The following is a 45,525-nucleotide window of genomic DNA, read 5'->3' as shown; positions in this document are numbered from 1 at the left end:
GAGGGACGACCGGGGGGCAGGTCAGCGGCTATGGGCGAGGTGGCTGCGGTCAAATTGTCGCAGCAACTTGATATCTGGTCAACGCAGGAAAACAGCAACCGAAACCAAGGGGCAATCGGGAATCTACGCTGAATTATACAAAAATTTGTATCCTCTTGATTCTAACAGCTTCCAGAAATAGGCGCGGGAGAGAATCCCTCGTATAAAGGTTTGGAATGGCAACTGAATCTTGTTATGAGGTTTTAGCTACTGGCTGCTGAGCAGCTTAAGTATGATTGATCTCCTCCACCTGATGGGGTACGTTTCAGCGATCTCAAGCGCTTCGTAGGACCTAGACATGGCAAGCAGACTTACGGCTGAGCAGCAAGCGGAACGATCCCAAGCGCTGGAAAAAAATTCTTCCGTTGCCATGCGCGCAGGGAGAGAGTATGCCGTTTCCTACGTAGCCGCATATCCCATTATTCTCAAAAAGAATAATTCTAAAATTCTATATGTTATATCGCACAATATCAATACAGATCAAAAATTTGTACCACGGCCATTTGAAGCGGGAACTATTTAGCTTGAATGATGCTGTGAAAATTTCTGAGTTCAGTACCCTGAAGGATTTACGGTGATGGACGGCTCCGAGCACGTTCTCAGTTGCTTCACTCCCTTGCCGCCAGCGCGCAACGGTATTGCAGATTATGCATACATGCTCTTAGCGCCGTTGAGCCAGCACTTTTCCTGCATCGCCTATACCGATGAAATTTTTGGAACTATTCCTATAGGTGTTTCTTTACGTGACGAGCGTCAGGCGTTTCGATGGCTCGGAGAGGGAGACAAAATTTTACATCAAATAGGAAATAATCCAGGACATGGTTTTGTGCTCGACGCTCTTCGCCGCTATTCCGGCGTGGTTTCGCTGCATGATCTCAATCTCCTGTACTTGTATGAGGTAACCTCTCCAAGCCTTGAAGCAATTCTGGCGCGCATGGGTTCGTCTTCGTCTAGTATTTCCAAAGTCTATTCAAGACAATGGAAAGAGCGAGGCATAAAGACGGCCGCAAATTATGTTTTATTTGATGCTCTAGATGAAGTTCTTCGACTATCGAAAGGCGTTATCGTTCATTCAAAATTTGCTCTAAACAAAATGCGAGCCGTACATGGAGATGACACCATCCATAACATGGCTGTCATTCCGCATTTTGCACCTTCAATAGAAGCCACGAGCGTCGCGGAAGCGCGCCAACGTCTGTGTCTGGATGCAGACGACGTCATTGTTTTAACGTCTGGCTTTGCAACAAAAGTGAAGCGTTTCGACTGGCTTATGGAAGCGCTCGAGAACGCCCTCGCAAACGGTTATAAGTTTCGTTGGATTCATGCCGGTCCTGAACGTCCGGAAGAGTATGCCCTGTCCCAAACCGTACGCTCTTATCCGCGTTTGAGTTCTGTGACGCACATTACAGGATACGTTTCGGAAGCCGAGTTGGACGCCTACATCTGTGCATCCGATCTCGTCGTTAATCTTCGTTTCCCTTCGGTCGGAGAAAGCTCAGGCACTTTGGCGCGGGCTTTCTCAGTGGGAAAGTGCTGTATTGTTAACGATACGGCGGCATATTCTGAATTGCCTCGTGATACCGTCGTTCATCTCCCCGTTGTTGGTGCCAGCGTGGCCTTGGAGCGGGCAATCTGTGCGTTGATTGATAACCCGGATTTGAGGGCGGCGTTTGCTACCCAGGCGCGGAGGTTCGCGCAAACAGAGCTGTCTCTTGAATCGGTCGGGGCGCGATACGCGAATTTTATCAATGCGTCTTATGAAGAAACGCGGCAGGAAGGAAACGTCACTGAGATACAACATGTGTATGGTAAAAATATTGATAGTATGTCGCCGCAAACGCTCAAGCTGGAGCGAACTACAGGTGGTTTTTCGGGTTCCCAGTTGGACCAGGTCAGACGGCTGACAGGAGGTTTTCGCATCAGCGTTGCTTGGCCGTCATCAACCGATCTATCTCAGTATATGACTGAGCTTGATCGTTTTATCGATTCGATTGTTCCTTCGCATTTTGCCATACGTAACATTCGCTTCCAATGGGACGTGTCGGAAGATGACGACGTAGCGTCTGGCGCAGAGAGAACTACGGCAAAGCCCATATCGCTCATTATCGATGGATTCGCCCACTGATGTTGTTCGTTCACCATACGCGAGACATCCCGCGAAAAAACGGTACCGCGCTTTCATTCGCTGCTGCAATGGCGATCGGGCGTTTTTTGGACCACGTCTTCGGGGGGGTTAGGGTTGTCGATCTCACTTTTCCATCTGCGGGATTCAGCGGCATCATGGGCGATGTGCTCGTCGGTGTTGCGGCGCCAGAGCGATTCAGCGCTGAGGTAAGGGACTTCTTCTTCCGGTTTCAGCAAAAAGGTGGGCACTTTCCAATACTATCTTTGGGGCCGGAATTGGAGCCGGTGTTGCGGGAGGGCGCCAGCGGCAGAGACAAACTTACTATTTTGTATCTTGATAGCAGTGTTGACAAAGAGCTGATTCGCTCGTTTTTTGGCTTCGGCGATATTGCCGTCCTTGTCTCAGCCGATGCCGAAACCGACGTTTGGCCCGATGGTGTCCTGGACGAGCGTAAATCTATCGACTTTTTGATTGCGGGAACCTATCATAAAAAATTTAGATTGATCTTACCTGAATATAACGTTGGCGGATTTAATGTTTTGGTGTCTCGTGATGATCCAGTTGAGAGCGTTTATCTAAAAAAGAATATAGTAAAAAATACGCCAAATGAGGTTCGAGTCTCGATAGAGCTTCCCTCCGTATCTGAGCACGTTTCTCTTGTATTTCCTGCCTCCCGCTTTATCCATGATGGTGAATATAAATCCGAGAGTGATAGTGGTTATGCATGGCTCTGGAGTGGCCCATCACCCCATCTACGTATATTCATTGGCAGGTTAGACGCATGGCCGGATAAATTGCGGCTAAAGTTAACGGTAGTCAACACGAATGACCCCCGAAATCTCGATGATGCCCGAATAATGGTCGATGGCTGCATTATGCCATTTACTTTAGAAAAGTGGTCCGCGACCAGTGGCCGTTTCGTGGTTGAAATTTTGGAGCCGTCGGCTGATTTTACCGTTCTTTCAATCGGGTGCCGGCATATGTGCAATATAGATGGAGGTCGACAAGTCGGCTTCTGTGTGGATCGGCTTGAGGTTGTTCCATGAGCGCGGCTCTTCGGATACTTGTTGTCTCACCCGTTCCGTCGCATCCGACGAACCAGGGAAACGCTGCCCGTATTCTCGCGTTTGGCAAGGAACTGCAATTAAGAGGCGCCGTTCTGGATTACTTGTACTACGGCATGGAGGGGCTAACCAACGATCAGCGGATTGCGATGCAAGATTTCTGGCATCGTTTTTTCTTTCTGCGCTCGTCCCCTCTGAGGAGACCAAAATATCCATCATGTTGGGGGATAGACGACTGGTGCCCGGACGAACTTTGTGACTACACAAAACAACTTCTCAAAACATATCGATATGATGCGATTATAGTCAACTATGTGTGGATGTCGCGTGTTCTGCTTGGCCTCGACATCTCTTGCAAGGTGATTGATTCTCACGATTTGTTCAGTAATCGTCACAAGATACTTGAACAGAACAATCTTGATCCGCGCTGGTTTTTTACGTCCTCTGATGAAGAGCGACAAGGCTTTGAGCGTGCGGATATCGTTATCGGCATCCAAGACAATGAGGCGGAACGTATACGCTTGATGCAACGATCAGAAGTAGTCACGATCGGTCATGTCATTCCACCGTCTTTTTTGTTGGGCCATAGGAAGACCGAAGCATTTTTTCTCTTCGGTTATCTCGGCAGTGCCAATCCGTGGAATGTGAACTCCGTGCGTGAACTAGATGCTGCCCTTACCAGTAAAGCTGTGCAAGCCAAGAAAAATCCCCGCGCCAGGAAAGCTGCGCTCACCAAAAAAATAGAAGAGCCGATAAGCTGGACGCTGGCTGGCACAATCTGCCGCCGCGATCTCCATCTGAAATCCGCGCCTTTCAAGATGGGGCTTGTTGACGCACTCGACGATTTTTACTGCAATGTTGATTGTGTTATCAACCCAATGGTCGGCGGCACAGGTCTCAAGATCAAGACAGTAGAAGCGTTGTCTTTCGGCAATCCTGTGATCGGAACCAACGATGCCTTTGAGGGGTTGCCTACGACGCATGCCTTGCACACTCTCGCAAGAGTGGAGGATGTGGTCGACGCGATGGCGGATTACAGGTCACATCTGTCCTTGCGTCCCGACCTGCTGCGTGCTTCCCGTGAGCTCTACTTTCGCTATATGGCCGATGTTTCAGCGCAATATGACCGCTTGGCGGCTGAATTGAAGAAGGCCAGGCCCCTTGCCAGACAATTCAAGGCGTTGACTACTAGATCTTCGTCATCAGAGCCAGTCCGAGATCATACCGTTTTAGCTAACAGCTGAACCAAGGTGAGAAATGAACGCGAAATCAATCCGGATCACACCTGTCATTCTCTCGGGAGGGACGGGGACACGCCTTTGGCCGTTGTCGCGCGAAGCCTTTCCCAAACAGTTGCTGCCGCTTGCGGGCGAGCATTCCCTGTTGCAGGAGACCGCACTACGGGTTGCCGACCGCTCCATATTCGCAGCGCCTATTTTGATTGCTAATGCTGAACATCGTTTTGTTATTGCTGAGCAGCTGCGTGAACTTGGTATCAACGACGCCACGATCGTGCTTGAGCCTGTTGGACGAAACACCACGGCCGCCGCTGCTGTAGCGGCGCTGATCGAGAGCCGGCGTGATCCGGATGGACTGATCCTTCTGATGGCGGCAGACCATGTTGTGCAGGACAAGGCGGCGCTGCTGGATTCAATCTGCCGTGGTGTCGACGCGGCGCTTGCGGGGAAATTCGTGCTCTTCGGCGTGAAACCCTACGAGCCTGCGACGGGATATGGCTATATTCAGCGAGGCATGGAAACGGAGTATCCTGAAGTTTATGCTGTCCGACGTTTTGTGGAGAAGCCGGATAGCGGGACCGCAGAAAATTATTTCGCATCGGGCGAATATTTATGGAACAGCGCCATCTTTTTGCTGCCCGTGTCGACCTTTATCTCGGAAGTTGAACGCCACGCGCCTGAGATATTGGCCGCAAGTCGGGCGGCACTGGACGAAGCGGGACAGGATCTCGATTTCATACGTCTTAACGAGGCGGCATTCGTCAAAAGTCCGTCGGTTGCGGTGGATTACGCGGTTATGGAAAAGACCGACCTCACCGTCGTCGTACCTACCGACTGTGGCTGGACGGATGTGGGAAGTTGGTCGGCGCTCGCAGCGATCGGGCAGCAGGACGACGACGGCAACGTGATGATCGGTGAAGTGACGGCACATGATGTCCGCAATAGCTATCTGCGCGGGGAAGGCCAGCTCGTCGCCGCGCTTGGCGTCGACGATCTCGTCGTCGTTGCAACGCCAGATGTCGTCCTTGTGACGCACAAGTCAAGGGATCAGGAGGTCAAGAAGATCGTCGAGCAGCTGCGCAACGAAGGCCATGTTGCAGCTACCCAGACAGTTCAAGTGCATCGCCCTTGGGGGTATTATCAATCGATCCACAAGGGTGATCGCTTCCAGGTCAAGCGCATCACCGTCAACCCAGGTGCAAAGCTGTCGCTACAGAAGCACTTCCATAGGGCCGAGCATTGGGTGGTGGTGAACGGAACGGCAATGGTGACACGAGACAGCGAGCAGATACTGTTACGCGAAAATGAATCGATCTTCCTCCCGCTTGGATGTGTGCATCGCCTTGAGAACCCCGGCAAGGTGCCGCTCAACCTGATTGAGGTCCAGTCCGGCCCCTATCTAGGCGAGGATGACATTGTGCGTATCGAGGATATTTATGCGAGAATCGCCACAACGGAAAACATAGCTAAGAGCCCTAACAAAGCCGTTTATTAACCATTCCGAGCGATTTCTCGGGCATGGCCAAGAAACTGCTTCCTGACGAATTTTGGGCGGGAATTGCATCGCTGATGCCAGTCGAGAGGTAGGGCCGAAGGGCGGCCTGTGCAGTTCGGCAACCGCGAGGTGTTTGGGTATCCTATTCGTGCTCTATACGGCTACCCTTGGGGGCGCTTGCCCCATGAAGTTCTGCTGTCCGATCTGCGTCAAGCGCGGGAGGCCACGCAAACGCCCCGGCAAGCTCCATGCCGACAAAGGCTATGACATGACTTCGACCGTTGCTGGCGTAGCCTGCGCAGGAGAGGCGTCACGGCTCAGATCGCGAGGTATGACGCTGAAAATTCGGCCAAACTCAGCAGATATCGCTGGATGATCGAACGCACGTACGCGTGTATCAATTAATTTCGCCGCCTGACCATTCGATACGAACTCCATGCCAGTTTATACCGCGCCTTCGTCGTCATCGCCGCAATATTTATATACTTCAGGGCAAGCAATAGGTTTTATTAGGGGACCTTAACGATGGAGATTTTATTATATAAACTTATCTTAAAAGCTCAATGTGTCTATGTGGCGCGCCGCCATCTGAACGGCATGAAAATAGCATTCAATATCCTTCTTGGTAATTCCTATCTTTTTCGCGTACTCGATATCAGAGTCCCTTGCAAAATGAAGTACAGGCGACCGTATTCCTACGATATCTAAGTTTGGCTCTGACAGAGAAAAATAAGCATACCAATTATATTCCCAAGGGGATAGACGGATCGCATCATAAAAATTCAGATTATATCTTTTTAGAAATTCTGAAAAAACAGTAAGAATGGACGAATGGAATATTTGCGCTGGCTGAACAGATAATTTTTTTACTGAAAAAATCTTTCTGATATAAAATTCTCTATCTGATTTGGATTGCACCCCTGCAGCTTGCAATCTTTCATGTTCGAATATTACTTCTTTCAACATTGCGTCGAAGTTGGCTAGAGAGCCTTCTTTCTCAAAAAGGGGAGGTACATCATTCCCGTTCTTAATAAGGTCTATCAGACTATTGTTAATGGGGGAAAATTTTGTATATATACTAGAAGCGATGACATTTTTCTTTTTATCGGTGTAGAATAAATTATCGTTTATTGGGGACACAAAGTATGAATCTGAATCAATCATAAGATATGAATCTGCAAAACCTGATCTATAAATAGAAAGCTTGCACACCTGTTGTTGATACCATCCGTATTTAAATTTTTCTCCTTCAATTACGTATGACTCGTCTGTTATTATAGTACAGTTCGCGGGAACAGAAATGGTTTCGCGCAGAAGAACATAATCTGAATCAGGAACCGAAATGAGCAATGGTAAATGTTGGTTCGTGCTTATCCAGCTATCAATAAGCAGCGAAAGTCGAGAAAAATCGTCGCGAAATGATTTACAGAAAATAGCTCTTTCCATAAGGAAAACTCCCTTGCCGTATCCGATACAGGTCGAATCCCAAGTGCAGCCACGTCTATGCGGGGCGGAACCTTATTCAATGTTAATCAAACGAGCCATTTCCTCATAGAAAGCAGGAGCATAGTGGATCGCACCTTCTCCCCAAGGAGCATCGGGGCTAGTCCATGCCTCATCACTGAAGGCGAAAATAGATGAACGCGGGAAATGTGTTACGTAAGAGCTCAACACGCTTTTATACGTTAAATAACTTTCTTTCCATTTTTCATAACCGAAACGGGCACTAAGTTGGATGATTTCCCTGTTATGTTTCGAGCGGCTAACGGGAGGGCAATCAAGAAAGATCATTCGCGTGTTTGGCTGATAGACCTCTATTAATTTATATAACGCACAAATACCTGCTTGAAACGCAGCTTGATATTCGCTGCTACCTATTGTGATTATACGATATTTTTTTTTTATAAGAGTTTGAAAATCAATATTTTCTATAATCTCCCAACCATAAGATAAAAGTGTACCATTAACATCAATCAACTCTATATAGCTATCACGCCAAAAATCGACAATGATAATATCAAATCTGGAGCCTGTAAGTGGCTCAAGAAATCGCTTCTCCGCCTCATAGCTTGCTCGCTGCCAAATGCGTGGATCTTGGCGAAAAAAATCAAGCTCACTTTCTGGCAATACTTCATTAGCCATGCAGGCAGTAGGCAGTCGATAGATTTTTTGCAACCTAGTGACTCCAGGGAGGCGATTTGCTACGTTCTCGGCATTACAGCCGCCGACATAAAGAACGCTAGTCACTCTTGCTCCTTGCCTGTTCGTCCGCTGAGTTCGAATTGCTATGAAAGCTCTTATTCTGACATTAAGACTAGTATTATACACATAGGCTATAGATCTGTTTATGTCAACCAGATGGCGACAAACCCGCTCGCCGCGGGCATTTGTGTTAAATGTTTAATATTCATAAGCAAGAAAATTAAATTGAGGGCTAGGAAGGCGTGCTGAATATAATTATTCCCTTTCCAATTTTGTTTTTATATTCAGGTAGCTGAAAATACACTTAAACATAAAACAGATCTAAATTTGGGCGATCAAGCGCTCATCAAATAATTTCTAAATCTTAAAGCATGTAAATTATGCTATCCGAATGACTTTATACTCGATAAAAAAACACGACCTCCCGGATGGCAATCGAGAGAATGCGTTCGTCGTTCGATCCTTCTGCTCGTGCAGGTGAGGCGCTTATCTGGCTTTCGATTCGAAACGTTTGCACGGGAATGGCGGGTATGTCGTCACTCCACTGCAAGCGCGCCATGAATCGCGATGTTGCCGGATCCTCGGTGATATCCAGAACTGCCGGCAAGGCGTCGAAATAGCAGTTCAGCAGGGGGGAGGTCGCGCCGTAGACCTTGTCGATGACGATCAAGACTTCGTTGATGATCCTGCCAGGGTCGGGGTTGAAAATGATGCCTGTGCGGCTCATCCAGCGAAAACTGTTTCCGTCCACCACCTCGACAGCATACCAGCCCAATGTAAACAGGTCGGAATTGATGTCGACATAAGTAGCGGTGGTCGGAGCAGCGCTTTCACTTTTCTTCGATCCGTTGGAAATCGCCGGCACCGCATTGATAAAGCTTCTCAGATTTTCCATCTGGGCTCGCAGGGCTGGATCGATCGGAGCGATTTCCTCCCTGCGCTCACCAGCAATCCGATCGAAGATGAACGACGAAGCATATTCGATGAAAGTGTCGACCCTGCGCTGAACGTCCGTAATCTGCTCTTTGAGTTCGTTACGCAGCGATTTGATATGAAAGCTGGAAGCATCCTGTATCTGCTGCACGCGCGAGTCGAGGGCAATAAGCCGCCTCTCTAACTCGTCATTCGCAGGTCGGCTAAGTGTGAGCGACGCCAGAACAGTACGGCCTCCGGCCACATACAGCTCGATAGACAACCCGCTGTCGCTGATGTCGGTGGGTAACAACTGGACGGCGAAGCGGAAGCTGGCGCCTCCTTCGTCCATCAGACGGGGCTCTTCCATATCCACAGAGCGCGGAACCAGGCCATTGATGCGCGCGAAAAGCTGCGGCTTGAGCAGTCCATTGGTTCTATTGAACGCCACGCCGCGGACAATGCCCTGCGATATGGTCATGCTGTCGACAACGATCTGCCCCATGCCGACCAGCATGATGGCTTCGTCAACCGTCCGCAATTCGAAGGGTGCTGAAATGTCAGCGTCGTTATCTCGCCGCGCAAAACGTATTTCAGTCGGCAGTTCGACCCACGGCAGGTACCTGATGGGAAACTCGATAACGTCACCTGCCCTGAAGTTACCGTTAATACGGCTTTCGCCAGCCCTTATACCCTGAACATAAGCCACTATTACATCATCGACACGGCCAGAAACAAGGCATGCGAGCCTAACCGCCTGTCTGCCGATCCCAATCGGCTTTACGATCGCGTCAGCTACATTAAGCATTATTTCACTTTTCAGGTTCGAAAGGTTTCCTTGTTTAACAGATGATACCTCTATCCGCAATGAAAACTATGTTTGTTATTCATATTCAACGCAAGGTCTCGTGTAATGAAAACGACATAATTATTCGTTGATCGTCTCGCGGATCGGTTCGTTCTTGACGTCGCTGTACAATTTTTTCCATCAGCGGAATTGCCAGTGACAGGCGGAGGGGGGTGACCGTCTGGTATTCGGGTTATCTTATCATCATGATATCTGTTGTCGGTACTGAGGAGGGGCGAGACCTCTATCAGTCTCCCTTGCATTACCCGATAAACGCCCCCCGCTCCGCCAGCCCTGCCTTGCTTCGCGCCAGCCTTTTCCGTGGCGGCCAGGCGAGGGCGGAATAGGGGTAGGCGTCGCGGTTGAGGGAGGGTGAGTAGCAGGGATCGTCGAGCAGGGCGTGTCGCCATTTCAGGCGCAGGGCCCTCAGTTCACGGGTGGCGCGCCCGCGGCGTTCGGTCGTGAGGTCGCGCTTGCGGCTGGCGGATTCCTTGTGCAGCAGCGTCGCGTGCGGTGTCCATATGTTGCGTTTCCCGCCCGCGCGCAGCTTCAGGCAGAAGTCCACGTCGTTGAAGTTCACAGGGAACAGCCGCTCGTCGAGACCGCCCACGGACCAGTAATCCTCCCGCCGGACGAGCAGGCAGGCGCCTGTCACGGCGCTCACCTCGCGGGTAGTGCACATCAGGTCGTCGTAGGCGGTGTCTTCTGCCAGACAATCGTTGAAGGCGTGGACCGCGCCGAAGTAGGGGCCCAGCACCACGCCGCCATGCTGGACCATCCCGCTCGGCCATAGCAGGCGGGCGCCGATGGCGCCGGCATCGGGCGCATGGGCGGCTTCGAGCATGGCTGTCAGCCAGCCGCTTTCGGCGCATTCCGTGTCGTTGTTCAGCAACAACAGGTGCGACCCCTGGGCAATGCGCGCCGCCGCGTTATTCAGGCGGGAGAAGTTGAACGGTCCCGGCTGTCTGAGGATGGTTACGCCGTCCTCCTCCAGTTCCGCGAGATAGGCCAGGGTGTCCGCGTCGCGGGAATCGTTGTCGACGACGATGATATCGTAATGCGGCCAGTCGGTCCGCTCGCGCAGGGTCGAAAGACAGGCGCGCAGCAGTTCTTCCCGGTCCCGGGTGGGAATGATGATCGTCACGTGGGTGTCGTGGGCTATGGCGGGCCGCAGCCGCAGGGCGGGATAAACCGCGCCATACCCCCATTCTATCCGCGTCGGGTCGTCGTCGGCAGTGGCGCCTTGGGTGATGCTTTCGTCCGTCAGCAGCGCCGCCGCGGCAGCCGCGTCGGCGATCGCGCTCTCATCGGAAGGCTCGCGCTCTGTCGTGGTCACCAGAATCTGCGGGAGATGCACAATCGGTCGTGCCTGCCGGATGGCGGCCGCCACCGCTCCTGCCACGATCACCGGCAGGGAGAAGTTCTCCGCCGCAGGCAGGGCGGGTATCAGGTCCGCGTCGAAGGCTACAAGGCCGTGGAGATATCCCTGGGTGCGCGCGCGTTCGAGATCAAAGGCCGGTTTGAAGACGGGCAGGAGCGTGCCGTCGTGTCGTAGCATCTCACAGTCCGTGTAGATGACGCCGGCGTTTCCGTTTTCGGTTTCGGCTCCGCTTTCGGCATCCGCCAACCGTTCGAGCGCCTCGGGATGCAGCCGGTCTCCCGCGTGCAGGATGACGACGGACTGCGCCGTCTCGCGGACGATTTCGGCCTCGATGGACTGCCAGTCCGCCGCGGAGAAGGGCCTGGAGCCGTCGATAGCCGCGATAAACCAGTCATCCGTCGTCGAAGCCTCGATACTTGCTACCGTATCGGCAATGGCATCCGCCTCGCCGATCACCAGAATGCCGAATCGTCGCGACACATGCCGGGATAGTGGCGGCAGCGGGTAGGCCCGCTTCCATGCGTCATAGCTGTCGAACGGCAGCGAGCCCGGAAATATCGTCTGGAGGAAGTCGGCACGCGGCTCGAAGTCGGCCGCCTGCGTCAGCGAGCCGGTCAGCCGCGACAGATCGTCCGACAGGGTCGCGACCGCCAGTGGGCTGCCGGACAGTTCGGTTCCCCGCTCGTCGATGACCCGGATCTCGTGCATTTTGCCGCTGGCCATTGCCAGGGGCAGCATCATCTCAAAACCGAACGGGCCCGTGGGAATCGCCTCGCCGCGTTCGGGCTCATACATCCTGTCGGCGCGGGCTTCGCCGACAAGCTCGTTGCCGCAATAGGCGAAAACACGCAGCCGCCGATCCAGATTCATGCGGTCGCACGCCCAGCCGATGAGGCGCAAACCGCCGATCCATCGCACGGAGCCGGGAATGTCCACCCGCTCCGGCGCATCGCCGCCGTTGTCGGGCGCGACGACGTTGCCGATTGCGATATCGGTGTTGGCGACATATGCCGTCACGAGGCCCGCCTCGTCGATGGCCGTCTGCCCGATGTCGCACAGGAAACCGTGGCATCCGTCCGTGCCGAATTCGCCGCACAGCTCGGGCACAAAGCAATCCGCGCGGACGACCTGCATAGAGGTGCCCTCGTACCAGATCTCGACACATATCCGCCGCTCCGGCTGAGACAGATCGATGACCCAGCCGCCGAACATGGTTTCGGAAAGGCGGAAGAAGTCGCCGTGGAGTTCGGCTGGGCCGGCCGCGGGATCGGCGCCCGCCGCCTGATCGTGCGGCAGCGTGCCTGCCAGCTTGTGATTGCCCGCCCTTGTGCTTTCCGGCGCGGTCATGCGTCTGTTCCGTTGCGTAATGCGGGCTCGTCCGGGGCAGCGACGGCACTGCACCACGACACGACCGCCGCCGCCGCGTCGCGCGGTGTCGCCTTGGGTTCTATTGCAAGATCCGTGGAGCCGGAGACGAGTTCCGCCAGAATGCCGGCAGAACGTGCCGCGACGGGCACGCGCACCTTCGCAAGAGCCGGCAGCCGCTCGTCGTAGAACCGGTGGCTCCCGCCAGCGATGAAGGCGGCGCCGCAGTGGTAGAGCTTCAGGAGATCAGCTACCTCGCCGGCGGATACTTCGCCGAGGGACATGATGTTGCCGATTCTCATCAAAGGAGCCTCGTTCATGATTGTTCCCATCACGATCAGTTCCCGCCTGTCCGCTCTCCGATGCAATTCGAGCCCCAGCGCCTCGACGTCTCGCCACGCCGCAATGCCGGGTTCGAGGGGCAGAATCGCGATCGGCGCGTCTTGGGTCACGGAGGGGGTTTCAGCCGGCTGACGGTTGATCGTCATGAGCGGAGCGGTTGCCACCGGCGCGTCGGGGGCGGACTGACGCAGAATAGCGGCGGCGGATTCACAGCCTGCGTGGATCCGCTTCGCATGACGGAGGAGGGCAGTGGCGGATGGATTGTCGAGCAGGGCTTTTTCGTCGAGCACGGCGATTTCGCATGGCACCTGAAGTTGCCCGATAAGATCAAGCAAACAGGGCGGCAGTTCGGCAAACAGAAGGCAGATGCTTTTCTTCGCTCCGCACAGTCCTGCTATTCTCGTCAGAAAAGCCCTGTCATCCGGATTAAGCCAATCGGCCGCGACAGAGAAATCGAAAGCGCCCGTCATCGTGACGACAATTACGTGGGGATGCCCCGCCGGAGACTGGAAAAGGATTCGGCCTGCGCCATCGTCCCCGCACAGGTTATCGACGGCCCGGTCGAACGGTGTGTGTGCGGCGGCGGAGACGAAAACCGCCGTTTGCGCCTGCCACGCCGCATCCGGCAGCGCTTTCAGAATGCGTTCCCGTGCGGGCTTCAGTGTATCGCGCGCGACGAACCAGTCCGTCCGGGCGCCCAGAGACGGATAGCGGCGGGCGATTTCCCCGATGTTGCGCAGAACGAACGAGCGCTTGCTTTGCCGATAGGAGGCGGAGCCACGATGCGCCACGACGAGGCCGGTCGCACACACGTTGCGAAAGCCCTGTCGATCAGCGCGCAAGGAAAACGCGACATCCTCGAAATAACCGTGGCTGAGATATCGTTCGCCGAACCGGCCGACGCTATCGAGGCAACGGCGCTTGATATACATGCAAAACCCGATTCCGTTGGGAATATCGATGGCGTCATTGCCGTTGACCGATCGGGCCGCGTCATTGAGCATCGCAAGAACCGCGTCGGATGGCAGCGGGTTGACGACAAAAGGCTCCGGAAAGCTGGTCAGTTCGCCGTTGTTCGACAGCGGCGTCACCGTTCCGATCCGCTCGTCCGTATGGGCAACCGCGGTCAGGACATCGAGCCATCCTGCGGGAACGACAGTGTCGGAATTCAGCAGAATGATATCCCCGTCCGCCACTATATCCAGGGCGCTTTCGACGGCAGCGATGAATCCGCCGTTCTGCCGGCGTCTGATACAGGTTATCGCGCCCGTTTCGGCAAGGCGGAGAACGTAGGCAGACAGTTCCGGCTCCGGGCTGGCATCATCCACCACGACGATGGAAGCCCGCCCGGTGGAATGCCGGACGACGCTTTCGAGACAGGCGACGGTTGCCTCCAGATCACGGTAGACAGGAATAACGACCGTCATGCGTGGCACCCCGCCCGCAACGGGGGCGGCCAGTAACTGGCCGTTGACCATCTCGGTGCTTTCTCCTTCAGCCGTGGAACGGGGCGCGGAAATCCGTCCGCCCAGCAGGGGCACGGAAGTGACGGCGGAAAACCTGGCGGCGCCGGGCCGCCAGGGAAGTTCGACGACCGCGCGGTGGTCGAACACATGGGCGCCGCGCTCCCGCCTCCCGATATCGCGGGTCTCACGCTCCCCGTCCCAGAAAGTCTCGATGCGCAGCGACGGAGCGCCGTTCCAGTAAAGATGCACGGTCACCGTTTCGCCCGCGAGGACGCACCAGCCGAGGCCTTCGGGGCAGACGGAGGAAAGGACGCGCAGCGACCTGCGCGTATATGCCGCCGCGTCCGCCGCTGTGAGCAGCCGTTCGGCGTAGGCGAGACTTTCGTCGCACCTGCCGAGCCGCGCAGCAGCACCCATCAGCAGAAAATGTCCCTGGAAATCCGGCGGCTGCATCTGTGCCGCCGCCTGCAGATCGTCATAACTGCCGGTGGCGTCGCCGAGGCGATGCCGCAGCGCTGCTCTCAGGCGCAAGTGTTCCGCCGCCGGGGCAAACGTCCGGCAGCTCCGATCGATCAGCGCAAGGGCATATTGATAATGGCCGGCCCGGAACGCATCCAGCGCCATTGCCGTCAACGCGCTCTGGTTTGCGTCAGCCAGCAGCAGGGGTTTCGGTGGCAGAAGAGAATGCATCATAGCCTAACGGGAACGTTCAGGAACGTGCGCATATCCGTAGCTTTTACGCGCGTGACGCATCTGGCTATGAACTCACCGATTCTTATAGCAAACGCCTTTTCCGCTCTATACTGCAGAAAATACTGATCAATGTAAGAACCTATACTTCAATAGGCTACAATGAGCGAATGAAGTCAAGCACTTTTTTACAGGCGGCTTGCCGGGTCAGATCGTTGCTGAGGATGAACTGTCTTGCTGCAGCTCCCAGCCTGTTTCTTTCGTCGCGGGTGTTGAGCAGCGTTGCCACGGTGTCGGCCAGAGCCCGCGAATCGAAGAAATCCACGAGGCGGGCGTTCTCCCCGTCCGTCATGAAATCCCTTACCGGCGGCGTGTCGGATGCGACGATGGCCTTGCCCATCGCCATTGCCTCCAGCGCCGACCACGAGAGCACGAAAGGGTAGGTGAGATAGGCGTGAACGTCGCTGCGTTTCAGAATGGTTGCATAGTCCCGGTAGGACACACGCCCGGCAAAATGGACGCGCGTGAGATCGACCCGCTCGCCCAGTTCCGTCAGCATCGTTTCCTTCCAGGTCTCCCGCTCCGCCGGCGGCGGGCCGTAGCCGCCCTGATCGGCGCCGACGATGACGGTGTGGACGTCCGGCACCGCCGCCTGAAGCGAGGGCAGGGCGCGCATGAAGGTGTGGAAGCCGCGCTGCGGCTCCAGATAGCGTGCCACGTAGGTGACGACGGGCGTATCTGTGCCGATACCGGCGGGCCATGCGTAGTCGTGCCCGTTCCCGCCGCCGACGGCAGCAAGGGTATCGGCATCGATTCCTTCGTGAATCACTTCGATCCTCGGGCGTACGGATGAAGGATACGTCGAGCGCTGCCATGGTGTGGGGCTGATGCAGGCGTCCGCGTCGTCAATCGCTGAGAGTTCGAAGGCGTTGCGGATGCGCAACCGGTGCAGGGTATCGAGGGATTCAACCGGAAACTCCGGATCGAATCCGACGTCTCCGCCGCGCCGCATGTAGTGGTATTCGCAATAGCATACGAGCTTCGCTTCAGGAAAAATGTCCCGCAGAAAAAGCGACTCGCTCCAGCCTGTATGCGCCAGAATCACATCGGGCGCAAAGCCGTTCAGGCGCAGAATGCGCGCCTGCGCGGCGACGGCCTCCGCCCGGCTGATTCGCACCGCCGCCTCGTCCTGCAGCGGATTCTGCGCGCTTCCCGCCGGGGGCGCGGCGTAGTTGCGGTACAGAATCCGGGGATCCTGAAACTGCCGCGCGCCGATCGCCGCTACCTCATGGTCACCGCTCGCGATGAGATGGTCGACGAGTCCGGCGAACTGGCCGGGGAAGTTCTGATGCACGAACAGAATTTTCAAGTCATGAATCCGGTTGTCGAAGGGATGGCGCGTCCGTTCAGCGGAAAGGCGCGGTCAGCAGCAGACGCGACGCGCCCGGCATAAGGCCGACAGCCCACAAGTCGAGACTGCGCCCGCGCAGGATCATGCTGCGTGCGAAGCCGGCCTCCGTCAGCAGGCGCCTCAGCCTGTGTTGCGTGAAACCCGTCTTGTGGGCCATGAACGGATTGCCGTTTTCGATGGATCGCCGGTGGCCGAAGACCATGTCGAGAGGCGTGATGGGACCGGCCGGCGATTGATAGGCCACGTCCTCCGCCTTTCCGTCCACGATCAGTTGCGCGACGGATTCGAGGTCGGGCATGGTCACTAGTATCAGGCCGTCGTCTTTCAGGATGCGCCTGAATTCGCGCAGCGCCACCGGCACCTGATGATCGTGAATATGCTCCAGGCTATGGGAACTCCATATGGCGTCCACGCACCCGTCGCGAAAAGCCGACAGGTCGCTGATGTCCGCCACGATGTCGGGGAGGACCTGCCTGTCTATATCGACGCGGATTTCCCGCCATTGCCCGCCTCGGAAAAACGAATGCAGCTTGTGGGGAGAGGCTCTGCCGCAACCGACATGCAATACCGTTTTCTGTTCCGACTGCGGCGCCGCTGGAAAACGGGTCTCATCGGCAGGTGGTGTTGCGAAACTGATGGAAACCTCCAGCATGCTGTTCAGCGCAACTATAGGTCGCCTTTTCATGCCTCGACGTCAAGTGATGTCCTGACGATCTGTCCCCACAGAAAGAGCTGCCCGCACGATCGAAAAACACGGTTGACGCCATCTGTACGGTCAGCGAAAGCTACGCCGGACTGTCTGGGGGAGAGGATGGCATGGCAACCATTGTTTCGGACTACACCGCGCTCCTGAGCGGAACTTCCTGGTTGCCCGACAAGGGCCAGCCGATCATCCTGACATATTCCTTCTCGACGTCGGCCGCGCCGGGCGTGCGTAACGACAGGCCCAATGCCGTCGCCTCGTTTTCTCCCCTGACCGAGGCCGAAAAAAACATCGTTCGCGCGGGGCTTCAGGAATGGTCAGGCGTCTCGGGCGTGATCTTCATCGAGACATATCAGAACGAGGGCGACCTGACGTTCGGCGCGTATAATCTCGATCTCATTTATGGGCGGAACGTGTCGGGATTGAGCGGATACCCGTCCGTGGCAGGCTCCAGAAACGAAGCCGGCGGCTACGTCGCCTCCTCCTACGGGGACGGGCGCGATGGTTTCAGCGGCGACGTCATGATCGACCGCGACGTGCGTCTCGATGTTGCCGGGGAGCTTCAGTTCAGGACGGTGGTTACCCACGAGATCGGCCACATTCTCGGCCTGAAGCATCCCTTCGACGGTGATATCCGTCTCCACCGCGATCTGGACAACGGCGAGCATACCGTCATGTCCTACAACCAGGCGGGAGACGGCGGGATCGCCCATCTCGACATCGATGCCGTGCGCGTGCTTTACGGCGACGAAAGCGCGAAGGAACGGCTTCACTGGTCATGGGACGCGGGCTCCGAAACCCTCTATCAATGGGGCTCGGTGGGGAGCGAATTCATCCGTGGCACCAGCGCGAACGATGTGATCGATACCGGCGGCGGCAGGGACGGGGTCTGGGCCGGGGCAGGCAACGACCGCGTCATTGCCTATGATCAACCTGTCAGCGCCTCCGGCGGCGCAGGTTTCGATGTGTTCGTCACCGGCCTCGCCCACGCGGCGGTGACCCTTTCCGGCAACATTGATTCGTTCGTGATCGTGCCCGCCGACCGGCAGGCATCCGCCGACTGGCCGGGGCAGGTGCTTGAGTCGTTCGAGCGCATCGCGTTTTCCGACGGCACGCTTGCGCTCGATGTGCGCGGGAGCGCGGGGCAGGCCTACCGGCTCTATCAGGCGGCTTTCGACCGCACGCCCGACACCGTCGGCCTCAATTACTGGGTAGACGTGCTCGATGCCGGTAACGGGCTGCAATACGTGGCCGACCGGTTCATCGATTCCCGGGAATTCGCGTTGCTCTATGGAAAAGACGTTTCCAACGCCGGGTTCGTGGACAGCCTGTACCGCAACATCCTCGGCCGCGACGGAGACACGGGCGGCATCGCCTTCTGGAACGAGCAACTCGATTCCGGCCAGCGTTCGCGGACCGATGTCCTGATCGGATTTTCGGAGAGCGACGAAAACGTTGTCGGCGTCGCGCCCACCGTCGAGCACGGCATCTGGCTGGGATAAATTCGCCTGCGCTTCCGCCAACCGGCGCCCTATTTCCAACGCGCCGGAGCGATCTTCTCCCGTTCGCCCGTCTCCGGCTGCCAGCTTCCGGCGGGCCTCGTATCCGCCCGTGCGGGCGCTGCCATCGTCGCCCCGCTGCTGTATAGAAGAGCGCGGGCGGGCGAGGGGCCGCCGCCAGCAGGGAAAAGGAGCCATCGATGCGTAGTCTGCTGAAGCGTTTCGCCGCCTATTATCGCCCGCATCGCGGCCTGTTCGTGCTCGATTTCTCCTGCGCCGTTGCCTCGGGCCTGCTGGAACTTGTCTTTCCGGTCGCGGTGACGTTGTTCATCGACAGGCTTCTGCCCACAGAGAATCTCGGCCTGATCGCGCTCGCCGCGCTCGGCCTGTTCATTATCTATTTCGTTAACGCCGCCCTGCATGTCATCGTCATCTACTGGGGGCACATGCTCGGCATCAGGATCGAGACCGAGATGCGGCGCAGAGCGTTCGATCATCTGCAGAAGCTCTCCTTCGGCTTCTTCGACAACCAGAAAACCGGCCATCTGGTCGCGCGGCTCACCAAGGATCTGGAGGAAATCGGAGAGGTGGCCCATCACGGGCCTGAGGATGTCTTCATCGCCGTGATGACGCTGATCGGCGCCTTCCTGCTGATGCTCTGGGTGCACGTGCCGCTGGCGCTCGTCACGGCGCTGATTCTGCCGCTGGCGGCGTTCGTCACCATCCGCTACGGCAGCCGCATGACCGAAACGTGGCGCGCGATCTATGGCCGCGTGGCCGATTTCAACGCCCGCATCGAGGAGAACGTCGGCGGCATCCGCGTCGTGCAGGCGTTCGCCAACGAGGATCACGAGCGCCGGTTGTTCGCCGAGAACAATCGCAACTATCTCGCCACCAAGCTTGAAGCTTACAAGGTGATGGCGGCGTCCAACTCGCTATCCTATCTGTCGATGCGCTTCGTGCAGGTGGCGGTGATGCTGGCAGGATCCTGGTTCGTGGTGCGCGGCGAGCTGTCGGCGGGCGGCTTCGTCGGCTTCCTGCTGCTGGTCGGCGTGTTCTTCCGGCCTCTCGACATGATCAACGCCGTCATCGAAACCTATCCCAAGGGCATCGCCGGTTTCCAGCGCTACCTGGCCTTCCTCGCCACACGGCCGGACGTCGCCGACCGGCCGGGGGCAAGGGCGGTCGCGCGCCTGAAGGGCGATATCGAGTACCGCGACGTCCGTTTCGGTTATCAGCCGGAAAGGCCGATTTTCGAGAACCTGAACCTTTCGATCCGTGCGGGTGAAACCATCGCCTTCGTCGGCCCGTCCGGTGCCGGCAAGACGACGATCTGCTCCCTGCTGCCGCGCTTCTACGAGATCGCCGCTGGCGCGATCATCATCGACGGCATCGACATCCGCGACATGACGCTGAAATCCCTGCGCTCGAACATCGGCATCGTGCAGCAGGATGTCTTCCTCTTCGCCGGCACCGTCCGAGAGAACATCGCCTACGGCCGGCTGGAGGCGACCGAGGAGGAGATCGTGGACGCCGCGCGCCGCGCGCGGCTGGACGGCGTGATCGCTTCGATGCCGAACGGTCTCGACACCGTTGTGGGCGAGCGCGGCGTGAAACTCTCGGGCGGGCAGAAGCAGCGCCTTGCCATCGCCCGCATCTTCCTGAAGAACCCGCCGATCCTCATCCTCGACGAGGCGACCTCCGCGCTTGACACCGAGACCGAGCGGGCCATCCAGCAATCGCTTGCGGAGCTTGCACGGGGCCGCACCACGCTGGTCATCGCCCACCGGTTGGCGACTATTGCCAACGCCGACCGCATCCTCGTTGTAGAGAGCGGCGGGATCGTCGAACAAGGCAGCCATGTCGAACTGCTCACCCGCGAGAACAGCCGTTACCGGCGGCTGCACACCGCGCAGGCCGCGCTCCATCCCGATTCCGGACGCGCGGAAACAACTAGGCTGCACGCCTTGTAAGCGACCGCTGCCTGAGTAACATCGGAATGGAAAGGTAAATCGCGGCGCACGCCATGCGGTGACAGGTGCGATGGATATCCTCGGAATAGATTTCACCAGCCGCCCCTCGCGGCGTAAGCCCATTACCTGTATTCGCTGCACGCTGGAAGAAGGCCTCCTGCGCTCGCACGCTCTCGACGAATGGAACAGCTTCGCGCCGTTCGAGGATGCACTCTCGCGGCCCGGCCTCTGGATCGCTGGCATCGACTTTCCCTTCGGACAGGCGCGCCGCTTTATCGAGACCATCGGCTGGCCGCCCCATTGGGCTGAGTACGTCGCGTATGCACGAGATCTCGGCCGCGACGGCTATTGCGAGACTCTGGAACGCTATCGCGCCGACCGGGTTGCCGGCGACAAGGAGCATCGGCGCGAGACAGACAAAGCCGCCGGCTCTATAAGCCCTCAGAAGCTCAACGGCGTCCCCGTTGGCCGCATGTTTTTTGAAGGTGCTCCGCGCCTGCTGGCCTCTGGCGTGACGATACCGAACTTGCAGGAAGGCGATCCGGCAAGGCTCGTCGTGGAGGCCTATCCCGGCGTGCTTGCGCGCCGGCTGATCGGTCGCCGCAGCTACAAGAACGATACGCGGAGCAAACAGACCGCCGACCAGTACAACGCACGGCGTGCGCTGCTGGAGACCCTGCGCGCCGAAGCGCCGGCTGTCTACGGTTTCTCCGTGGACGCGCCGGACAGCCTGTGCGCCGATCCGGGCGGCGATCACCTTGACGCGCTTTTCTGCGCCGTTCAGGCGGCGTGGGCCTGGCGCCAGCGCGACAACGGCTTCGGCGCTCCCGCTGCTGTCGATTCTCTGGAAGGATGGATCGCGGATCCGTTGCTTTTACGCACACGCTAAAAATATAGTGATTAATTTCTGGAGAATATATTGCATTTAGATCGTTTTCCGATCAGACGTAATCGTCTGATCGATAGAATTCGATCCAATAAATAATCGCAGAGCATCTTACGATCACGTCTGAGCGAAAAGTGCTTTAAAGTGTCGCGTTCATTCAACCGCCGAAAGGCATGCCGATTTCCCCTGATACCATGCCAACGGCGATCTCTGCCTGCCGGTTGCGGCCTCCGGCATGATGAGTTCCACGATGCGGCCGAAATAGACCGTATGCGTGCCGTAATCGTGAGCGGCATCGACCTCGCAGAAAACGTTGGAGATTGCGCCGTCGAGGTATGGCAAGCCCAGCCGGCCCACGCGCCAGGCGTCTCCCGCGAAACGCAGGGCACGCCGATCGCTGCGCGAAAAATTCTCCAGCACCGATGTCTGCGATGCAGCGAGCAGATTGACGCAGAACTTGCGGGACTTCCCGATGACGGGGTGGCAAGAGGCGGTCCGGTTTACCGCCACCATCATGGCAGGCGGCTCCATCGTAAGCGAGCTGGCGCTGGTCGCCGCCAGACCGTGAAAGGCGCCTTCCTCATCGCAGGTCGTGACCAGCGACACACTCATCACGGACGAGCGCATGGTCAGGCGCAGCTTTTCCGCCAAGGTCTCCTTGCCGCCCGAAGCAACTCCGGTATGCATAACAGTCGACATCCCTCATTCTCCCCACCAATATTGGCGCGGAACGCAACCCACCATTGCCTGGCATATCTGCCTGTTCTGGACGTTCCCCGCGCAATCCTACGGATAGAAACAGCAGGTCGACGCGGCAATTGTAGACCTGCAACATTTCCGGGCGAAAAAACTGTCTTGTTTAAGAAGCCTGTCCCGATTTCCTACTCAAATCCTGTAACGACGTCAGATCTGAAGGGCATCAGGCTAAGCGCCATCGCTTTTGCAGCCAGCCGCTCCGTGGCCTCCCGGGTCTTGAATCCGGCATGGGCGGTCAGGGCGACGTTTGCGAGTGCCAGAAGCGGATCGTCCTTCGGGAGCGGTTCCATGTCAAAGACGTCCAGTGCCGCGTGACCAAGGCGACCGGATTGCAGGGCAGCGATCATCGCGGTCGTGTCGACGAGCCCCGCGCGCGCTGTGTTGATGAACAACGCGCCCGCTTTCATCCCCGCGAACTGTTCGGTCCCGAAAAAGCCGCGTGTCTCAGGCGTGAGCGCCAGATGCAGGGAGATAACGTCCGCTTGCGCCAGCACCTCGTCGAGGCTGCGCTGGTGCGCCGTCCAGTCATCCGTCAGGCCGGAGCGATTCCAGACGACCACCTCCATGCCGAATGCCTTGCCGATATCGGCAAACGTGCGCCCGATGCCGCCGAACCCGACGAGTCCGAGTGTCTTCCCGCCGAGTTCCATGCCTTCGAGCGGTTCCCAGTGCCCACGCCGCAGATCGCGCTCCATGCGGCCGACTTGCCGCGCCGCCGACAGCATGAGCGCGGCCGCGTGTTCCGCGACGGCCCTGTCTCCATATCCGGAGATGGTTTCGACGGAAATCCCGCGCGCCGCCGCTGTATCGAGATCGATGTAGCTTGCGGCTCCACTGCCCAGAAAGATGATGCGCCGCAACGCGGGCAGGCGCGCCAGCAGCGCTGCATCGATCGTGGTGTGGCCATTCCAGATTACTTCGGCATTCTGCGCAATCGCCACTACTTCGTCGCCAGACGGGTCGCCGATATTGACGTGGACATGGTCGGCGTAGTCGGGTTTCACCCGGGCCAAGGCCGCCAGCATCAGTTCGGAACAATCTATGTAGACGGTTTTACTTTTCACGCCACGGCTCCGATCAATTTGGCCAGATTCTGATGGGTTCCGAGCAGGGATTGGGTGTAACCGGCCGCTGGGCGGGTAAATATTTCTTCTGTATGACCTATCTCCAGCAGCTTCCCGTGATACATGACTGCAATTCGGTCACAGATATAGCGTGCTACGTCGAGATCGTGCGTAATGAAGATAATTGCCATGCCGATTTCGCGCTGTACATCACCTAACAGGGTCAGGATTTCTGCCCGGACCGAAACATCCAGCTTGGATACGGCCTCGTCAGCCACGATCACCCTGGGCTCAAGCGCGATGGCTCTGGCGATGGCGACACGCTGCAACTGGCCGCCGGAAAGTTCGTGGGCGTAACGGTCGCCGTGCTCGGCAGTCAGTCCTACCCGCTCAAGAAGCGAGACGGCGCGGCGCCTGAGTTCCGCCCTCGGATGGCGTGCCATTGCCAGCGCCTCCCGCAATGCCTGGCCCATGGTTCTGCGCGGGTTGAATGAGCCGCCGGGATCCTGAAACACCATCTGCATCTCGCGCCGGATGGAGCGCAACGAACGTTCCCGCTCGTGCGTAATGTCGCGTCCACGGTACTCGATCCGGCCTCCCGCGGGTTCGTAAAGCCGCAGGAGGCTACGGCCGAGCGTTGTCTTGCCGGAGCCGGATTCCCCGAGAATCCCGAGTATCTCGCCCGGCATCACATCGAAGCTCACGCCGTCGAGCGCTCTGAAGCTGCCGTGCCTGTTCGAATGGGGAAACGAGATGGTGAGATCGCGGACCCGGTAAAGCGGTTCCTCGGCGAAGCGCGCTGCCTGGCGCGCCCGATGACTCTGGTTCTCCTTGGGCCTGCCGTTGGCACCGGCAAGTTTCAGCGCGGTGTCGATCAGACGACGGGTATAGGGATGCCTGGGCCGGCCGAAAATCTGCGCAGTCTCGCCAACCTCGACGATTTCGCCTGCGTTCATGACTGCGATGCGGTGACAGAACGACGCCGCAACCGGCATGTCGTGCGTAACGAAGATCACGCTCGCACCAAGCCGCCGCTGGAGCGATAGAAACAGGTCAAGAACCTGTTTTTCCACGATCTTGTCGAGATTTGTCGTCGGTTCGTCGGCCACGATCAGTTTCGGCCGCAGCGCGAGCACGAGTGCGATGAGCGCGCGTTGGAGCATGCCACCGCTGAGCTGGTGTGGATAGAGAAACACCGTCTCTTCCGCACGCTTCACCCCGACGTCGCGCAGCAGCTGAACGCTCTTATCCCGCAGCTCTCCCGTCTCTCCGGCCCTGCGCAGCACTTGTGCGAAATGCCAGCCAATTGTCTTGCACGGGTTGAAGGAGCCCACCGGATCCTGAAACACCATGGCCAGTTGGACGCCACGCAGGGCGTCAAACTCACCCGCGCTTTTCTGCTGCAACTCCTCGCCGGCAAAGAACATTTTCACTGCTTCGACATGGGCAGTCTGCGGCAGGAGCCTCAGCAGCGACAGGCCCGTCATCGTCTTGCCCGAACCGGATTCGCCTATGATTCCGAGGATTTCGCCGTTAGCGAGATCGATGTCGATGCCCTTGAGTATCTGTGTTTTCGCATCGCCGCGTCCGAAAGAGACACGCAGGTCGCGAATTTTGACGAGCGCCTCATCCATGGTCTCACATCCTCTCACGCAGGCGCGGGTCGGTCAGGTCGCGCAATCCGTCTCCCAGCAGGTTGATCCCCAGAAGCGCGAACGATATCGCGAGCCCGCTCATCGTCAGCACCCAGGGCGCCCGGCTGAAGTACTCCCGCCCGTCGGCCATGATGCCGCCGAGAGAGGGGGTTGGCGGTTGCACACCGAGGCCGATGAAGCTGAGGCCCGCTTCGAGAATGATGGCGAAGGCGAGGCCTGCGCTTGCCTGCACCAAGAGCGGCGTCGCGATGTTGGGCAAGATGTCGGTCAGCATGATCGCGCCGGGGCTGCGGCCCATTAGCCGCGCCGCCTGAATGAAGGGCTCCTCCCGGATCAACATGGTCGCGTTGCGCGAGATACGGGCGAAAATCGGCAGGTAGACCAAGGCGATGGCAAAGATGATGTTCACCGTCGAAAAGCCGAAGAGCACCATCAGCAACAATGCAAGGATAAAGCTCGGGAAGGCGAAGAGGAGATCTGCGATCCGCATGAGGACGTTCTCGCACCAGCCGCGGAAGTAGCCTGCGGCAATGCCCATCATCGCCCCGGCCGCCGCGGCCAGCGTGATGGCGGCGAAGCTGATCCCGAACGACACGCGGCCCCCGGCAAGCACGCGGGAGAGCACGTCACGGCCGAAGCTGTCCGTTCCGAGCGGGTGCGCAAACCCCGGCGGAACGAGCACCGCCATGAAATCCACCATCTCCGGGTCATGCGGCAGGATCATCGGGCCCAGGATCACGGCGATGATGACGAACAGCGTGATCGAAAGGCCGACGGCGGCCGTTCTGTGGCTGAAGAAGCGGCGGAGTTTTTGCCTGAAAGGAGAGGACATCAGCGCGACCTCCGCGGATCGAGAAGGGTGCAGATGCTGTCAGTAACGGTATTCACCAGGAGCACGATGGCGAGAAACACGATGGTGCAGGCCAGCAGCACCGGGTAGTCCCGCTGGAAGGAGCCATCGACCATGAGGGAGCCCACCCCCGGAACGCCGAAAATGCGCTCCACCACGACAACGCCGCCGAGGATGTAGCGGATCTGTAGTCCGATGACGGTCAGATACGGCACCAGCGCATTGCGGAACGTGTAGTGGAGAAAAATGAAACCGGACTTCAGGCCGAACGCGCGGGCGGCCGTGACGTAGGGGCGCGTCATCGTCTCGATCAACACCGCGCGCAAGGTACGCGAGAATACGGCGGCCATCGGCGCCGCAATGGCCAGCGCCGGCAAAAAGCCGACATACAGTGCATCGACAAGGCTTTCGCCCGGAGACACGTAACCGTAGGTCGGAAACCAGCCGAGACCAAGGCCGAAGAAGTAGATCAACACATAGCTCAGCCAGAAGTCCGGCATGGAGATGCCGAACACCGAAATGGACGTGCAGACCGTGTCGGTAAGCTTGCCGCGCTGACTGGCGGCAAGCGTGCCGAGCAGGAGCGAGATGGCGACCGCGAGGAAAAGCGCATAGAAGCCAAGGAAAAGCGTTGCCGGCAGCTTCGCAAACAGAAGCGCGGAAACCGGCTGGCGGGCAGCAACTGTCAGGGAGGCGCCGAAATCTCCCGTCAGCACACCGCCGAGCCAGGACAGATACTGCATCGCCAACGGACGATCGAGGCCGTGCTCCTTGTGAAAGGCGGCGATCGCCTCAGGAGACGCCTGCTCGCCGAGTACCGAAAGGGCAGGGTCGCCGGGTGCGGCCTTGATGGTCAGGAACACGACCAGAGAACCGACAAGGAGCACCAGCAACGCGCTGGCGATCCGACTGGCAGTTGCTTTCAGGCTGCGGGAAAGCGACTGCCGGAAATCGGCAGTCGCAATTCTTGCCGCAAGATGAACCTTGGTATCCGACATCGTCAGACGATGCTCATGTGTGCGAACTGATCACCGAAGTTGGAATAAGGTTTCTGGACGAACCCCTTGATATTCTTGCGCAACAGGTTGTGAATGTTCGAGCAGAAGCAGGGGATGATCGGAACTTCCTCGATAGCCAGGGCCTCCGCCTGATTGTAAAGCCTGGCGCGCGTGGCCGGATCGAGTTCCGCGCGCGCCTTTTCAAGCAGCCCGTCGACCTCGGCGTTCTTGAATTTTCCATAGTTGCGCCAGCCGGCCGAATGAACGATATCGCCCATGTATTCATCCGGATCGATCATGCCGAGCCAGCCCCACACGCCGGCGGTGAAGTCGCCCTTCTGCTGCCGCGCGAATGCGGCGTTGCTGTCGGTGACCGAAACGGAAAACTTCGTGCCGAGAACCTGGTTCACCTGCGCGACGAAAATCTCGGCGAAGCGCTTCCACCAGCCGCCTCCCCAGGTCAGCACCTCGACGGGATACTCGGCGGCGCCGTATTTCGATTTCGCAAGCTCCTCCTTGGCCGCCGCAGGGTCGAAACCTGTCACCGAGTGGCCAGCCGCGGTGTGATTAGCGCCCAGCAAGGGTGGAAAGAAGCCGCGCAGAGGCTCGCCCTCGCCGAAAAGCACCGTCTGCACCATCGCTTCGCGCTGGAAAGCCATGGAGACGGCGCGACGGAAGTGCACATCGTTGAACGGCGGCTTGGTGAGATTGATCGAGATGTAGCGAACATTGAAGCCGGGTTGGCGAAATACCGTCACGGCGGAGTTGCGCATCAGCTGCGGCACATCGGCGGTCGGCACCGTCGATGTCAGATCGATCTGGTTGCCGAGCAACGCCGTAACACCCGACGCCTCTTCCGCAATCAGCGGAATCTCCACGGTCTTGATCGTCGGCGCGCCCCCGAAATACGCTTCGTTAGCCTCTATTTTGAGCCCCGAGCCGACATCCCAGCTCGCCAGCTTGTAAGGGCCCGTGCCGACAGGCTTTCTGGCGAAGGCTTCCGCGCCCATCGCCTCGAAGGCCTTGCGCGGCAGGATCTGCGTGCCCGTGCGTGCGTTGGTGAGGAAGGTCAGCAGCGGCGCGAAAGGCGTTTTCGTACGCACGACGACCGTCAGGTCATCGATGACCTCGATGTGATCCACGGCGGCCACCTTGCTGGCGTTGGGCGAGGCCGTAGCCGGATCGAGCAGGCGTTCGAGCGAGAATTTCACGTCGTCGGCGGTCAACGGCGAACCGTCGTGGAACGTGACGCCCGCACGCAACTTGAATTCGATCGAACCTCCTTCCAGTATCCTGTAGGATTCCGCCAGATCAGGCACGATTTTCATCGTGTCATCGAACTTCAGCAGGCCGTTGAAAAGCGACCAGATCACATAGAATTCCGGTATCAGCGACGCTTTTGCCGGGTCGAGAGTATTCACCACGCCATAGCCGGTAATTGCCGCGCGCAGGCTGGCCGTTTGGGCCATTGCCGCCCGCGGGCCGTATCCGAATGCGGAGAGCGCCGCCGCAGCGCCCAGTCCCCCTAACAGATCCCGGCGATGAATACGAAACGCATCGTTCATCTCTATGTTCTCCTCTGCTGGACGTTATCTTCCGTCCTATTGTCTAATTCGGTGGCAAGGAATCGGGCTCGATGACCTCGCCGGAAAGCTTGTGCCGCTCCCGCTTCAATCGCGCGGCATCTCGACCCCCGGGGACGCGCTCCGTTTTTCCGCTCACGCGCCGGAAGGGAGGGGGGACGTCAGTCCCAGGTTCTCACGCAATGTCCTGCCTTCGTATTCGGTGCGGAAAAGTCCGCGACGGCGCAGTTCCGGCAGTATGAAGGCGGACAGGTCGTCGAGCGAGTGGGGCAGGATCGGCGGGCAAAGATTGAAGCCATCCGCTGCGCCGCTCTCCACCCACAGCTGCATGTCGTCGACGATTTCCTCTGCCGTGCCGACGACATAGCGCACCGTGTAACCTGCGCCGATCAGTTCATAGAGCTGGCGGATAGTCAGGCCTTCGTCCCGGGCGCGCTTGATCAGGCTGCTGCCGATCGAAATTCCGTTGGCGAAATGCTCCTCTGGGATCGGCTTGTCGATGTCATAGGCGGACAGATCGCCGACATAGGTATAAAGCAGCGCGAGGCCGGCCAGCGGGTCGATCAGCCGCTGCAATTCGTCGAGCTTGGCATGCGCCTGCGCCGTTGTCTCCCCGACATAGAACGCCAGCGCCGGCATGATGAGCGGCGCGTTGTCCCGGCGGCCGAAATGCGCCGCCCGTGCCTTCAGATCGGCGTAGAATTCGCGCGCCTCCTCCACGCTGTGCGACACTGTATAAACCACGTCGGCATATTGCGCGGCGATGTTGCGGCCCTGATCGGAAGCGCCGGCTTGCACGATCAGCGGATGACCCTGCGGCGGACGCGCGGACGTCAGCGGCCCACGAACCTGGAAGAATTTGCCCTTGTGGTCGAGAACGTGGCGTTTGTCCGGATCGTAAAACTGTCCGCTCGTCTTGTCATGCGTGAAGGCGTCTTCCTCGAAGCTGTCCCACAGCCCCCGCACCACTTCCACGAACTCCAGCGCCCGATCGTAGCGCTCATCCTTGGGCAGGTTCGAGATGCGGCTGAAGTTCAATGCCTCCTGCTCCGACCAGGACGTCACCACATTCCAGCCGGCGCGCCCACCGCTGATATGGTCGAGCGAAGCGTATTTGCGGGCGACGTGATAGGGCTCGTTATAAGTTGTCGAGGCGGTAGCGACCAGACCGATACGGCTGGTGACGGCGGCGATGGCCGAAAGCAGTGTGATCGGCTCCAGTTCAGCGTTCCGCATGTCGTGGGACAACGAGCCCGCAGGCTTATCCTCGCTGCGCACGGCAAGGCCGTCCGCGAAAAAGATCATGTCGAGCTTTTCCGCCTCGGCTTTCTGCGCGATGTCGCGATACGCTTCGAATCGCGACAGACTCCCGGGATCGAAATCGGGGTGGCGCCACGCGGCGATATGATAGCCGAGATAGCGCATGGAGAGACCGAGTTTTATTCTTGACATCGTGTTCCCGCCTGGCTGCTGGACGCGATCGTGGTGCGTAGCGTCCGCTCAGTGTCGTTTTTCAGTATACCCAATTAGTATCAGCACGACTTTGCCCTGCGTGCAATTACTTTTTTTCCGATTTCGATGCAAAGCGGACGACCGCTCCGTCAATGGGGCTCATCGCGTCCGCTCTTCCGGAACATAGGCCAAACATGGCTGATGGGTCACGCATCATTTTTCGAGATGCGGCGATGGCCGCAATATGGAGTTGCCGGCTACCCGGAGCCGGATGCGCGCGGAGAACCGCGATAGAGACGCCTTGAAATATCTTTTATTTACAATAGTTTTTATAGTTTCAGCAATCGTTTTCCTGCGAGTATGCAACGGCCGTCCCGTAAACCGGGGTCCACTGCGACAGACCATTTCATGGCGCGGCAGCACGGTTCCGACAGGCATCGGCGCGGAACGAAACGCACCTCTGACCCGTGAAGGCGCGCCTGCGCTTCTGAAGCGGCGTGGGACAGATATCCTGGCGTTGATGAAAAACGTGGATGCTTCTTATGCACGCTTCATAGGTGCACATAAAGGCATCAACACACAAAAAACTGTCTATTTATATAATTCAATAAGTGTAAATCTCGATCATTCCATATATATCCGGTCTCTATAATGGCGTTTTTATGAGCTTCGCTGAATCGGGTTGAAACGCGATGCAATTTCCGTATACTGAAATGTAAGAGGTGCCATTTGGCCGACAAACAGCATAAAACAGCGATGAACATCCCCTCGACCGCGACGCGCTCAGATGCCAGTACCGGCCCGGCTGTCTACGCCGGCCTGAAAAAGCGCATTCTCGACCATGAGTTCCATATGGGCGACGCGCTTCGGGAGGAGGATGTCGCTGATTGGTTCGGCGTTTCCCGCGCCCCGGCGCGCGATGCGTTGCGGCGGCTGGAACAGGAGGGGCTCGTCGAGCGTGGTGGACGGCGCTACATCATCCGCCGCTACAGCTATGACGAGGTCGTGCTCACGTATCGCCAGCGCGCCGCGCTGGAATACATGGCCGTCGAATATGCCATCGCCGCGGGGCGCGATGCGCTCGGACCGGTCGCGGCGATTCTTGAGGAACAGCGTCAGGCTGTTAGCGGCGCATCGCGTGGCGCTTTCAGCCAGCTCGACGCGCGTTTCCATCTCGCCGTCGCCGAACTCGGCGGCGTGGCGATGCTGGTGCGTGAACTGGAACTCGTGCTCGACCGGGTACGGCTGATTCGCAGTGACGAGATCGCCCGCGATTCCGGCCCCAAGGGCGCCTATAACGACCATTGCCGCATTTTTGGCGCGCTGGAGCGCGGCGATGCGCGGGTCGCCAAAGCCGAACTCAACTACCACTTCGCCACGACCGTCCGTCTGCATCGGCTCAACGGATATGAGGCCGGGGCTGCCATTCAGGACATCCGATGACCGACTATGCCCGCGACTGCCAGAATCGTTTTCCGTCCCTGTGGCTCGCCACGGCTGTCGAGCGCGACCTTTCGGAACCGCTGGACGGTGATGCCTCCTGCGATGTCGCCGTCATCGGCGCGGGCTATACCGGCCTCGCCACGGCGATCGAACTTGCGCGCGGAGGCGCGAATGTCCGGATCATCGATGGCGGCTTTCCCGGCTGGGGGGGCTCGGGGCGCAACAGCGGCGCGGTGATCCGTGGCTTCAAGAACAGCCGCAGCGCACTGGTTAAGGAGTTCGGTGACGAACGTGGCCGCGCCATGGCCGACTTCGGCGGCCGGGTATGCGATATCGTGTTCGATCTCATCGCGCGCTATGATATCCAATGTGATCTGGTTCGCAGCGGCTGGCTCCTGCCGGCGCACAACAAGGCCGGGCTGCGCCGCGTGCGCGACCGTGTCGATACCTGGACGGCGGACGGTTTTCCCGGCCTCGCCATGATCGACCGCGATACGCTGGCCCGGATGATCGGTTCCGAAGCCTATATCGGCGGCATGATCGATTCCCATGGCGCGTCTCTCAATCCGCTTTCCTATGCGCGCGGCCTTGCGCGCGCAGCGCTGGGCCATGGCGCCGGCGTGCATGGGCAGACGCGGGCGGACAGACTCTCCCGCACGGGGGGGCGCTGGCGCGTCGACACCCCGCGCGGCGCCATCACCGCCGAAAAGGTGGTTGTCGCCACCGATGCCTATTCCGGTGGCCTCGTGCCCAGCGTCGACCGCAGCTTCGCCTCGATACATACGAATATCGTCGCGACAGTTCCGTTACCGGGGGACATCGCCGACTCTATCCTGCCGGGAGAGCAGGCGGTCTCCGATATCCGGCGCATCCTGCTCTACTGGCATAAAGATCCTCATGGCCGCGTTCTTTTCGGCACGCGCGGCACGCTGGGCGGGCCACGATCCGATGCCGATTTCGCCCATGTCGAAGCGGCGCTCCACCGTGTCTATCCGCAGCTCAGGGGGCAGCCCATTGAGTTCCGCTGGTCCGGCCGCATCGCGCTGACGGGCAACTTCGTGCCCCACATCAACGAGCCCGAGCCCGGCCTGTGGACCGCCCATGGCTATTGCGGGCGCGGCGTGGCCATGGCAACGGCGTATGGCACACTGATGGGGAAGGCCATTCTGGCCAACGGATCGCTCGGCAAGCTGCCGGTGCCCGATACCGCCGCGCCCACCATGCCCCCCAAGCCCCTGCGCGATCTGGGCGTCGTGAGCGCCACGCATTTCTTCCGCCTTCTCGACCTCGTCGCATGAGCCGGGATGCCGTTGCCACGGTCAGCGTGGCGCCGGCTAGGTGGTCTCGCTCCGCGCACCTGCACCCGCCGTTGATCGCTTGATCTGGTCAGGACACCCGCATATTGTCATGATGTAAGTCATAGCTTGAACTGTCCTGCATCATGATATCTCCTCGCGCTTCGTTATCCGCCAGATTGCAGCCTGTTTCTCAGGCAATTGCCGATTCCGGAGGCGGCGGCGATTCCTGGCTTCCCGTGCTGACGCCCCGGCGTGGCGCGACGAAGCACAGGCTGCTCACGGAAAAGATCGTCGCGGATATCGAGGCGGGTATCCTGCCGCCGCGCACGCGCATGCCGACGCACCGCGAGCTGGCGCGGCAGCTCGGTGTTTCGGTGCAGACGGTGAGCATCAGTTACAAGGAGGCGGAGCGGCTGGGCTTTCTGACGGGCGAGGTGGGGCGCGGCACGTTCGTGCGCAACCGCGTGACCGAAAAGGCGGATCGCTTCATGCTTGATCGCAACAGCGGCGATCGCGCGGATCTCTCCATTGTGCGGTGCGTCTATTCCGAAGAGCACGAGGCGGCCATGCGCCGCCTGTTCGCGGCCATGTCGCGGGACGACAGCAGCATCTTCATGCAGCCTTGCCGGCCGATCGTCGGGCTCGACGCGCACCGCGCCGGCGCGCAGCACTGGCTGCGGGGGCTCGGGGTGGATGTGCCGCAGGAGCGCATCATCGTCACCAACGGGGCCGCGCATGGGCTGTTTCTGGCTTGCGCCGCGCTGCTGCGGCGCGGTGATGTGGTGCTGACCGAGGAGCTGACGGATCACGGCATCATCGGCCTGTCGAATTTGCTCGGCTTCTCCCTGCGCGGCCTCCCGGTCGATGGGGAGGGGGTGATTGTCGAGGCGTTCGAGGCGGCCTGCCGGGCCGGCGGGGTGGCGGCGCTCGTCATGGTACCCACGCTGGGCAACCCGACGAGCCATCTCGCGGGGGCCGAGCGGCGGCGGGCGATCGCCGAGGTCGCGCGCCGTCATGGCGTGTATGTCATCGAGGACGAGGTCTATAAGCCGCTGATCGAGGAGCCGCTGCCTTCCTATACCGAACTGCTGCCGGATCTCGGTTTTTTCGTCACGAGTTTCACGAAATCGGTAATGACCGGCCTGCGCACAGGCTATCTGGTGGTGCCCCAGCAATACGCCATCAAGGTGGCGAGCATCCTGCGCGTGACCGGCTGGAGTGCCACCTATCTCACCGCCGAGATCGCCACGCGGTGGATCGAGGACGGCACGGCGCAGGCCCTTCTCGACGTCCAGCGGCGGGAAATCCGGACGCGGCAGGCCGTCGTGCGGGAGACGCTAGGCCCCTTCATCGCCGGCAGCCACCCCGTGTCGCCGAGTGCGTGGCTGAAGGTGCCGGACCACTGGGACGAGGGGGGTCTGGTGCGTCAACTGGCGCGGAACAACATCGCCGTGACCGCGTCGGACCCCTTCGTGGCGAGTCCGGATCGTCCATGCGGCGGAATCCGCATCTGCATCGGCGGCCACCTCTCGTCCGCCGGTCTGCGGCAGGTGCTGATGGCTATCCGGGGCATCTTCGAGCAGTTGCCGCCGGTCTACGATATCGACATCCTCGATTGAAAAATTGTAATGATTTAATGTATTGATTGACATGATAATTGGACTGCGCAACCATCCCTGCAAGAACAAATGCAGAGGGTGCGGATCATGCCAATCCGTTATGGGCCCGGCACCGGCGAGGACATCTCTCTCGCCCGGCGCCAGCTTGCCGGGCATGTGGCCGAAACCGGCCTGAGAACGTCGCCGGTGCTATCGCGCCGTCATGGGCAGACGGTGGGGCTGAAGCTCGAAAACCGGCAACTGACGGGCAGCTTCAAGATCAGGGGTGCGACCTGCGCCATCCTGCGGCTCGACGCGGAACAGCGCCGGCGCGGCGTCGTGACGGCTTCGACCGGCAACCACGGCCGGGCGCTCGCCCATGCGGCGCGGGGGCAGGGCGTGCGTGCTGTCGTGTGCCTGTCGGGTCTCGTGCCCGCCAACAAGGTCGAGGCGGTGCGGGCGCTTGGCGCGGACGTGCGTATCGTGGGCCGCTCGCAGGACGAGGCGATGGAGGAAGTGGCGCGGCTCGCGCGCGATGAAGGGCTGACGCCCGTGCCGCCCTTCGACCACCCGGACGTGATCGCGGGACAGGGAACCGCCGGCCTCGAAATCGTGGAGGCGATGCCGGATGTCGCCACCGTGCTCGTGCCGCTGTCCGGCGGTGGCCTTGCGGCGGGCGTCGCGGCGGCGGTGCGCTTCCGGCGGCCTGAGGCCAGGGTCATCGGTGTCTCGATGCGACGCGGCGCGGCCATGCACGCAAGCCTCGCGGCTGGCCACCCCGTCGAGGTGCGGGAGGAGGAGACGCTCGCCGACTCGCTCGGCGGCGGCATCGGCCTCGACAACCGCTACACGTTCGCCCTGTGCCGCGACCTGCTCGACGATGTGGTGCTGGTGGACGAGGACGAGATTGCGGCGGGCATCCGCCACGCTTTCCGTGAGGAGGGTGAAACCGTCGAAGGTGCCGGCGCCGTGGGCATCGCGGCGCTGCTCGCGGGCAAGGTCCGGCCGGCGGGGCCGACGGCGGTGCTGCTGTCCGGTGCCAACATCGATGCGGCGCTGCACCGGGCCATCAACGGCGCGGACGGGAGCGGGGGAGTCGGCAATGGCTGACATGCTGGTATTGACGGAAGCGGATCTGCGCAAGGTTGTGGCGCTCGATGCCGAGGCGGTGGATTGCGTCGAGGATGCCTTCCGGGCGCTGGCGACGCGCCGTGTCGCGATGCCGCCCGTGCTGCGTCTCGACATACCGGAGCATCGTGGCGAGGTGGACGTCAAGACGGCCTATGTGCCGGGCCTCGACGGCTTCGCGATCAAGATCAGCCCCGGGTTCTTCGACAATCCGCTTCTGGGCCTGCCCAGCCTCAACGGTCTGATGGTGTTGCTGTCCGCCCGCACCGGGCTGGTGGAGGCGCTGCTGCTCGACAACGGCTATCTGACGGAGGTGCGCACGGCGGCGGCGGGCGCTGTGGCGGCCCGGCATCTGGCGCGCGCCGATGCGCGGGTCGCTACCGTCTTCGGCGCCGGTGTGCAGGCGCGGCTGCAATTGAAGGCGCTCACGCTCGTGCGCCCGATCGGCGAGGCGCGGCTGTGGGCGCGCGACGCGGGCAAGGGAGCGGCTGCCAGCGCCGCGTTGACGCGGGAACTCGGCTTCCCCGTCCGCTTCGTGGCCGATGCGCGGGAGGCGGCGAGCGGCGCGGATGTCATCGTCACCACCACGCCGGCGGCGGAGCCGGTGCTGCAGGCAGAATGGATCGCACCCGGCCAGCATATCACCGCGATGGGGTCCGACGCAGGCCATAAGAACGAGATCGACCCGGCGCTGTTCCGGAAGGCGCGCTACGTCGCCGACAGCCTGCCGCAGACGCGCCTGCTGGGCGAACTTCACCATGCCGTCGCCGCCGGTACCTTGCCACCCGGCACGGATCTTGCCGAGCTGGGCGACGTGGTCGCGCAGCCGCGCTCACGGCGCGACGACGAGATCACCCTGTGCGATCTGACTGGCACGGGTGTGCAGGATACCGCCATCGCGCATCTCGCCTTCACGCGCGCCCGCGCGGTGGGTGCGGGCGTCCGCTTCGACACCGGCGGCGCGAGGGCCTGAACGCCGGCGCGCGAAGGCCGTCGCCCGCGCGCCGCCCGAATGACGACAACAAGGGATCATACCGTCAATGTCTCAGGAGCCCGGCTTTACCGCAGACGAATACGCCACCCGCCTCGGCCGCACCCGGCAGGCGATGGAACAGGCGGAGATAGACCTGCTCATCGTCACCGATCCGTCCAACATGCACTGGCTGACGGGCTACGACGGTTGGTCGTTCTACGTCCACCAATGCGTGCTGGTCGCCCCCGGCGGCGAGGTGTTCTGGTACGGGCGCCTGCAGGACGCGCGCGGCGCGCAGCTCACGACCAGCCTGGGCGAAAGCCACATCCTGAGTTATCCCGACCATTATGTGCAGTCGACGGAACGCCACCCGATGGATCTGCTGGCGCAGCTCATCGCGGATCGCGGCTGGAAGACCGCACGGATCGGCGTGGAACTCGATAACTATTATTTCAGCGCGGCGGCCCATGCCTCGCTGCAAAAGCACCTGCCGGACGCCCGCTTCCACGATGCCACCTATCTGGTGAACTGGCAGCGGGCCGTCAAAAGCCAGGCCGAAATCGACTACATGCGCAAGGCCGGCCAGATTGTCGCCAGAATGCACGAACGCATCGTCGAGGTGATCGAGCCCGGCATGCGCAAGTGCGATCTGGTGGCGGAAATCTACGATGCCGGCATCCGGGGCACGGACGGCTTCGGCGGCGACTATCCGGCCATCGTGCCGCTGCTGCCCTCGGGAGAGAACGCTTCCGCACCGCACCTGACATGGGACGACGCGCCGATGCGCGCGGGTGAGGGAACGTTCTTCGAGATCGCCGGCTGCTATCGCCGTTATCACTGCCCACTATCGCGCACGGTGTTTCTCGGCAAGCCCGGACAGCGTTTTCTGGATGCGGAAAAAGCCACGCTGGAGGGCATGGAGGAGGCGCTCGCCGCCGCCCGGCCCGGCAATACCTGCGAGGACATCGCCAACCGTTATTTCGCCACGCTGGCGCGGCACGGTTTCGTCAAGGACAACCGCACCGGCTATTCGATCGGCCTCAGCTACCCGCCGGATTGGGGCGAGCGCACGATGAGCCTGCGCAAGGGCGACCGGACCGTGCTCCGGCCGGGCATGACCTTCCATTTCATGAGCGGCTTGTGGCTCGATACCATGGGCATCGAGATCACCGAGAGCATCCTCATCACCGAAACCGGGGTCGAATGCCTCGCCGACGTGCCGCGCCGGCTGTTCGTGAAGGACTGAGACCGTGAGCGATCTGTTGCCTCCCTCTCCCGTGACGCCCACCGTCGACCTCGATGGCGGCGGCGCGCAGCACGGCTACCTGCGCCTGCCCTACAGCCGCGACGACAGCGCCTGGGGTTCCGTGATGATACCGATCGCCGTCATCGGCGACGGCGACGGCCCCACGGCGCTGCTGACCGGCGGCAACCACGGCGACGAATACGAGGGGCCCATTGCCCTGTTCGAGCTGGCGCGGGAACTCGACCCCGCGGCCGTGCGGGGGCGGGTCATCATCCTGCCCGCCATGAATTACCCCGCTTTCCGCGCCGGCACGCGCACGTCGCCCATCGACAGGGGCAACCTCAACCGCAGCTTTCCCGGCAGCCCCACCGGCACGGTCACCGGCAAGATCGCCGATTTCGTCACCCGGCATCTCGTGCCGCGCGCGGATATCGTGCTGGACTTCCACTCGGGCGGCCGCACGCTGGATTTCCTGCCTTACGCGGCGGCCCATGAACTTGACGACAAGGAACAGGAGCGCCGCTCGTTCGAGGCCGTGGCGGCGTTCGCCGCGCCCTATGCCATGCGCATGCGTGAGATCGACGCCGTGGGCATGTTCGACACCACGGTCGAGGCAATGGGCAAGGTTTTCGTGACAACGGAACTCGGCGGCGGCGGCACGGCTTCCGCCACGACGGCCGCGATCGCGCGGCGGGGAGCGCGCAACGTGCTGAAGCACGCCGGCATTCTCGCCGGCGATCCCGAGGGCGCGCCGGGCCGCTTCCTCGCCATGCCCTCGCCGGACTGCTTCGCCTTCGCGGAGAACGCCGGGCTCGTCGCCTTCGCCCGCGATCTCGGAGAGCCCGTCGCGCGGGGAGAGGTGATCGCGCGCATCCATCCCGTCGACCGCACCGGCGCGGCGCCGGCGGAAATACGCGCGGCGCTTGACGGGGTTCTCGCGGCCCGGCACTTCCCCGGCCTCGTCCAGCAGGGCGATTGCCTGTTCGTGATCGCGACAACGGCAAGCTGACGGGGCAGATCGGCCGGTCGCCCCGGGAAAACGCGGAGCCGGGACAACCCGGCCCCAGCAATCAGAACAACCAGAGGAGTCAACGATGAAAAAAGCTATATTCCGGAAAAACGCTATATCGTGGAAGAAGGTCATCTCGTGCACGGTCGCATCGCTGGCGCTGGCCACCGCCTTCGCGTCCGGCGCCCGGGCCCTGACGCTGGAAGAGGCGAAGAAGCAGGGCTACATCCGCGTCGCCACCGCCAACGAGGTGCCCTACGGCTTCATGAAGGAAGACGGCACGGCCGCCGGCATCGGGCCGGAGGTTGCGATCGCGGTGCTGAAGACGCTCGGCATCGCGGAGATCAACTGGACGGTGACGCCCTTCGGCACCCTCATTCCGGGCCTCAAGGCCAGACGTTGGGATTTCGTGGCGGCGGAGCAGAACATCTCGCCGGAGCGCTGCAAGCAGGTGAGCTTCAGCGAGCCCAATTCCAGCTACGGCGAGGGGCTGCTCGTCAAGAAGGGCAACCCGAAGAAGTTCACCACCTATGCCGATGTCGCGAAGGACCCGGGCCTGAAGGTGGCGGTGGTATCGGGCGCCAACAACATCGACTTTCTGCGCGCCGTTGGCGTGAAGGACGATCAGGTGGTGTTCATCAAGGCCAACGCCGACGCGCTCGCCACCGTGCAAAGCCGCGCCGACGCTTATGCCGCGACCGAACTCACGGTGTTCAACCTGGCGAAGGGGCGCGAGGATGTGGAGCAGGTGAGCCCCTTCGCCGACCCGGTTGTGAACGGCAAGCCGGTGCGTAACTACGGTGGCTTTTCCTTCCGGCCCGAGGACAAGGAACTGCGCGACGCCTTCAACGAGGCGCTGGTCGCCTTCCGGAAGACGGATGCCTACCGCCAGATTCTGAAGACCTACGGCCTGAGCGAGGAAAGCATCACGGCCGCGCAGTCCGTCAATGTCGCGGAGTTGTGCGCAGGCAAGTGACGGCGCGTGGTTGCCGGGCCGCGCCGGTGGGCCAGTTCCCTTATCTTCATGAGAGCGTTTCGTCGCTTCACGGAAACGCCGAAACGCTCTGATTTTCTGGTTTAACGTGTTTTCCTCACGCGAGCGGGCATCCGCTTCGCTCGAAAACGCCATAAAGGAGGGGCGCCGATGAACTGGCTTTCCTACCTGCCATCGCTGGCGCAGGGTGCGCTGGTCACCGCCGAGATCACGTTCGTTTCCATCGTGATCGGCGGGCTGCTGTCGTTCGCGGCCGGCATCGCCCGTGTCGAGGGCGGGCGGATACCGGCCTTCGTCGCCCTGTGCTACACGGAAATCTTCCGCGGCACGTCGCTGCTCGTGCAGCTGTTCTGGCTGTACTACGCCCTGCCGCTGATCGGGCTGTCGTTCGATCCGGTGACGACCGGCATCATCGGCCTGTCGCTGCACGCGGGCGGCTATGGCGCGGAAATCGTGCGCGGGGCGCTGCTGGCCGTGCCGCAGCAGCAGCTCGAAGCCGCGCGGGCGCTGAACTTCAGCCGCCGGCACACGCTGTTCCATATCGTGCTGCCGCAGAGCCTCGTCGAGATGATGCCGGCCTTCGGCAACCTCGCCATCGACACGCTGAAGCTGTCGTCGCTGGTGTCGCTGATCTCGATCGCCGATCTCACCTTTCGAGCGCAGTCCATCCGCAACCTCACGCTCGACAGCACGACCGTCTACACGCTAACGCTGATCGGCTACTTTCTCATGGCGCTGGTCCTCGCGGCGATCATGCGGCTCATCGAGCGGCTGGTCAGGCGCGGGGCGGCATTTCCGAAGGCGGCGCACGCATGATGTACGGCCTTGCATGGGATACCTCGACGCCGCTGGCGTTCGCGACATCCATCCTGCCGATCCTGCTGATCGGCCTGACGGTCACGGTGAAGGCGGCGCTCGCGGGCTTCGCCATCGCCATCGTCATGGGGCTCGTCTTCGCCCTGCTGCGCCGCAGCCGGATAAGGGCTGTTTCGTGGACGACGGCGTTCGTGGTGGAATTCCTGCGCGACACGCCACTGCTGGTGCAGCTTTTCTTCCTCTACTATGTTCTGCCGGACTACGGCGTCGTGATGCCGGCGTTCCTCACCGGCGTACTGGCGCTGGGGCTGCAGTATTCCGCCTACACGTCCGAGGTGTACCGGGGCGGCATCGACGCCATTCCGCGCGGGCAATGGGAGGCGGCAACGGCGCTCAATCTCTCCCGGCTCACGGTCTACCGGGACATCGTCATCCCGCAGGTGGTGCCGCGCATCGTGCCCGCCATGGGCAACTACGCGGTGGCGATGTTCAAGGAGACGCCGGTGCTGTCCGTCATTACCATTCTGGAGATGCTCGGCCTCGCCAACATGATCGGGGAGCAGACGTATCAATATCTGCTGCCGCTCACCATGGTCGGCGTCATCTTCCTGCTGCTGACGCTCATCTGCTCCGCCGCCATCCATCAGCTCGAACGCCGGCTGCCGAAAGCGGGCGTTCCGCTGAAATGAGAAGCGTTGCAGACATGATCCATTCGAGACAACCCGACACAATCAACAGCCGCATGGAGGCCGTCATGGCGATGCAGAGTCTGGCGGCGGTGGCAGAGGCCGCCGCGCCCATCATCCGTTTCGACGGCGTCACCAAGCGCTTCGGCGCGCTCACCGTGCTCGACGATTTCAGCTTCACCGTGGCGCCCGGCGAGAAGGTGACGCTGATCGGCCCCTCCGGTTCCGGCAAGTCCACGGTGCTGCGCATCCTGATGACGCTGGAGCCCTTTCAGGAAGGCACGCTGACGCTGGGCGGCCACGGCTATCACCAGCCGGGCGGCGCGGGCGCATTCCGCGCGTCGGAAAAGCACCTGCGCGCCATCCGCTGCAACGTCGGCATGGTTTTCCAGAGCTTCAACCTGTTTCCGCACATGAGCGTGCTGCGCAACATTACCGAAGCGCCGCGGGCCCACGGCGTGCCGCGCGCGGAGGCGGAGGGCAGGGCACTCGACCTGCTGGGCCTCGTGGGCCTCGCCGACAAGAAAGACCACTTCCCGGCACAGCTCTCGGGCGGGCAGCAGCAGCGCGTCGCCATCGCGCGGGCGCTCGCCATGCGTCCGCGCGTGCTGCTGTTCGACGAGCCGACTTCGGCTCTCGACCCGCAACTCGTCGGCGAGGTGCTGGGCGTCATCCGCAGCCTCGCTCATGAGCACGACCTGACCATGCTGCTCGTCACGCACGAGATGCGCTTCGCGCGCGAGGTCTCCGACCGCGTCTGCTTCTTCAACAAGGGGCGCATCGTGGAGCAGGGCGATCCGGAGCGGATGTTCAGAAGCCCGGAGCACCCGGAAACGCGCGCCTTCCTGCAATCGGTGCTCGCGTGATCCGAATGCTGTCTATACGTCGATTGGAAAGGCGAAGCCGGCCTTGACGCGATCCATCACGACCATGGTCTTGAAGCCCTTGATGTCCGGGTTTTCGTAGAAGAACCGCCGCGTGAACTGCTCGTAGTCTTCCATGTCTCGAGCCGTGACGACGAGGATGAAATCCGCATCGCCGGTGACGTAGTAGCCGATCATCACCTCCCGGGTATTGCGGATCGCCTGCTTGAACCGGTCGACGATGTCGGCCCGCTCGCGTTCGAGCGAGACGAGCACGATCATGGAAACGGGGCGTCCCACGGCCCTGGGCGACACGATCGAGACATCGGCCTCGATCACGCCCTCCGCCCGCAGGCGCTTCAGCCGCCGCTGGCAGGCGGTGGGCGACAGGTTGACGATCTTCGCCAGCTCCTCGGACGTCAGCCTGTTGTTTCGCTGCACGGCTTCGAGAAGGGTAACGTCGGCGCGATCAAGCTCTGTCATGCATTAATCCTGCGTAGAATTTCATATATCGCAGAAAATCTGCATATCAATCGTTATTATCGCCGTCAACATGCGTGCAAGCGGCGATACAGTTCTTCTCAGCGAAACGGATTCCGCAAGCTGGAGTATTTCGATGCAAGGCCTTGCCATCGCAGCCCTGAAACGCCTCGAACGGCCCGATTTCCCCGAGCGCCGCGCTTTCGTCGCCGGCTGCTGGATCGAGCGGGGGGAGACGACCCCGGTCATCGACCCCGCCACGGGCGAGCATCTCGTCGATGTCGCCGCCTGTTCCGTCGCGGATGTGGACCGGGCCGTGGAAGCGGCGCATACGGCTTTCCTTGCGTGGCGGGATGTGCTGCCGGCCGAGCGGGGCGCCATCCTGCGCGCCTGGGCGGCCGGGATGCGCCGCAACGCCAACGATCTTGCGGTGCTGATCACTGCGGAGCAGGGCAAGCCGCTGGCGGAAGCGCGCGGCGAGATCGCCTATGCGGCGCAGTTTCTCGACTGGTTCGCCGCCGAGGGCGAGCGCGCCTATGGCGAGACGATCCCGAGCCATCTGCGCGGCAGTCGCCTGTCGGTCCAGATGCAGCCCGTCGGTGTGACGGCCGCGATCACCCCGTGGAACTTTCCCTCCGCGATGATCGCGCGCAAGGCCGGGGCCGCGCTGGCGGCCGGGTGCACCATGATCGTGAAGCCGGCGCCCGAAACCCCGCTTTCGGCGCTGGCACTGGCGCGCCTCGCGGAGGAGGCCGGGGTGCCGGAGGGCGTGCTGCAGGTCGTCACGGGAGAGGCGGCGCCGCTCGCGCGCCGGCTGCTGGACCACACGGAAGTGCGTGCCTTCTCGTTCACCGGCTCCACCGAAATCGGACGGCTTCTTCTTACCCGGTCCGCGCTGACGATCAAGAAGGCGTCGCTCGAACTGGGCGGCCACGCGCCGTTCGTGGTGTTCGATGACGCGCCTCTCGAAAACGCCGTCGACGGCTGCATGGCCGCGAAATTCGCGACTTCCGGGCAGGACTGCCTCGCCGCGAACCGCATCTACGTGCAGCGGGCCTGCTACGAGCGTTTCACGGAGGCATTCGCGCGTGCAACGGCTGCGCTCAAAGTCGGGCACGGCCTCGCGGACGGCGTGGACATCGGCCCCATGACCCGCCCTTCGGTCGCGCACAAATGCCGCCAGCAGATCGCGCAGGCGCTCGCAGCCGGCGCGCGCCTCGTCACCGGCACGCAGGACAGCCCGCTCGCCGGCAACTTCGTCACGCCGGCCGTGCTCGCCGACGTGACGGACGACATGCTGATCGCCCGCGAGGAAACGTTCGGGCCCGTTGCCGCCATCCTGCCCTTCGACAGCGAAGAGGAGGTCGTGGCGCGGGCGAACGACACCGAGATGGGCCTAGCCGCCTATGTCTACACGGCCGATCTGGCGCGGGCCATGCGTCTCACGGACCGGCTGGAATACGGCATGGTCGCCGTCAACACGCCAAAATTCACCGGCGCGCCGATCCCGTTCGGCGGCTGGAAACAATCCGGACTGGGCCGCGAGGGATCGAGACACGGCCTCGCCGAATACCTTGAGCCGAAATACGTCTGCATCGGTCATCCGGCCGCGTGAAAGGAGAACGACATGTCATTGAACATCAAGGAAATCAGTGAACTGGACCGGCGGAGCGTCCTGCATCCCTTCACGCAACTCAAGGATTTCGCGACCGGCCGGATCGGCGATCCGACCATCGTCGAGACCGGAAAGGGCATCCGCATCAGGGACGCCGCCGGCAACGAGCTGATCGATGGCTTTGCCGGCCTCTACTGCGTCAACATCGGCTACGGCCGCACGGAGGTGGCAGAGGCCATTGCGCGCCAAGCCTACAAGCTCGCCTATTATCATACCTACGCCGCACACACGACGGAAGAACTCGCCATCCTTTCCGACCGTCTCGTCCGGATGGCGCCGGGCAGGATGAGCAAGATCTTTTACGGCATGTCGGGCTCCGACGCGAACGAGACGCAGGCCAAGATCGTCTGGTATTACAACAATCTGCGCGGCAAGCCGGCGAAGAAGAAGATCATCGCGCGCGAGCGCGGCTACCATGGATGCAGCGTCATTTCTGGTTCGATGACCGGGATGAGCTTCTACCACGACCACATGGACCTGCCGCTCCCGAACATCCTTCATACAGGCGTTCCCCATTACTACCGGGGCGCACGGCCCGGCGAGACCGAACAGGAATTCTCGAACCGCCGCGCCGCCGAACTCGACGAGCTGATCGAGCGCGAAGGGCCGGACACCGTCGGCGCCTTCATCGCCGAGCCGGTGCTGGGCACCGGCGGCATCACGCCGCCGCCGGAAGGCTACTGGCCGGCGATCCAGGCCGTGCTCAGGAAGCACGACGTGCTGCTGATCGCCGACGAGGTAATCACCGGATTCGGTCGCACTGGCTCGCTGTTCGGCTCGCAGCATTATGGCATCGAGCCCGATCTCATCACCGTCGCCAAGGGCCTCACCTCGGCCTACTTCCCGCTGTCGGGCGCGATTGTCGGCGAGAAGGTTTACGCGGTGCTTGAGGAGGCCGCCGACAAGGTGGGGGCGTTCTCGCACGGCTACACCTATTCCGGCCATCCCATCGGCGCGGCGGCGGCTAACGCGGTGCTCGACATCGTCGAGAAGGAAAACCTGCCCGGCAACGCCCGCGCGGTGGGTGCCTATTTTCAGGCGCAGCTCAAGGAGACATTCGCCCAGTTGCCCATCGTCGGCGAGGTGCGAGGCGTCGGCCTGATGGCCGCCATCGAGTTCGTGGCCGACCGCGAAAGCCGGACGCTCTTCGACCCGGCGCTGAAGATCGGTGCTCGCGTCTCGAAGGCCGCGCGAGACCGGGGCCTGATCGCGCGCGCCATGCCGCACGGCGACATCCTCGGCTTCGCGCCGCCCCTCGTCGTCACGCGGGAGGAAATCGACGAAATCGTCGAGATCGCCGGGGCATCCGTGCGCGAGGTC

36 protein-coding genes are annotated in these 45,525 nt (G+C 60.6%); 21 read left to right on the top strand and 15 right to left on the bottom strand.

The window, feature by feature from the left end:
* The first annotated feature begins 337 nt into the window (after nt 1-337).
* From ACFFJ7_RS17835 to ACFFJ7_RS17815, 5 genes are read left to right on the top strand one after another with little or no spacing between them, the layout of a single operon-like run.
* Nucleotides 338-562: a hypothetical protein gene (locus ACFFJ7_RS17835; RefSeq protein ID WP_377594137.1), complete on the top strand. Its 225-nt coding sequence runs from the start codon at nt 338-340 to the stop codon at nt 560-562.
* 54 nt (nt 563-616) lie between these two features.
* Nucleotides 617-2,164, top strand: a complete 1,548-nt coding sequence (locus ACFFJ7_RS17830; RefSeq protein WP_377594135.1) for a glycosyltransferase family 4 protein — start codon at nt 617-619, stop codon at nt 2,162-2,164.
* The gene (locus ACFFJ7_RS17825; RefSeq protein WP_377594133.1) at nt 2,164-3,210 is read left to right on the top strand and encodes a hypothetical protein; all 1,047 of its coding nucleotides are present in this window, start codon (nt 2,164-2,166) and stop codon (nt 3,208-3,210) included. The genes ACFFJ7_RS17830 and ACFFJ7_RS17825 overlap by 1 nt, the downstream gene beginning before the upstream one ends.
* Nucleotides 3,207-4,472: a glycosyltransferase gene (locus ACFFJ7_RS17820; RefSeq protein WP_377594131.1), complete on the top strand. Its 1,266-nt coding sequence runs from the start codon at nt 3,207-3,209 to the stop codon at nt 4,470-4,472. Before ACFFJ7_RS17825 ends, ACFFJ7_RS17820 begins: the two co-directional genes overlap by 4 nt.
* Before the next feature lie 13 nt (nt 4,473-4,485).
* Nucleotides 4,486-5,961: a mannose-1-phosphate guanylyltransferase/mannose-6-phosphate isomerase gene (locus ACFFJ7_RS17815; RefSeq protein ID WP_377594129.1), complete on the top strand. Its 1,476-nt coding sequence runs from the start codon at nt 4,486-4,488 to the stop codon at nt 5,959-5,961.
* 552 nt (nt 5,962-6,513) lie between these two features.
* Here ACFFJ7_RS17815 and ACFFJ7_RS17810 read toward each other — a convergent pair.
* The 7 genes from ACFFJ7_RS17810 to ACFFJ7_RS17780 form a co-directional block, all read right to left on the bottom strand.
* Nucleotides 6,514-7,407, bottom strand: coding sequence for a DUF6492 family protein (locus ACFFJ7_RS17810; RefSeq protein WP_377594127.1), 894 nt, complete (start codon nt 7,405-7,407; stop codon nt 6,514-6,516).
* A gap of 72 nt (nt 7,408-7,479) precedes the next feature.
* Nucleotides 7,480-8,208 carry a DUF6270 domain-containing protein gene (locus tag ACFFJ7_RS17805; protein WP_377594125.1) on the bottom strand — a complete coding sequence of 243 codons (729 nt, stop codon included), beginning with the start codon at nt 8,206-8,208 and terminating at the stop codon, nt 7,480-7,482.
* Nucleotides 8,209-8,560: 352 nt separating this feature from the next.
* Nucleotides 8,561-9,784 carry a hypothetical protein gene (locus tag ACFFJ7_RS17800; protein WP_377594123.1) on the bottom strand — a complete coding sequence of 408 codons (1,224 nt, stop codon included), beginning with the start codon at nt 9,782-9,784 and terminating at the stop codon, nt 8,561-8,563.
* Nucleotides 9,785-10,184: 400 nt separating this feature from the next.
* A complete protein-coding gene (locus tag ACFFJ7_RS17795) occupies nt 10,185-12,650 on the bottom strand; it encodes a glycosyltransferase family 2 protein (protein ID WP_377594121.1) in 2,466 nt (821 codons plus the stop codon).
* On the bottom strand, nt 12,647-15,169 hold the full coding sequence (locus ACFFJ7_RS17790; protein ID WP_377594119.1) for a glycosyltransferase: 2,523 nt from the start codon (nt 15,167-15,169) through the stop codon (nt 12,647-12,649). Before ACFFJ7_RS17790 ends, ACFFJ7_RS17795 begins: the two co-directional genes overlap by 4 nt.
* A gap of 154 nt (nt 15,170-15,323) precedes the next feature.
* Nucleotides 15,324-16,535, bottom strand: coding sequence for a glycosyltransferase (locus ACFFJ7_RS17785; protein ID WP_377594117.1), 1,212 nt, complete (start codon nt 16,533-16,535; stop codon nt 15,324-15,326).
* A gap of 37 nt (nt 16,536-16,572) precedes the next feature.
* Nucleotides 16,573-17,229 (bottom strand): class I SAM-dependent methyltransferase, encoded by a 657-nt coding sequence (locus ACFFJ7_RS17780; protein WP_377594115.1) that lies wholly within the window; start codon nt 17,227-17,229, stop codon nt 16,573-16,575.
* A 164-nt stretch (nt 17,230-17,393) separates the two neighbouring features.
* On the opposite strand from ACFFJ7_RS17780, the gene ACFFJ7_RS17775 reads away from it, so the two are divergent.
* The 3 genes from ACFFJ7_RS17775 (at nt 17,394) to ACFFJ7_RS17765 (ending at nt 21,641) form a co-directional block, all read left to right on the top strand.
* Nucleotides 17,394-18,782, top strand: a complete 1,389-nt coding sequence (locus ACFFJ7_RS17775; RefSeq protein ID WP_377594113.1) for a DUF4214 domain-containing protein — start codon at nt 17,394-17,396, stop codon at nt 18,780-18,782.
* A 197-nt stretch (nt 18,783-18,979) separates the two neighbouring features.
* A complete protein-coding gene (locus ACFFJ7_RS17770) occupies nt 18,980-20,752 on the top strand; it encodes an ABC transporter ATP-binding protein (RefSeq protein ID WP_377594111.1) in 1,773 nt (590 codons plus the stop codon).
* Between the two features lie 70 nt (nt 20,753-20,822).
* Nucleotides 20,823-21,641 (top strand): DUF429 domain-containing protein, encoded by an 819-nt coding sequence (locus ACFFJ7_RS17765; RefSeq protein ID WP_377594109.1) that lies wholly within the window; start codon nt 20,823-20,825, stop codon nt 21,639-21,641.
* 150 nt (nt 21,642-21,791) lie between these two features.
* Here the strand turns inward: ACFFJ7_RS17765 and ACFFJ7_RS17760 are convergent, their stop codons facing one another.
* From ACFFJ7_RS17760 to ACFFJ7_RS17730, 7 genes are all read right to left on the bottom strand, one after another.
* Nucleotides 21,792-22,337, bottom strand: a complete 546-nt coding sequence (locus tag ACFFJ7_RS17760; protein WP_377594107.1) for a flavin reductase family protein — start codon at nt 22,335-22,337, stop codon at nt 21,792-21,794.
* A 182-nt stretch (nt 22,338-22,519) separates the two neighbouring features.
* Nucleotides 22,520-23,458, bottom strand: a complete 939-nt coding sequence (locus tag ACFFJ7_RS17755) for a 2-hydroxyacid dehydrogenase (protein WP_377594105.1) — start codon at nt 23,456-23,458, stop codon at nt 22,520-22,522.
* Nucleotides 23,455-25,092: a dipeptide ABC transporter ATP-binding protein gene (locus ACFFJ7_RS17750; RefSeq protein ID WP_377594103.1), complete on the bottom strand. Its 1,638-nt coding sequence runs from the start codon at nt 25,090-25,092 to the stop codon at nt 23,455-23,457. The genes ACFFJ7_RS17755 and ACFFJ7_RS17750 overlap by 4 nt, the downstream gene beginning before the upstream one ends.
* Before the next feature lie 4 nt (nt 25,093-25,096).
* Entirely contained in the window at nt 25,097-25,945 is an 849-nt protein-coding gene (locus tag ACFFJ7_RS17745; RefSeq protein WP_166953365.1) for an ABC transporter permease, read from the bottom strand.
* Nucleotides 25,945-26,961 carry an ABC transporter permease gene (locus tag ACFFJ7_RS17740; protein ID WP_377594100.1) on the bottom strand — a complete coding sequence of 339 codons (1,017 nt, stop codon included), beginning with the start codon at nt 26,959-26,961 and terminating at the stop codon, nt 25,945-25,947. Before ACFFJ7_RS17740 ends, ACFFJ7_RS17745 begins: the two co-directional genes overlap by 1 nt.
* A gap of 2 nt (nt 26,962-26,963) precedes the next feature.
* Nucleotides 26,964-28,526 (bottom strand): ABC transporter substrate-binding protein, encoded by a 1,563-nt coding sequence (locus ACFFJ7_RS17735; RefSeq protein WP_377594098.1) that lies wholly within the window; start codon nt 28,524-28,526, stop codon nt 26,964-26,966.
* A 153-nt stretch (nt 28,527-28,679) separates the two neighbouring features.
* On the bottom strand, nt 28,680-29,996 hold the full coding sequence (locus ACFFJ7_RS17730) for an LLM class flavin-dependent oxidoreductase (protein WP_377594096.1): 1,317 nt from the start codon (nt 29,994-29,996) through the stop codon (nt 28,680-28,682).
* 756 nt (nt 29,997-30,752) lie between these two features.
* Between ACFFJ7_RS17730 and ACFFJ7_RS17725 the strand changes: the two genes are divergently transcribed.
* The 11 genes from ACFFJ7_RS17725 (at nt 30,753) to ehuA (ending at nt 42,053) form a co-directional block, all read left to right on the top strand.
* Nucleotides 30,753-31,439: a GntR family transcriptional regulator gene (locus tag ACFFJ7_RS17725; RefSeq protein WP_166953355.1), complete on the top strand. Its 687-nt coding sequence runs from the start codon at nt 30,753-30,755 to the stop codon at nt 31,437-31,439.
* Nucleotides 31,436-32,737 carry an NAD(P)/FAD-dependent oxidoreductase gene (locus ACFFJ7_RS17720; protein ID WP_166953353.1) on the top strand — a complete coding sequence of 434 codons (1,302 nt, stop codon included), beginning with the start codon at nt 31,436-31,438 and terminating at the stop codon, nt 32,735-32,737. The genes ACFFJ7_RS17725 and ACFFJ7_RS17720 overlap by 4 nt, the downstream gene beginning before the upstream one ends.
* 236 nt (nt 32,738-32,973) lie before the next feature.
* Nucleotides 32,974-34,356, top strand: coding sequence for a MocR-like ectoine utilization transcription factor EhuR (ehuR, locus tag ACFFJ7_RS17715; RefSeq protein ID WP_377594093.1), 1,383 nt, complete (start codon nt 32,974-32,976; stop codon nt 34,354-34,356).
* Between the two features lie 87 nt (nt 34,357-34,443).
* Nucleotides 34,444-35,445, top strand: coding sequence for a hydroxyectoine utilization dehydratase EutB (gene eutB, locus ACFFJ7_RS17710; RefSeq protein ID WP_377594092.1), 1,002 nt, complete (start codon nt 34,444-34,446; stop codon nt 35,443-35,445).
* The gene (gene eutC, locus ACFFJ7_RS17705; protein ID WP_377594090.1) at nt 35,438-36,436 is read left to right on the top strand and encodes an ectoine utilization protein EutC; all 999 of its coding nucleotides are present in this window, start codon (nt 35,438-35,440) and stop codon (nt 36,434-36,436) included. Before eutB ends, eutC begins: the two co-directional genes overlap by 8 nt.
* 67 nt (nt 36,437-36,503) lie before the next feature.
* Nucleotides 36,504-37,682 carry an ectoine hydrolase DoeA gene (gene doeA, locus ACFFJ7_RS17700; RefSeq protein WP_166953345.1) on the top strand — a complete coding sequence of 393 codons (1,179 nt, stop codon included), beginning with the start codon at nt 36,504-36,506 and terminating at the stop codon, nt 37,680-37,682.
* Between the two features lie 4 nt (nt 37,683-37,686).
* Nucleotides 37,687-38,691 (top strand): N(2)-acetyl-L-2,4-diaminobutanoate deacetylase DoeB, encoded by a 1,005-nt coding sequence (doeB, locus tag ACFFJ7_RS17695; RefSeq protein WP_166953343.1) that lies wholly within the window; start codon nt 37,687-37,689, stop codon nt 38,689-38,691.
* An 85-nt stretch (nt 38,692-38,776) separates the two neighbouring features.
* A complete protein-coding gene (gene ehuB, locus ACFFJ7_RS17690) occupies nt 38,777-39,667 on the top strand; it encodes an ectoine/hydroxyectoine ABC transporter substrate-binding protein EhuB (protein WP_377594087.1) in 891 nt (296 codons plus the stop codon).
* A gap of 168 nt (nt 39,668-39,835) precedes the next feature.
* Complete coding sequence (ehuC, locus tag ACFFJ7_RS17685) at nt 39,836-40,501, top strand: ectoine/hydroxyectoine ABC transporter permease subunit EhuC (protein WP_166953338.1); 666 nt, start codon at nt 39,836-39,838, stop codon at nt 40,499-40,501.
* Nucleotides 40,498-41,190, top strand: coding sequence for an ectoine/hydroxyectoine ABC transporter permease subunit EhuD (gene ehuD / locus ACFFJ7_RS17680; protein ID WP_377594085.1), 693 nt, complete (start codon nt 40,498-40,500; stop codon nt 41,188-41,190). Before ehuC ends, ehuD begins: the two co-directional genes overlap by 4 nt.
* A gap of 71 nt (nt 41,191-41,261) precedes the next feature.
* Nucleotides 41,262-42,053, top strand: a complete 792-nt coding sequence (gene ehuA / locus ACFFJ7_RS17675) for an ectoine/hydroxyectoine ABC transporter ATP-binding protein EhuA (RefSeq protein WP_377594140.1) — start codon at nt 41,262-41,264, stop codon at nt 42,051-42,053.
* Between the two features lie 12 nt (nt 42,054-42,065).
* On the opposite strand, the gene ACFFJ7_RS17670 is transcribed toward ehuA, so the two are convergent.
* Complete coding sequence (locus tag ACFFJ7_RS17670; protein ID WP_377594083.1) at nt 42,066-42,533, bottom strand: Lrp/AsnC family transcriptional regulator; 468 nt, start codon at nt 42,531-42,533, stop codon at nt 42,066-42,068.
* A gap of 133 nt (nt 42,534-42,666) precedes the next feature.
* Between ACFFJ7_RS17670 and ACFFJ7_RS17665 the strand changes: the two genes are divergently transcribed.
* Both ACFFJ7_RS17665 and ACFFJ7_RS17660 read left to right on the top strand, forming a co-directional pair.
* Nucleotides 42,667-44,145, top strand: a complete 1,479-nt coding sequence (locus ACFFJ7_RS17665; RefSeq protein WP_377594081.1) for an NAD-dependent succinate-semialdehyde dehydrogenase — start codon at nt 42,667-42,669, stop codon at nt 44,143-44,145.
* A 12-nt stretch (nt 44,146-44,157) separates the two neighbouring features.
* A partial coding sequence (locus ACFFJ7_RS17660; RefSeq protein ID WP_377594079.1) for an aspartate aminotransferase family protein occupies nt 44,158-45,525 on the top strand: 1,368 nt, incomplete at its 3' end.

It is taken from the genome of Pseudochelatococcus lubricantis, from assembly GCF_042432495.1.
In the GTDB taxonomy this organism is placed as follows: Bacteria; Pseudomonadota; Alphaproteobacteria; order Rhizobiales; family Beijerinckiaceae; genus Pseudochelatococcus; species Pseudochelatococcus lubricantis.
Note: the sequence above shows the minus strand (reverse complement) of the source record. Positions and strands in the feature narration are given on the sequence as shown.

Excerpts from the sequence above, each read along its gene's own strand:
- ACFFJ7_RS17835 (WP_377594137.1), top strand. The coding sequence starts at position 338 with ATGGCAAGCAGACTTACGGCTGAGCAGCAAGCGGAACGATCCCAAGCG.
- ACFFJ7_RS17830 (WP_377594135.1), top strand. The coding sequence starts at position 617 with ATGGACGGCTCCGAGCACGTTCTCAGTTGCTTCACTCCCTTGCCGCCA.
- ACFFJ7_RS17825 (WP_377594133.1), top strand. The coding sequence starts at position 2,164 with ATGTTGTTCGTTCACCATACGCGAGACATCCCGCGAAAAAACGGTACC.
- ACFFJ7_RS17820 (WP_377594131.1), top strand. The coding sequence starts at position 3,207 with ATGAGCGCGGCTCTTCGGATACTTGTTGTCTCACCCGTTCCGTCGCAT.
- ACFFJ7_RS17815 (WP_377594129.1), top strand. The coding sequence starts at position 4,486 with ATGAACGCGAAATCAATCCGGATCACACCTGTCATTCTCTCGGGAGGG.
- ACFFJ7_RS17810 (WP_377594127.1), bottom strand. The coding sequence starts at position 7,407 with ATGGAAAGAGCTATTTTCTGTAAATCATTTCGCGACGATTTTTCTCGA.
- ACFFJ7_RS17795 (WP_377594121.1), bottom strand. The coding sequence starts at position 12,650 with ATGACCGCGCCGGAAAGCACAAGGGCGGGCAATCACAAGCTGGCAGGC.
- ACFFJ7_RS17790 (WP_377594119.1), bottom strand. The coding sequence starts at position 15,169 with ATGATGCATTCTCTTCTGCCACCGAAACCCCTGCTGCTGGCTGACGCA.
- ACFFJ7_RS17780 (WP_377594115.1), bottom strand. The coding sequence starts at position 17,229 with ATGCTGGAGGTTTCCATCAGTTTCGCAACACCACCTGCCGATGAGACC.
- ACFFJ7_RS17775 (WP_377594113.1), top strand. The coding sequence starts at position 17,394 with ATGGCAACCATTGTTTCGGACTACACCGCGCTCCTGAGCGGAACTTCC.
- ACFFJ7_RS17770 (WP_377594111.1), top strand. The coding sequence starts at position 18,980 with ATGCGTAGTCTGCTGAAGCGTTTCGCCGCCTATTATCGCCCGCATCGC.
- ACFFJ7_RS17765 (WP_377594109.1), top strand. The coding sequence starts at position 20,823 with ATGGATATCCTCGGAATAGATTTCACCAGCCGCCCCTCGCGGCGTAAG.
- ACFFJ7_RS17760 (WP_377594107.1), bottom strand. The coding sequence starts at position 22,337 with ATGTCGACTGTTATGCATACCGGAGTTGCTTCGGGCGGCAAGGAGACC.
- ACFFJ7_RS17750 (WP_377594103.1), bottom strand. The coding sequence starts at position 25,092 with ATGGATGAGGCGCTCGTCAAAATTCGCGACCTGCGTGTCTCTTTCGGA.
- ACFFJ7_RS17745 (WP_166953365.1), bottom strand. The coding sequence starts at position 25,945 with ATGTCCTCTCCTTTCAGGCAAAAACTCCGCCGCTTCTTCAGCCACAGA.
- ACFFJ7_RS17740 (WP_377594100.1), bottom strand. The coding sequence starts at position 26,961 with ATGTCGGATACCAAGGTTCATCTTGCGGCAAGAATTGCGACTGCCGAT.
- ACFFJ7_RS17735 (WP_377594098.1), bottom strand. The coding sequence starts at position 28,526 with ATGAACGATGCGTTTCGTATTCATCGCCGGGATCTGTTAGGGGGACTG.
- ACFFJ7_RS17730 (WP_377594096.1), bottom strand. The coding sequence starts at position 29,996 with ATGTCAAGAATAAAACTCGGTCTCTCCATGCGCTATCTCGGCTATCAT.
- ACFFJ7_RS17725 (WP_166953355.1), top strand. The coding sequence starts at position 30,753 with ATGAACATCCCCTCGACCGCGACGCGCTCAGATGCCAGTACCGGCCCG.
- ACFFJ7_RS17720 (WP_166953353.1), top strand. The coding sequence starts at position 31,436 with ATGACCGACTATGCCCGCGACTGCCAGAATCGTTTTCCGTCCCTGTGG.
- eutB (WP_377594092.1), top strand. The coding sequence starts at position 34,444 with ATGCCAATCCGTTATGGGCCCGGCACCGGCGAGGACATCTCTCTCGCC.
- eutC (WP_377594090.1), top strand. The coding sequence starts at position 35,438 with ATGGCTGACATGCTGGTATTGACGGAAGCGGATCTGCGCAAGGTTGTG.
- doeA (WP_166953345.1), top strand. The coding sequence starts at position 36,504 with ATGTCTCAGGAGCCCGGCTTTACCGCAGACGAATACGCCACCCGCCTC.
- ehuB (WP_377594087.1), top strand. The coding sequence starts at position 38,777 with ATGAAAAAAGCTATATTCCGGAAAAACGCTATATCGTGGAAGAAGGTC.
- ehuC (WP_166953338.1), top strand. The coding sequence starts at position 39,836 with ATGAACTGGCTTTCCTACCTGCCATCGCTGGCGCAGGGTGCGCTGGTC.
- ehuD (WP_377594085.1), top strand. The coding sequence starts at position 40,498 with ATGATGTACGGCCTTGCATGGGATACCTCGACGCCGCTGGCGTTCGCG.
- ehuA (WP_377594140.1), top strand. The coding sequence starts at position 41,262 with ATGCAGAGTCTGGCGGCGGTGGCAGAGGCCGCCGCGCCCATCATCCGT.
- ACFFJ7_RS17670 (WP_377594083.1), bottom strand. The coding sequence starts at position 42,533 with ATGACAGAGCTTGATCGCGCCGACGTTACCCTTCTCGAAGCCGTGCAG.
- ACFFJ7_RS17665 (WP_377594081.1), top strand. The coding sequence starts at position 42,667 with ATGCAAGGCCTTGCCATCGCAGCCCTGAAACGCCTCGAACGGCCCGAT.